The organism is Pseudomonas sp. Leaf15, assembly GCF_001421425.1.
In the GTDB taxonomy this organism is placed as follows: Bacteria; Pseudomonadota; Gammaproteobacteria; order Pseudomonadales; family Pseudomonadaceae; genus Aquipseudomonas; species Aquipseudomonas salomonii.
Genome location: NZ_LMKI01000014.1, coordinates 1 through 57,671 on the forward strand (window position 1 = coordinate 1; position 57,671 = coordinate 57,671).

General features: G+C 56.6%; 48 protein-coding genes and 1 pseudogene (1 of these 49 running past the window's edge). 26 read left to right on the forward strand and 23 right to left on the reverse strand.

All coding sequences use genetic code 11. The annotated features are described in order from the left end of the window. Positions 1 to 9,337, reverse strand: a 9,337-nt coding sequence (locus ASE80_RS13245; protein WP_056859314.1) for a non-ribosomal peptide synthetase, incomplete at its 3' end; no start/stop codon positions are given. A gap of 209 nt (positions 9,338 to 9,546) precedes the next feature. Between ASE80_RS13245 and ASE80_RS13250 the strand changes: the two genes are divergently transcribed. Together ASE80_RS13250 and ASE80_RS13255 are read left to right on the forward strand one after the other, a co-directional pair. After that, positions 9,547 to 9,810 (forward strand): type II toxin-antitoxin system HicA family toxin, encoded by a 264-nt coding sequence (locus ASE80_RS13250; protein ID WP_056859315.1) that lies wholly within the window; start codon positions 9,547 to 9,549, stop codon positions 9,808 to 9,810. Next, positions 9,795 to 10,160, forward strand: a complete 366-nt coding sequence (locus tag ASE80_RS13255) for a type II toxin-antitoxin system HicB family antitoxin (protein WP_056859316.1) — start codon at positions 9,795 to 9,797, stop codon at positions 10,158 to 10,160. The genes ASE80_RS13250 and ASE80_RS13255 overlap by 16 nt, the downstream gene beginning before the upstream one ends. On the opposite strand, the gene ASE80_RS13260 is transcribed toward ASE80_RS13255, so the two are convergent. Then, on the reverse strand, positions 10,127 to 11,332 hold the full coding sequence (locus ASE80_RS13260) for an MFS transporter (protein ID WP_056859317.1): 1,206 nt from the start codon (positions 11,330 to 11,332) through the stop codon (positions 10,127 to 10,129). The genes ASE80_RS13255 and ASE80_RS13260 overlap by 34 nt on opposite strands. 141 nt (positions 11,333 to 11,473) lie before the next feature. Between ASE80_RS13260 and ASE80_RS13265 the strand changes: the two genes are divergently transcribed. Beyond that, positions 11,474 to 12,067, forward strand: a complete 594-nt coding sequence (locus ASE80_RS13265) for a TetR/AcrR family transcriptional regulator (RefSeq protein ID WP_056859318.1) — start codon at positions 11,474 to 11,476, stop codon at positions 12,065 to 12,067. On the opposite strand, the gene ASE80_RS13270 is transcribed toward ASE80_RS13265, so the two are convergent. The 3 genes from ASE80_RS13270 to ASE80_RS13280 form a co-directional block, all read right to left on the reverse strand. Next, entirely contained in the window at positions 12,051 to 13,406 is a 1,356-nt protein-coding gene (locus tag ASE80_RS13270) for an MATE family efflux transporter (protein WP_056859319.1), read from the reverse strand. The two genes, ASE80_RS13265 and ASE80_RS13270, sit on opposite strands and share 17 nt — an antisense overlap. A gap of 25 nt (positions 13,407 to 13,431) precedes the next feature. Next, positions 13,432 to 14,004, reverse strand: coding sequence for a DUF2239 family protein (locus tag ASE80_RS13275; protein ID WP_056859320.1), 573 nt, complete (start codon positions 14,002 to 14,004; stop codon positions 13,432 to 13,434). 244 nt (positions 14,005 to 14,248) lie between these two features. After that, positions 14,249 to 15,079 carry an IclR family transcriptional regulator gene (locus tag ASE80_RS13280; protein WP_056859321.1) on the reverse strand — a complete coding sequence of 277 codons (831 nt, stop codon included), beginning with the start codon at positions 15,077 to 15,079 and terminating at the stop codon, positions 14,249 to 14,251. Positions 15,080 to 15,321: 242 nt separating this feature from the next. Between ASE80_RS13280 and ASE80_RS13285 the strand changes: the two genes are divergently transcribed. The 7 genes from ASE80_RS13285 to ASE80_RS13315 are packed head-to-tail and all read left to right on the forward strand — an operon-like array spanning position 15,322 to position 21,761. Further along, positions 15,322 to 16,350: an ABC transporter ATP-binding protein gene (locus ASE80_RS13285; RefSeq protein ID WP_056859322.1), complete on the forward strand. Its 1,029-nt coding sequence runs from the start codon at positions 15,322 to 15,324 to the stop codon at positions 16,348 to 16,350. Next, positions 16,347 to 17,192, forward strand: coding sequence for an ABC transporter permease (locus ASE80_RS13290; RefSeq protein ID WP_056859323.1), 846 nt, complete (start codon positions 16,347 to 16,349; stop codon positions 17,190 to 17,192). Before ASE80_RS13285 ends, ASE80_RS13290 begins: the two co-directional genes overlap by 4 nt. Positions 17,193 to 17,196: 4 nt before the next feature. Continuing rightward, positions 17,197 to 17,991, forward strand: a complete 795-nt coding sequence (locus tag ASE80_RS13295; protein WP_056859324.1) for an ABC transporter permease — start codon at positions 17,197 to 17,199, stop codon at positions 17,989 to 17,991. Continuing rightward, positions 17,991 to 18,281: a (2Fe-2S)-binding protein gene (locus ASE80_RS13300; RefSeq protein ID WP_056859325.1), complete on the forward strand. Its 291-nt coding sequence runs from the start codon at positions 17,991 to 17,993 to the stop codon at positions 18,279 to 18,281. The genes ASE80_RS13295 and ASE80_RS13300 overlap by 1 nt, the downstream gene beginning before the upstream one ends. Then, positions 18,278 to 19,621, forward strand: coding sequence for an FAD/NAD(P)-dependent oxidoreductase (locus ASE80_RS13305; protein ID WP_056859326.1), 1,344 nt, complete (start codon positions 18,278 to 18,280; stop codon positions 19,619 to 19,621). The genes ASE80_RS13300 and ASE80_RS13305 overlap by 4 nt, the downstream gene beginning before the upstream one ends. After that, positions 19,618 to 20,715, forward strand: a complete 1,098-nt coding sequence (locus ASE80_RS13310) for an NAD(P)/FAD-dependent oxidoreductase (protein ID WP_056859327.1) — start codon at positions 19,618 to 19,620, stop codon at positions 20,713 to 20,715. The genes ASE80_RS13305 and ASE80_RS13310 overlap by 4 nt, the downstream gene beginning before the upstream one ends. A 14-nt stretch (positions 20,716 to 20,729) precedes the next feature. Further along, a complete protein-coding gene (locus ASE80_RS13315) occupies positions 20,730 to 21,761 on the forward strand; it encodes an ABC transporter substrate-binding protein (protein WP_056859328.1) in 1,032 nt (343 codons plus the stop codon). A 39-nt stretch (positions 21,762 to 21,800) separates the two neighbouring features. Here ASE80_RS13315 and ASE80_RS13320 read toward each other — a convergent pair whose 3' ends face one another. Both ASE80_RS13320 and ASE80_RS13325 read right to left on the reverse strand, forming a co-directional pair. Beyond that, entirely contained in the window at positions 21,801 to 22,157 is a 357-nt protein-coding gene (locus ASE80_RS13320) for a hypothetical protein (protein ID WP_056859329.1), read from the reverse strand. Positions 22,158 to 22,383: 226 nt separating this feature from the next. Beyond that, positions 22,384 to 23,022, reverse strand: coding sequence for an isochorismatase family protein (locus ASE80_RS13325; RefSeq protein ID WP_056859330.1), 639 nt, complete (start codon positions 23,020 to 23,022; stop codon positions 22,384 to 22,386). 105 nt (positions 23,023 to 23,127) lie between these two features. Here ASE80_RS13325 and ASE80_RS13330 point away from each other — a divergent pair, with 105 nt between their 5' ends. The 7 genes from ASE80_RS13330 to ASE80_RS13365 all read left to right on the forward strand — a co-directional run bounded on the left by ASE80_RS13330 (position 23,128) and on the right by ASE80_RS13365 (position 30,862). Next, a complete protein-coding gene (locus ASE80_RS13330; RefSeq protein ID WP_056859331.1) occupies positions 23,128 to 24,273 on the forward strand; it encodes a tyrosine-type recombinase/integrase in 1,146 nt (381 codons plus the stop codon). Beyond that, positions 24,273 to 25,952, forward strand: a complete 1,680-nt coding sequence (locus tag ASE80_RS13335) for a hypothetical protein (protein ID WP_056859332.1) — start codon at positions 24,273 to 24,275, stop codon at positions 25,950 to 25,952. Before ASE80_RS13330 ends, ASE80_RS13335 begins: the two co-directional genes overlap by 1 nt. Continuing rightward, the gene (locus tag ASE80_RS13340; RefSeq protein WP_056859333.1) at positions 25,949 to 27,832 is read left to right on the forward strand and encodes a hypothetical protein; all 1,884 of its coding nucleotides are present in this window, start codon (positions 25,949 to 25,951) and stop codon (positions 27,830 to 27,832) included. The genes ASE80_RS13335 and ASE80_RS13340 overlap by 4 nt, the downstream gene beginning before the upstream one ends. Beyond that, a complete protein-coding gene (locus ASE80_RS13345) occupies positions 27,829 to 28,269 on the forward strand; it encodes a hypothetical protein (protein WP_012723723.1) in 441 nt (146 codons plus the stop codon). Before ASE80_RS13340 ends, ASE80_RS13345 begins: the two co-directional genes overlap by 4 nt. A gap of 375 nt (positions 28,270 to 28,644) precedes the next feature. Further along, positions 28,645 to 29,676 carry a site-specific integrase gene (locus ASE80_RS13350; protein ID WP_056859334.1) on the forward strand — a complete coding sequence of 344 codons (1,032 nt, stop codon included), beginning with the start codon at positions 28,645 to 28,647 and terminating at the stop codon, positions 29,674 to 29,676. Positions 29,677 to 29,951: 275 nt separating this feature from the next. Next, complete coding sequence (locus tag ASE80_RS13360; protein ID WP_056859336.1) at positions 29,952 to 30,263, forward strand: hypothetical protein; 312 nt, start codon at positions 29,952 to 29,954, stop codon at positions 30,261 to 30,263. Beyond that, positions 30,260 to 30,862, forward strand: coding sequence for a DUF262 domain-containing protein (locus ASE80_RS13365; protein WP_056859337.1), 603 nt, complete (start codon positions 30,260 to 30,262; stop codon positions 30,860 to 30,862). Before ASE80_RS13360 ends, ASE80_RS13365 begins: the two co-directional genes overlap by 4 nt. Before the next feature lie 1,090 nt (positions 30,863 to 31,952). On the opposite strand, the gene ASE80_RS13380 is transcribed toward ASE80_RS13365, so the two are convergent. The 3 genes from ASE80_RS13380 to ASE80_RS13385 form a co-directional block, all read right to left on the reverse strand. Next, positions 31,953 to 32,666 carry a hypothetical protein gene (locus ASE80_RS13380; protein WP_133257286.1) on the reverse strand — a complete coding sequence of 238 codons (714 nt, stop codon included), beginning with the start codon at positions 32,664 to 32,666 and terminating at the stop codon, positions 31,953 to 31,955. Position 32,667: 1 nt separating this feature from the next. Beyond that, complete coding sequence (locus tag ASE80_RS30715; RefSeq protein ID WP_111452753.1) at positions 32,668 to 33,141, reverse strand: RusA family crossover junction endodeoxyribonuclease; 474 nt, start codon at positions 33,139 to 33,141, stop codon at positions 32,668 to 32,670. A 66-nt stretch (positions 33,142 to 33,207) separates the two neighbouring features. Further along, positions 33,208 to 34,437: a restriction endonuclease gene (locus tag ASE80_RS13385; protein ID WP_236708832.1), complete on the reverse strand. Its 1,230-nt coding sequence runs from the start codon at positions 34,435 to 34,437 to the stop codon at positions 33,208 to 33,210. Between the two features lie 224 nt (positions 34,438 to 34,661). Between ASE80_RS13385 and ASE80_RS13390 the strand changes: the two genes are divergently transcribed. Together ASE80_RS13390 and ASE80_RS13395 are read left to right on the forward strand one after the other, a co-directional pair. Further along, positions 34,662 to 36,959, forward strand: coding sequence for an AAA family ATPase (locus tag ASE80_RS13390; protein WP_056859341.1), 2,298 nt, complete (start codon positions 34,662 to 34,664; stop codon positions 36,957 to 36,959). Beyond that, positions 36,956 to 38,827, forward strand: a complete 1,872-nt coding sequence (locus ASE80_RS13395; protein WP_177336520.1) for a UvrD-helicase domain-containing protein — start codon at positions 36,956 to 36,958, stop codon at positions 38,825 to 38,827. The genes ASE80_RS13390 and ASE80_RS13395 overlap by 4 nt, the downstream gene beginning before the upstream one ends. Positions 38,828 to 38,941: 114 nt before the next feature. Here ASE80_RS13395 and ASE80_RS13400 read toward each other — a convergent pair whose 3' ends face one another. Beyond that, positions 38,942 to 39,337: a hypothetical protein gene (locus ASE80_RS13400; protein WP_133257285.1), complete on the reverse strand. Its 396-nt coding sequence runs from the start codon at positions 39,335 to 39,337 to the stop codon at positions 38,942 to 38,944. A 227-nt stretch (positions 39,338 to 39,564) separates the two neighbouring features. On the opposite strand from ASE80_RS13400, the gene ASE80_RS13405 reads away from it, so the two are divergent. Next, complete coding sequence (locus tag ASE80_RS13405; protein ID WP_236708830.1) at positions 39,565 to 40,491, forward strand: DUF6685 family protein; 927 nt, start codon at positions 39,565 to 39,567, stop codon at positions 40,489 to 40,491. A gap of 753 nt (positions 40,492 to 41,244) precedes the next feature. Here the strand turns inward: ASE80_RS13405 and ASE80_RS13410 are convergent. After that, entirely contained in the window at positions 41,245 to 41,586 is a 342-nt protein-coding gene (locus tag ASE80_RS13410) for a hypothetical protein (RefSeq protein WP_056859343.1), read from the reverse strand. Between the two features lie 15 nt (positions 41,587 to 41,601). Beyond that, complete coding sequence (locus ASE80_RS13415; protein ID WP_056859344.1) at positions 41,602 to 42,483, reverse strand: hypothetical protein; 882 nt, start codon at positions 42,481 to 42,483, stop codon at positions 41,602 to 41,604. 87 nt (positions 42,484 to 42,570) lie between these two features. Between ASE80_RS13415 and ASE80_RS13420 the strand changes: the two genes are divergently transcribed. Beyond that, entirely contained in the window at positions 42,571 to 43,650 is a 1,080-nt protein-coding gene (locus ASE80_RS13420; protein WP_056859345.1) for a helix-turn-helix transcriptional regulator, read from the forward strand. A gap of 384 nt (positions 43,651 to 44,034) precedes the next feature. On the opposite strand, the gene ASE80_RS13425 is transcribed toward ASE80_RS13420, so the two are convergent. The 8 genes and pseudogenes from ASE80_RS13425 to ASE80_RS13455 form a co-directional block, all read right to left on the reverse strand. Next, on the reverse strand, positions 44,035 to 44,865 hold the full coding sequence (locus tag ASE80_RS13425) for an HNH endonuclease signature motif containing protein (protein WP_056859346.1): 831 nt from the start codon (positions 44,863 to 44,865) through the stop codon (positions 44,035 to 44,037). 152 nt (positions 44,866 to 45,017) lie between these two features. Then, positions 45,018 to 45,839, reverse strand: coding sequence for a DUF3825 domain-containing protein (locus tag ASE80_RS13430; protein ID WP_056859347.1), 822 nt, complete (start codon positions 45,837 to 45,839; stop codon positions 45,018 to 45,020). Positions 45,840 to 45,963: 124 nt separating this feature from the next. Next, positions 45,964 to 46,170 (reverse strand): IS66 family insertion sequence element accessory protein TnpB, encoded by a 207-nt coding sequence (tnpB, locus tag ASE80_RS30720; RefSeq protein WP_056859348.1) that lies wholly within the window; start codon positions 46,168 to 46,170, stop codon positions 45,964 to 45,966. 196 nt (positions 46,171 to 46,366) lie between these two features. Continuing rightward, positions 46,367 to 46,447, reverse strand: a pseudogene (locus ASE80_RS31835) (IS66-like element accessory protein TnpA); the annotation flags it as partial. Positions 46,448 to 46,555: 108 nt separating this feature from the next. After that, positions 46,556 to 48,022 (reverse strand): YecA family protein, encoded by a 1,467-nt coding sequence (locus ASE80_RS13440; protein WP_056859349.1) that lies wholly within the window; start codon positions 48,020 to 48,022, stop codon positions 46,556 to 46,558. A 523-nt stretch (positions 48,023 to 48,545) separates the two neighbouring features. Beyond that, on the reverse strand, positions 48,546 to 48,911 hold the full coding sequence (locus ASE80_RS13445) for a histone-like nucleoid-structuring protein, MvaT/MvaU family (RefSeq protein ID WP_056859350.1): 366 nt from the start codon (positions 48,909 to 48,911) through the stop codon (positions 48,546 to 48,548). 77 nt (positions 48,912 to 48,988) lie between these two features. Then, positions 48,989 to 49,387 (reverse strand): hypothetical protein, encoded by a 399-nt coding sequence (locus tag ASE80_RS13450; RefSeq protein ID WP_056859351.1) that lies wholly within the window; start codon positions 49,385 to 49,387, stop codon positions 48,989 to 48,991. Further along, positions 49,384 to 49,875, reverse strand: coding sequence for a 3'-5' exoribonuclease (locus tag ASE80_RS13455; protein ID WP_056859352.1), 492 nt, complete (start codon positions 49,873 to 49,875; stop codon positions 49,384 to 49,386). The genes ASE80_RS13450 and ASE80_RS13455 overlap by 4 nt, the downstream gene beginning before the upstream one ends. A gap of 80 nt (positions 49,876 to 49,955) precedes the next feature. On the opposite strand from ASE80_RS13455, the gene ASE80_RS13460 reads away from it, so the two are divergent. From ASE80_RS13460 to ASE80_RS13470, 3 genes are all read left to right on the forward strand, one after another. Continuing rightward, positions 49,956 to 50,282: a DUF7693 family protein gene (locus tag ASE80_RS13460; RefSeq protein ID WP_056859353.1), complete on the forward strand. Its 327-nt coding sequence runs from the start codon at positions 49,956 to 49,958 to the stop codon at positions 50,280 to 50,282. A gap of 486 nt (positions 50,283 to 50,768) precedes the next feature. Beyond that, positions 50,769 to 51,761 (forward strand): SIR2 family protein, encoded by a 993-nt coding sequence (locus ASE80_RS13465; protein WP_056859354.1) that lies wholly within the window; start codon positions 50,769 to 50,771, stop codon positions 51,759 to 51,761. 154 nt (positions 51,762 to 51,915) lie between these two features. Further along, entirely contained in the window at positions 51,916 to 53,238 is a 1,323-nt protein-coding gene (locus ASE80_RS13470; protein ID WP_056859355.1) for a hypothetical protein, read from the forward strand. A gap of 277 nt (positions 53,239 to 53,515) precedes the next feature. Here the strand turns inward: ASE80_RS13470 and ASE80_RS13475 are convergent, their stop codons facing one another. Then, complete coding sequence (locus tag ASE80_RS13475) at positions 53,516 to 54,205, reverse strand: hypothetical protein (RefSeq protein WP_056859356.1); 690 nt, start codon at positions 54,203 to 54,205, stop codon at positions 53,516 to 53,518. A 295-nt stretch (positions 54,206 to 54,500) separates the two neighbouring features. Between ASE80_RS13475 and ASE80_RS13480 the strand changes: the two genes are divergently transcribed. Then, positions 54,501 to 54,785 carry a hypothetical protein gene (locus ASE80_RS13480; protein ID WP_056859357.1) on the forward strand — a complete coding sequence of 95 codons (285 nt, stop codon included), beginning with the start codon at positions 54,501 to 54,503 and terminating at the stop codon, positions 54,783 to 54,785. Between the two features lie 7 nt (positions 54,786 to 54,792). After that, entirely contained in the window at positions 54,793 to 55,179 is a 387-nt protein-coding gene (locus ASE80_RS13485) for a hypothetical protein (RefSeq protein WP_162238849.1), read from the forward strand. Positions 55,180 to 55,832: 653 nt separating this feature from the next. On the opposite strand, the gene ASE80_RS13495 is transcribed toward ASE80_RS13485, so the two are convergent. After that, a protein-coding gene (locus tag ASE80_RS13495) for a methyl-accepting chemotaxis protein (protein ID WP_056859360.1) crosses the window boundary here: on the reverse strand, positions 55,833 to 57,671 show its 3' portion. Its footprint extends 78 nt past the window's final position; the window shows 1,839 of its 1,917 coding nt (coding positions 79-1,917); the start codon falls outside the window, past its right edge; it ends in the stop codon at positions 55,833 to 55,835.

Sequence of the window (57,671 nt, forward strand, 5' to 3'; positions counted from 1 at the left end):
CTTCCGGGCCGACGCCACGGGCGATCAGCGCATGGGCCAGGCGGTTGGCCTGGCGGTCCAGCTCGCCATAAGTCAGGGTTTGCGCATCGAACTTGACCGCCACCGCATCCGGGGTTTCCCGGACGCGATCGGCGAACAGTTCGTGTACCAGGCGCTCGGCCGGGAAACCGGCGTCGGCCTGGTTCCACAGCTGCAGGATGTGCTGTTGCTCATCCTGGCTGAGCAGGTTCAACTGGCCGATGGGCTGCTGCTGGTCGGCAACCATCGCCTGCAACAGGTTTTGCCAGTGACGGGCCATGCGTTCAATGGTCGACGCTTCGAACAGGTCGGTCGCATAGCTCAGGGACGCACTCAACTGGTCACGGGATTCTTCGATATCCAGGGTAAGGTCGAAATGCGCAGCCGTTTCATCCCAGCTCACCGGGCTCATGTCCAACTGCGCCAGGCGCTGTAAATGCTCGCTGGCCTGGCTGATGTGGTGGTTGAACGCCACCTGGAACAACGGGCTCAAGCTCAGGCTGCGCTCAGGTTGCAGGGCCTCGACCAGTTGCTCGAACGGCAGGTCCTGATGGGCCTGGGCCTCCAGGGCGCGCTGTTTGACCTGCTGCAACAACTGGGCAACGGTGGTTTGCGCGTCGATCTCGGCCTTGAGCACCTGGGTGTTGACGAAGAAGCCGATCAGCCGTTCGGTTTCCACACGGTTGCGGTTGGCGATCGGCACGCCGACACGGATGTCCTGCTGGCCGCTGTAGCGATGCAATAACGCGTGGTAGGAAGCCAGCAACAGCATGAACAGCGTCACACCTTCGCGCTGGGCCAACCACTTGAGGCCATCGAGCAACGGAGTCGGCAGCGCAATATACAAACGCGCGCCGCGATGGGACGGTACCGCAGGGCGCTGGTGATCAAAAGGCAACTCCAGCACCGGTTGCTCGCCGCCGAGCAGTTCACGCCAGTAGTCGAGCTGGCGATCTTTTTCACCGGCTTCCATCCAGTCGCGCTGCCAACGGGCGTAGTCGGCATACTGGATCGCCATCGCCGGCAATTGCAGGGCCAGGCCTTGGCTGTAGGCCGCATAGAGCTGCACCAGTTCGTCGACCAGCACTTGCATCGACCAGCCGTCGGAGATGATGTGATGTTGCACCAGGACCAGCACATGCTCGTCTTGCGCCAGGCGCAAGAGGCTCACACGCATCAACGGCCCCTGGCGCAGATCGAACGGTTGCGCCACCAGCGCCTCCACCGTGGATTTAAGCTGTGCTTCGTCGGTGAGCTGCGACACGAGTTCGATCCGCGCCTGTGGGCTGACCACTTGCACCGTGCGGTCGCTTTCTTGCTGCAAATGCGTGCGCAGGCTGTCGTGGCGCGCCACCAGGGTATCGAAGGCACGTTGCAGGGCGCTGCGGTCCAGCGGACCTTTCAGGCGCAGCGCACTGGGCACGTGATAGGCCGAACTGTGCGGGTCCAGTTGCCAGAGGAACCACTGCCGTTCCTGGGCATAGGACAGCAACAATGGCTGATCGCGATCCGCCGCCACCATTGCTGGCGCCGAAGCGTTGACCGCGGGCAGAGTGTTGACCCCAGCCAGAGTGTTAACAAAGTCACCCAGCACGGGCTGCTCGAACAGCGTGCGCAGTGCAACTTCGAGACCCAGGCCATGACGCAAGCGGGACACCACTTGCGTGGCGAGCAACGAATGCCCACCCATCTCGAAGAAGTGATCGTTGAGCCCGACCCGTTCGGCGCCCAGCACCTGGGCCCAGATAGCCGCGACGCGTTGCTGGGTCTCGGTGACCGGTGCAACCCAATCGATCTGGGCTTGGCTGATATCCGGCTTGGGCAGCGCGGCACGGTCGAGCTTGCCGTTGGGGCTCAATGGCAAGCGCTCCAGCACCAGCAGATGCGCCGGCACCATGTAGTCCGGCAGCTCTTGGCGCAACGCGGCCTTGAGCTGCGTGCGCAATTGAGCCTGCTCGGTGTCGGACAACGACGGGTTGGCGACGATATAACCGACCAACTGGTTGTCCGCCGCGATCACCAGCGCCTCGCGCACACTGGCCTGGGCCAGCAGGCGCGCTTCGATTTCACCCAACTCGATACGGAAACCTCGCACCTTGACCTGATGGTCGATTCGCCCCACGTACTCGATCATCCCATCGGCGCGATAGCGCGCCAGGTCACCGGTGCGGTACAAGCGGCCGACGCCGTCAGCGCAGAAGGGATCGGGAATGAAGCGGTGGGCCGTCAGGTCCGCACGCTTGAAATAACCCCGCGCCAGCAGCGGGCCGCCGATCACCAGCTCGCCCGCGACACCTACCGGCACCGGGTTGAGGTTGGCATCCAGCAGGTAAATGGCACGGCCATCCAGCACGCGGCCAATCGGCATCATCGACGGCAAGGCTTCACGGCCCTCGACATACGCGGCGCAGTCCAGGGCAGTGGCGGTCACCGTGGCTTCGGTAGGCCCGTAGGTGTTGAGCAGCCGCACCTGCTGCAAGCCCGCTGCGCGCCAGGCATTCAGCCCTTCAGGCGGCATGGCTTCGCCGCCAATGTGCAGTTGGCGCAGGCGCCCGTAATCACGTGGGCCGAGGTCTGCAAAGTCGCGCACCAGAGCCAGCCAATAGGCCGTGGTCAGGTCGACCACGGAAATATCGTGTTCAATCAATTGCTGGTAGAAGGTGTCGCTGTCCCACAGTTCACCACCGCGTACCACCAACGCCGCACCGCAGCACAGCGCCGGGTAGAGCTGCTCGACAAAACCGTCGAAGTTGAAGGTACCAAATTGCAGCACGCGGTCATGGGCTTGCAGCGCAAACAGCTCGGTGAAGACCTCCACATGCCGGGCCAGGGACGCGAGGTCGATGCCCACGCCTTTTGGCCTGCCGGTGGAGCCGGACGTGAACATCACGTAGGCCAGGTTGGCCGGGTGTGCCCTCGACACTGGGTTTTCAGCGCTGTAATCGGCCAACCAGTCTGCGCCGGACTCCAGGCACACAAGCGTCAGGCTCGCGCTGATCGGCAGATGCTCCACCAATGGCTGCTGAGTCAGCAGTAATTGCAGACCGCTGTCCTCGATCATGCATTGCAGGCGCTCGGCCGGGTATTTCGGGTCCAGCGGCACATAGGCGCCACCGCACTTGAGCACCGCGAGCAAGCCGACGATCATTTCCAGGGACCGGTCCACCGCAACGCCCACCAGCGTGTCGGGGCTGACGCCCAACGCGATCAGGCGATGGGCCAGGCGGTTGGCGCGCAGGTTGAGGTCGGCGTAGGTCATACGCTGCTGATCCAGGATCAGCGCGATGTTTTGCGGGTGCAACGCGGCTTGTTGTTCGAAGCGCTGCAATACGCTTGCCTTGGCCGGTTGAGCGACATTGCGCGGGTTCCAGTCTTGCAGTACGCGGGTGTATTCAGAATCCAACAGCAAGGGGATGGCGCCCACGGCTTGCTCGGGCGCCTGGATAAATTGCTGCAGCAAGCCCTGCAAGTAGGTGCCGATGTGCTGCACAGTGTCGGTGTCGAACTGCGCACGCAGGTATTCCAGGTGCAGGCTCAGGTGCTCGCCGCCGTGCACGGTCAGTGTCAACGGGTAGTTGGTGCGCTCCTGATGACTGACGCCACTGAAGCGCAAACCGCCCTCGCCCGACTGCTCCAGCGTCTTGGCCACCGGGAAGTTTTCGAACACCACCAGCGTGTCGAATAACGCCTCACCGGCCGAACCGGCCCAGCGCTGGATATCAAACAGCGGCGTGTGTTCATGCTCGCGCATTTCCAGGTTCAGTGCCTGTACGCATCGCACCCAATCGCTGACGCTTTGCGCCGGGCTGGCGGCGGCAATCAGCGGTAAGGTGTTGATGAACAGGCCGACTTGCTGCTCGACATTCGCCAGCTGCGCCGGGCGCCCGGACACCGTCACCCCACAGGCGACGCTGGACTGGCCGGTGTAGCGTTGCAGCAGCAACAGCCACGCCGATTGCACCAGGGTGTTGAGGGTCACTTGGTGCGCACGGGCGAAGACCGAAAGGCGCTGAGTCTGGATGGCATCCCACTCACAAAAGACTTCACCGTATTCACCCGCACTCTGCGCCGGGCTTTTGGGCACACTGCGCGCCAGATGCGTCGGCTCGTCCAACTGCGCCAGGCGCTGGCGCCAAAAGGCCTCGCCCAACGCCGGATCCTGCTGTTGCAGCCAGGCGATGTGCTGGGAAAACGCCGCGCCCACCGGCGCCAATGCCTGGCCCTTGCAGGCCTGCAGCACTTCATTGAGCACCAATGCATTGCTCCAGCCATCCATCAGGATGTGATGGCTGGTGTAGATCAAGTGCCAGCGGTCTTCAGCCGTACGTACCAACGCCACCCGCAGCAACGGCGGACGCGCCAGCTCGAAGCCCTCGCGATGGTGCTCGGCGGCCAGGCTATCCAGGGCGGCGGGAAGCTCCTGACGCCCACGCCAGTCGAATTCGGTGAACGGCAAGCTGACCTGGCGATGCACCACTTGCAGGGCCTGGCCCTGGTCGTCCTGCCAGACAAACCCGGTGCGCAACATGTCATGCCGTGCCAGCACTTGCGCCCAAGCGCGTTGGAAGACTGCCACGTCCAGGCCGTGCACATCGGCGCGCAACTGGCTGACGTAAATGTCGTCCTCGCCCTGTTGGTAGAGGCTGTGAAACAACATGCCCTGTTGCATCGGCGACAGCGGGTACAGGTCCTGCACGTCCCTTGCCGGCAGTGCCAGCTCGTCAAGCTGGGTTTGGGTCAAGTGCGCCAGGGTCACGTCGGCCGGTGTCAGGCCGCCCTGTTTCGGATCGACGCAATGGGCGATCAGTGCCAGCAATTCCTGCTGGAAATCATCCGCCAGGTGCTGGACAGTCGCCACCTCGAACATCTCACGGCTGAACCCCCACTGCAGGGCCAATTCACCGCCGTACACCTGCCCTTCCACCGTCAGCCAGTTGGCCAGCGGCGCCTCCGGGTCTTGAGCCTGCCCACTGCCCTGGGTGGCCGGCACGAACAGCGCCGACTCGTTGAACTGGCGGTCGAACTGCCCCAGGTAGTTGAACGTGATGCGTGGCGCGGCCAGGTTCGAGAGCGCTTCACGGGCATCAGGCGTGCCGAGGTAGCGCAGCAGGCCGTAGCCAATGCCTTTGTGCGGCACGGCGCGCAGTTGCTCCTTCACCGACTTGATCGCCGCCGACAGCTCGCCATCGGCGTGCAGGCGCACCGGGAACAGGCTGGTAAACCAGCCGACGGTGCGGCTCAGGTCGAGCGTGTCGAACAGGTCTTCACGGCCATGGCCTTCCAGTTGGATCAGCGCGACAGGCTGCTCGCTCCAGCGGCTGACCACCCGCGCCAGCGCGGTGAGCAGCAGGTCATTGACCTGGGTGCGATAGGCCGCCGGGGCGTCTTGCAGTAGTTGACGGGTATGTTCGGCGCTCAAACGGATTTCGAGCTTGCTGCCCAGGCGATTCTGCAGGCCGCCCTGGGGGTTGTCGCAGGGCAGATCGGCGCTCGCGGTCTGGGCCTGCCAGTACGGCAATTGGTTGCCTAGCGTCAGCGCATGGGCCTGTAACTGCTGCGCCCAGTCTTGGTAGGCACTGGTCTTGGCCGGCAACGCCGCGTTGCGGTAAGCCTGTTGCAGGTCTTCGAGCAGGATGCGCCACGACACGCCATCGACCACCAAGTGATGCACCACCAGTAGCAGGCGCTGGGCGCCGTCTGCCATCGACACCAGTACCGCGCGCAGCAGCGGACCCTGTTCAAGGTCGAGGCTGCGGTGTGCTTCGTCGCAGAGTGCGGCCAGCTCCGCCTCGTCAGCGACCTGGGCCTGCCACACTGAAACGCTTGAAACCGGCTCGGCGTGGGCCTGCTGCCAACCGTCTGCCTGGCGCACAAAACGCAGACGCAGGGCGTCATGGTGGTTGATCAAGCGGGTCAAGGCCACGTCCAGGCGCGCGGGCTCCAGGGTTTCGCGCAGGGCCAACAGCAGCGACTGGTTCCAATGCTGGCGCGCCACAATCGCCTGCTCGAAAAAGTGGTGCTGCACGGGCGTGAGGATCACCTCGCCGCTGACCGGGCCTTGATCGATGACCGTCGCCTGTTCAAAGCTCGCCACCAGTGCCAGGCTGCGCACGCTCTGGTACTGGAACAGGTCACGCGGGCTGAGGCGAATCCCCGCCTGACGCGCGCGGCTGACCACCTGGATGGAAATAATCGAGTCGCCACCCAGCTCAAAGAAGTTGTCGTCCAGACCGACCTGCGGAGCGCCGAGCACATCGCTCCAGATCGCTGCCAGGGCTTTTTGCAGTTCGCTTTCGGGCGCGACAAAGGCTTGTTGCGGCGCGGCATCCGGCAACGGCAGCGCCTTGCGGTCGAGCTTGCCGTTGGCGGTGACCGGCAATTTGGCCAGGGTGACGAAGTGCGTGGGCACCATGTATTCCGGCAGGCTGCTGAGCAACCAGGCCTTGAGGTCGGTAGGTTCTTCACCTTCGTTAACCAGATAGGCAACCAGCTGTTTGCCGCCCTGCACCAGTACCACGGCTTCGCGCACCTGCGGGTGTTGCATCAGCCGGGTTTCGATTTCGCCCAGCTCGATACGCAAACCGCGCAGCTTGACCTGATGGTCGAGACGGCCGAGGTACTCGATCACGCCATCGGCACGCTGGCGCACGCGGTCGCCAGTACGATAGAGGCGCTCGCCGCGAATAAACGGGCTGGGCACAAAGCGTTCGGCGGTCAAGCCGGGGCGACGGTGATAACTGCGCGCCAGGCCGACACCGCCCAGGTACAACTCGCCAGAGACACCGGCGGGCACCGGGTTGAGCTGGGCGTCGAGCACATAGGTGGCCAGGTTGGCGATCGGGCGGCCGATGGGCACGCTGTCGGCGCCTTCGTCGATGCAGGTCCAGTGGGTAACGTCGATGGCGGCTTCGGTGGGACCGTAGAGGTTGAACAAAGCCGCCGCTGGCAGCTTGGCGAACACCTGCAACTGCGCATCCAACGGCAAGGCTTCGCCGCTGCACACAATGCGCTTGAGGCTCGTGCAAGCCTGCACGCCGGACTCATGGATAAACGCCTGGAGCATCGACGGCACGAAGTGCAAGGTGGTGATGGCGTGGCGGCCGATGGTCTCGATCAGCCGCGCCGGCTCGCGATGTTCGCCAGGCGCAGCGACCACCAAGCGAGCGCCGGTCATCAATGGCCAGAAAAACTCCCACACCGACACGTCGAAGCTGAACGGGGTTTTCTGCAAGACCGCATCGCTGGCGTCCAGGCCGTAAGCCTGCTGCATCCAGCACAAGCGGTTGACCAGCGCGCGATGGCTGTTGCCGGCGCCCTTGGGTTTGCCGGTGGAACCGGAGGTGTAGATCACATAAGCCAGGTTGAGCGCCTGGATGGCCACGGCCGGTGATTCGCTGCTATAGCCGTCCAGCCAACCCGGCGCCTGGTCCAGAACGATCACTTGCACGCCATGAATCGGCAGCAAAGCCTGCAGGCTCTGCTGGCTGAGCAACAGCTTGATGCCGCTGTCTTCGATCATGTAGGCGAGGCGTTCCTGGGGGTATTCCGGGTCTAACGGCACGTAGGCGCCGCCGGCCTTGAGGATCGCCAGCAAACCCACCACCATTTCCACTGAGCGCTCCAAGCAGATACCCACCAGCACGTCGGGGCCAACGCCCTGCTCGCGCAAGGCATGGGCCAACTGGTTGGCGCGGGCGTCGAGCTGGGCATAGCTCAAGGTGGTCGCACCAAACACCAGCGCCGGCGCCTCCGGGGTGCGCTGCACCTGCTCCTCAATGAGCTGGTGGATACCTTGCTCGGTCGGGTACGCCTGGCCCGTCTGGTTCCATGCGTGGACCAGCACCTGCTGCTCATCGGCGGCCAGCATCGGCAATTCACCAATGCGTTGTTCATCGCCGGCCACCATGGCGTGCAACAGGCTGACCCAGTGCTCGGCCATGCGTGTAATAGAGGGTGCGTCAAACAGGTCGTTGGCGTAGGTCAACGCGGCATGCAAGGTGCCGGACTTTTCATAGGTGTCCAGGGTGAGGTCGAACTGGGTGGTACGGCCTTGCCACTCCACCAGCGCCAATTCCAGGCCGGAGGCGGTGCTCACCGAGGCAATGTCCGCCACCACTGGCTGGTGGTTGTACATCACCTGAAACAGCGGCGTATGGCTCAGGCTGCGCTCGACTTTGAGGGCTTCCACCAGGCGTTCGAACGGCAGCTCCTGATGGGCTTGGGCGCCCAACGCATGCTCCTTGATGCCTTGCAGCAACTCGGCGACACGGGTTTGCCCGGTCAACTCGGTACGCAGTACCTGAGTGTTGACGAAGAAACCGATCAGCCCTTCGACCTCACTGCGATTGCGATTGGCGATCGGCACACCGACGCGGATATCGCCCTGCCCCGTGTAGCGATGCAACAACACGTTGAAAGCGCCCAGCAGCAACATGAACAGGGTGACGTTGTGCTTTTGCGCACAACCGCGCAGCTGCGCCGCGAGGCCTGAATCGATGGCGAAATTATGCCGGGTGCCCTGGTAGCTGGGCATGGCCGGACGCGGGCGATCGGTGGGCAGTTCCAGGACCGGATGCTCATCACCCAGACGAGCCTGCCAGTATTCAAGCTGGCGCGCCTGCTCCCCCGCTTCCAGCCAACGCCGCTGCCACAGGGCGTAGTCGCTGTACTGGATCGGCAGCGCCGGCAATTGCGGTGTTTCGTGGCGTTCGTGGGCGTCGTAGCAGCGAATGAACTCGTCGATCAGCACATTCATCGACCAGCCATCGGAGACGATGTGGTGCAGGGTCAGCAGCAGCACATGCTCTTGCGCATCAAGTTTGAGCAATTGCACGCGCAGCAGTGGGCCGTTTTCCAGATCGAATGGCAGCAGTGACTGCCGGGTCGCCGCCTGGTTGACGGCCTGCTCGCGTGCGTCAAAGGCCAGCGCACTGAAATCCAGATGCTCGACGGCAACCGACGGCTCGATGGCAACTTGCAGCAAGCGATCACCGGCCTGGCGCTGGAAGACCGTGCGCAGTGTTTCATGACGTGCCACCAGGCTTGCGAATGCCTGCTCCAGCGCGCGCAGGCTGAGGGCGCCCTTTAACCGCACGGCGCCAGGCAAGTTGTAGGCGCCACTGGCCGGGTCCAGTTGCCACAGAAACCACATGCGTTGCTGTGCGTAGGACAGCGCCTGGCGATCCTCCACCCCTGCCGGAATCGGAAACCGGGAAAAATCCACGCCTTCTTTCTGTAGGGCTTGCAGGAAAACCTGGCGTTTTTCCAGGGGCAACCCGATAAACCGGCGAGCAAGTTTCAAGGAGTCTTCAGCATTCATTTCTTGGAGTCCGGAACAATAGGCAGGAAGCACAAAGGCACGTCGTCCCTATAAAACGAACCGGACAAGGAAAAATTAGCGGGGCGTAAGCGGCGTGAAGCGCTGTGTCATCAAGGGTTACATCAATCTCAGCCAAGGCTCGCAAACTCAGGCTAGCATTGACGAACACCACTTTTTGCAACTACATTTAGTTACACGCAAGGAACGCCGTGTCCAAAAATGAAAAGCTGCTCGCCAAACTGCTCAATGAGCACATGGCATTTACCTGGCCTGAGCTGGTAACGCTGATGCGTCAGCTTGGCTACCGACAAATTGAAGGGGCTGGAAGCCGCGTCAAGTTCGATATCGGCAACCCCAGTGCAATGATCACCTTGCACAGGCCTCACCCTGGCAACGAACTGAAACACTACATTCGGCGCCAGATCATCGAACAATTGAAATCAGGAGAACTGATTCAGTGGACAACCAACTGAAACACCAAGGCTACATCGGCTCTATCGAAGCCAGCCTCGAAGACAATTGCCTGTTCGGCAAGGTGCTGTTCATCAAGGCACTGGTGAGCTATGAAGGCAAAACCGTCGCGGAGCTGGACGCGGCGTTCCGCGAGGCAGTGGATGACTACCTCGTGACCTGCCAGGCACTGGGGCAAACCCCGGAGAAACCTTGCAAGGGTTCATTCAACGTGCGCGTTGGCCACGACTTGCATTTGGCGGCGGCCCTGGCAGCGACGCGCAAGAAAGTCACGCTCAATGACCTGACGCGACAGGCGTTGAATGAGTTTTTGCAGCATCACTGCGCAGAACCTGTACCGACGCTCGGCTGAGCGCCCAAGCGCCGATACCCAAACACCGCCGAGCCCAATACCACCGCTCCCGCCACCAATGCCACCCAGAACCCGCTGGCAGCACCAAAGTGGTCGATCATCCAACCGGAGCTGGCCGCGCCAATGGCCACGCCGATACTCAGGCCGGTGATCAGCCAGGTCATGCCTTCGGTCAGGCGGCTGGGCGGCACCACCTGTTCTACCAGGGCCATGGAGACGATCAACGTTGGGGCAAAGAACAGCCCGGAGATAAAGATCGCCGCCGCCAGACCAGGGATATTGGTCACCAGCAGTAAAGGTAATGTGGTCAACGCCGTGGCCACGCCGCAAAACAGAAATTGCCGAGGCAGCGGCGCCTTGAGCTTGAGCATGCCAAAGGCCAAACCCGCCAGGCATGAGCCGATGGCATACACCGACAGCACGATACTGGCCGCCGCCGGTTGGCCCTGGTGCTGAGCGAAGGCCACGCTGACCACATCCACCACACCCACGATCACGCCCATGGCAAGCAGCAGGATCATCAGGATCAATACCGACGGTGAGGCGATCAACCAGCGGCCGTGGTGGTCTTGCTGCGCATGCACCGGCGGCTCTGTCGCACGCTGCAGCACAAAGGTGGTGACGCCAACCGCCAACAGCAACGCCGCCACCAAGGGCCCCGCTTCCGGGAACAGCACCACGCTCAGGCCTACCGAGATCGGCGGGCCGATAATGAAACACACCTCATCAAGCACCGACTCCAGGGCAAACGCGGTTTGCAGCCTGGGCTGGCCACGGTACAGCTCGGTCCACCTCGCCCGTACCATGGCCGACATGTTCGGCATGCAACCGGCCAGTGCGGCGAACACAAACAGCGTCCAGGCTGGCGCCTGCAAACGAGTGCACAGCAACAACAGCAACAACGCTCCGCCGCCGATCAACGCCGCAATCGGCAGCACCCGGCCTTGGCCATAGCGGTCCACCAGGCGCGACACCTGCGGCGCGCAGAATGCCGTCGCCAGCGCAAACACTGCCGCCACCGAGCCTGCCAGGCCATAACCGCCATGCACTTGCGAGAGCATGGTGATCAGGCCGATCCCGGTCATCGAAATCGGCATGCGCGCAAGCATGCCCGCCAATACAAACGCCCGGCTGCCTGGGGCCTGAAATAACTCGGCGTAGGGATTTGCCATCCTGCTTAACCTCTTCCTCAACCCTTGAAACTTGCGATTTGCAGGTATCAAGGCAAAATACATACGGTGCGTATGTGACAAATCATGCGTAACATACGCAGCGTATGTCAATCACTCACTGAGCTAATGCGAGCCTTACCCATGAGCCGAGCCCGTACCGAAATGATCGACGCCACCCGCGCCCGGCTGATCGCCAGCGCTCGCCAAGCCTTCGCCACTCAAGGCTACGCCAACACCTCGATGGATGACTTTACCGCCCGCGCCGGCCTCACCCGCGGTGCGTTGTACCACCACTTCGGCGACAAGAAAGGCTTATTGGCGGCGGTGGTAGCCGAGCTCGACGCAGAGATGGACGCGCGCCTGCAGGGCATCAGCGACCAGGCGCAGGAACCCTGGAGCGGCTTTTGTGAACGCTGCCGCGCCTATTTGCGCATGGCCCAGGATGGCGAGATCCAACGCATCGTGTTGCAGGATGCGCCGGCCGTACTCGGTGATACGGGCTCTGAGCAACAGTGCGTGGAATCCCTGCGCCAGCTGCTGGAGGCGATGATGCAGGCCGGTGTCATCCAGCAAGCCCCCAGCGTCGCGCTGGCCCAGTTGATCAATGGCAGCCTGGTTAACATGGCCCTGTGGATCGCCCGTGACGAGCAACCAAACCTGCGCCTGCAAGAAGGTTTGCAGGCGCTGGAACTGTTACTGCAAGGCTTGAAGCAACCGGTCACACCAGCCGTTTGATCTGCTTGTGGCGCCACACCAACCGGTAATAGGCGGTCTGCAACACCAGCATCGCCAGGTAGGTCACCGGAAACGCCATCCACACGCCTTCCAGGCCGAAGTGCGCGTTGAACAGGTACGCCATCGGCAGCTCAACGCACAGCACACAGAAGATCGAAATCGCCACCGGCATCAACACCACGCCGCTGGCGCGCATGATCCCGCCGATCACCGCCTGGAACCCGAACACCAGGATGCTCCACAGCATGATATGCAGCAGGTGCTCGGCATTGAGCCGTGCCGCGTCGTCGGTAATAAACAAGCCCAGCAACCAGTGGGACAACAGGTAACCCAACAGGATCAAGCCACCGGTCAGGCACAGGTTGATCACAAGCCCGGTGCGCAGGATCGGCTCGATACGCTCCAGGCGCCCGGCCCCGATCGCCTGGGCACCGAGGATCGAGGCCGTGATCGCAATCGACAGCGCCGGGAACTGCACGTAATTGACGATCTGCGTCACCGCGCCATAGGCCGCCGTGGCTTGTGAGCCATGACCGTTGACCAGCGCCAGAATCACCAGCTCCGACAGCGACAACACCACCATCTGCAAACCGGTTGGCAAGCCGATACGCAGGACCTTGCCGAGGATCGCCCGGTCCAGGCGCAAGGCCGCGAGCAGTTCACGGTCCGGCGCCATCACATGGTTTTTATGGCGCAGGCGCAAAATCAGAAACAGCATGGCCGCCGCGTTGCCCACCAAGCCCGCATACACCGCACTCTGAATGCCCATGGGCGGCAAGCCGATCCAGCCACGAATCAGCGCCGGGGTCAGCAACAGGCCGACCAGCGTCGAGACCATCAGCGCCAGCAACGGCGAAACCGTATCGCTGACGCCTCGCAATAGTTGGGTGTAGAGGATGAACACCAACAGCAGCGGCATGATCAACATCATCATCTGGGCATAACCTACCGCATCATCGAGTACATCGATCGGCGTACCCAACGCCTGCAACGCCGGGCGCGCAAACAGGCTGCCCAGCACTGCCGCGATCAAGCCCACCAGCGCGCCAAGCGTCAGGGTGGCGCCGGTAATCACCTTGACCATCGCGGTTTCCTGCGCACCCCAGGCTTGCCCGATCAACACCGAAGCGCCCGCCCCCAGGCCGATCACCAACGCAATAAAGAAAAACACGATGGGGAACATCCCCGACACCGCCGCCAGCGCCTGGGTGCCGAGCATCTGCCCGACATAGATGCCGTTAAGCGTGCCGGAAAAGCTTTGCAGGAAGTTGGACAGCACCATGGGTGCCAGAAACATCAGGTAGATCTGCCACAACGGCCGCTTTGGGGTGACGTCCATGCTGGTTTGAATCTCTGGATTATTGTTATGCAGTAAAGGCATTGCGTGACAGCCAGGCCAGATACGTCTGCACGTCCACCGGCCAATGCGCGATCTTTAGGGAAAAGTCGCCACCGTCCTCGGCAAACAGCGCCCGTGAAGCGTCTTCAAACCCTGGCAGGTCGCCGCCGAGGGCGCTCATGAAACGATAGCTGGCTTCTTTGGCCTGGCGCATTTGATCACGGGCAGCATGAACATTGCGCGCTTCATCCACCAACCGGCGTAACGCCGCCGACGCGCCGCCACGTTGTTGGGCCAGCCATTCCCAGTGGCGCGGCAGCAGGGTGACTTCCCGCGCGACGACACCGAGCTTGGGACGGCCGACCGAAGGCGTCGCGGTAGGGGCTTCATCAATCTCGACACGCGCTGGTTGTTCCGGCGCGTAGCCTGCAGGCCAGGGATAGTCGACCTGAGTGCCGGTGGCATCGTCGAAGACCAGAAAGCTGCCGGTGGGCAGGTCAAGGGCCGCCAGAGCGCTGGCCACCTCAGAGTAAGCGCCGGCTGCCACACGTTGGTGACGGACAAAGGCAGTGCAGGCTGCTGTATTTTGAATAGGCATCGATTATTACCCGGCTGTTATTTGTTTTACCCGGATCATATTAACTGTATTTTTCTAATCCGCAAGCCGATGCGGTAAACACCGTCGGCGCGGCCACACACTTGTCGCGTTAGCTGCAACCTGAACCTGTGGGAGCTGGCTTGCCTGCGATTGCGATTTGGCAGCTTGCATCTTCGGCGACTGGTTTACCGCTATCGCAGGCAAGCCAGCTCCCACAGTGGACTTGCATCGTGGCTGAGACCGGCTAGCCACCAAAGGTCTGCGACGGCCGCCGCAACGTCGGATCAAACGGATTGATCCGTGGCCCGATCGCTGCCGCTTCGCGCTTGAGCAACTCCACCACCATCGGCAACCGGCTTGGCCCCAAGCGGTCACTGATGGTCGCCACACTCAACGCCGCCACCGCATGCCCATCCCGATTCAGAATCGGCACCGCCAACCCGGCCATGCCTTCGAGCACACCGGTATTGCGTGCCGCATAACCCAGGCGCCGCACATTCTCGACCTCGGAGCGCAGCAGCACTTCGTCATACAGGTGAAAATCCTTGAGGCGTGGCAAGTTGTAGCGGATCACCGTCTCACGCTCTTCTTCCGGCAAGAACGCCAGAATCGCCAGGCTGCCCTGCCCCACGCCGAGCGCCACACGCCCGCCGATATCGCCAGTGAAGGTGCGAATCGGATACGGCCCTTCGCTGCGGTCCAGGCAGATCGCATCAAAGCCGCTGCGCGCCAGCAGAAACAGTGAATCGCCCAATGACGCACTCAGGCGCAACATGCTCGGGCGCACCAGGTCGCGCAGGTTGCCGGTCTTGCCGGCGTTGGCCGCCAGGGCGAAGAACTCCAGGCTCAGGCGGTAGCGCTTGCTGCGCGCATCCTGCTCAACCATGCCTTCGTCCATCAGGCTGCGCAGCAGGCGGTGCGTAGTGGGCTGCGACAGGCCGACTTGCTGCGCGAGCTGGGTCACGCGCTCGCCGCCTTCGGGCACTTCGCCCAAGGTGCGCAATAACGCAAACAGACGAGACACGCTGCCCGCGCCAACTTCCTTAGGGTTTTCATTCCGATCAGTGGAATCCATAACGCGTAATCTCGGGTTAAATTCTAGTGAGTGAATAAATCTGAAAATAATAGTCCGTTCAGTGAAATTCCATCTTCCGCCCATCCTAGTCTTCGTCCTAATCTGCGTCCACAGGGGCGAGATGAACAACAACCGGCAGCTGACTTGAGATCGAGCGCCAACGCACCCGCAACACTCTTTTCGCATCTGCCCAAAACAAAAAAGCGCGTTTCGACGCGACTCAAAAAAGGTGGAACGCAGACATGGCTTTTCTCCAACTCAACGCCTTGAGCAAACGCTACGGCGCCGTCGACGCTGTGGTCGCCACCGACCTTGCAGTGGAAAAAGGCGAGTTCGTCTCCCTGCTCGGCCCATCAGGTTGCGGCAAGACCACCACCCTGCAAATGATCGCCGGCTTTGTGGACGTGAGCGGCGGGCAGATCCTGCTCGACGGCCGCGACATCACCCACGCCAAACCCGCCAGCCGTGGCTTGGGCGTGGTGTTCCAGAGCTACGCGCTGTTCCCGCATATGAGCGTGCGCGACAACGTCGCCTTCGGCCTGAAGATGCGCAAAGTGCCGGCCGCCGAGATCGCCAGCAAAGTCAAAACCGTGTTGGAGCTGGTGCGCCTGGCCCCGCACGCCGAACGCTACCCACGTGAGTTGTCCGGCGGCCAGCGCCAACGTGTGGCCCTGGCGCGTGCGCTGGTGATCGAACCGCCCGTGCTGCTGCTGGATGAGCCGCTGTCCAACCTCGATGCCAACCTGCGCGAAGAAATGCAGTTTGAAATCCGCCGCATCCAGTGCGCCGTGGGCATCACCACCTTGATGGTCACCCACGATCAGGCCGAAGCCCTGTCGATCAGCGACCGGGTGGTGGTGATGCAGGCCGGGCGCGTGACCCAGATCGACGCGCCCTACAAGCTCTACGAACACCCACGTACGCGGTTTATCTCGGACTTTGTCGGCAAGGCCAACCTGCTGGCCGGTGACTACGACGAATTCGGCACTCCCCAAGTGCGTCATACCGGCGGCAAAGGCGAACTGGTCCTGAGCCTGCGCCCGGAAAAAATCCAGCTGGTGGATGCAGGTGCAGGCCGCCTGCAAGGCAAGGTTCTCGACAGTTATTTCTTCGGCAGCCAGTGGCTCTACCGCATCCAAACGTCTCTGGGCGAAATCACCGTGGTGCGCAGCAACGACGGCAGCGCGCCGCTCGGCTGCGGCGCGGCGGTGGGCCTGGACTGGCACGCCGAATTGCTGCGCGTGCTGGCGGCGGATGAGGTGCGCGCATGAGCCGCGGTTATCTGTTGTCGCTGCCGGCGCTGCTGCTGTTCAGCGGCCTGCTGATCCTGCCGCTGTGCATGACCCTGGTGCTGTCGTTCAACGTGTTCGACTACCAGGTGGGCGTGAAGGCCGATGAGTGGACCTTCGCCCATTACCTGTCGCTGTTCAGCGATGCGTACTTCTACGAGATCTTCTGGCGCACCTTCTGGATCAGCGCCCTGGTGACTCTGCTGTGTGTAGTGATCGGCGTACCCGAAGCCTACATCCTCAGCCGCATGGGCACGCCGTGGCGCTCGATCTTTTTGATTGTGATCCTCACGCCGCTGCTGATTTCGGTGGTGGTGCGCGCCTTCGGCTGGAGCTTGTTGCTCGGCGCCGATGGGCTGGTCAACCAGGTGATTCAGTTCCTCGGCGGGCGCCCGGTGAAGCTGCTGTACACGCCGTTCGCGGTGGTGATCGCATTGGTGCACGTGATGCTGCCGTTCATGATCATCCCGGTGTGGACCTCGCTGCAAAAGCTCGACCCGTCAGCGGAACAGGCGGCGTTGTCACTGGGCGCCAGCCAGGCCACGGTGATGCGCAAGATCGTGTTGCCGCAAGTGATGCCTGGCGTGCTGTCCGGCACCTTGATCGTGTTCGGCCTGGCTGCCAGTTCGTTTGCGATCCCCGGCCTGCTGGGTGGGCGGCGCCTGAAAATGGTCGCCACCGTGGTCTACGACCAGTACCTCTCGGAACTCAACTGGCCCATGGGCGCGACCATTGCGGTGGTGCTGCTGTTGGTCAACTTGCTGATCATGCTGAGCTGGAACCGCATGGTCGAAAGCCGCTACAAAAAGTCCCTGGGGGTTTAAGCGCATGTCCAGAAACGGTCCTTTGGCCCTCGGTTTCCATAGTTTGGTGGTGCTGTTCATGATGGCGCCACTGGTGGTGGTGTGCCTGGTGGCCGTCACCCCGGAAAACACGTTGAGCCTGCCCACCTCGGGCTTCTCGCTGCGCTGGTTTCGGGCAGTGTTCGAGCGTGCCGACTTTATCCAGGCGTTTTACAACAGCCTGATCCTGGCGTTTACCGCCGCCACCCTGGCGACCCTGATTGCAGTGCCCGCCGCCTTGGCGATCAGCCGCTATCAGTTCCCGGGGCGCAACTTTTTCAGCGCGTTGTTCCTGTCGCCCATCATCATCCCGCACCTGGTGCTGGGCGTGGCGATGCTGCGTCTGTTTGCACTGATGGGCGTCAACGGCAGCTTCACCTGGCTGATGCTGGCGCACGTGGTGATCATCACGCCATATGTACTGCGCCTGGTGTTGGCGGCGGCCATTGGTATTGATCGCAGTGCCGAGCAAGCCGCCGAATCCCTGGGTGCCGGGCGTTTCACGCTGTTCCGTCAAATCACCTTGCCGATGATTCTGCCGGGTGTGGCCGGCGGCTGGTTGCTGGCGTTCATCAACAGTTTCGATGAAGTGACCCTGTCTATTTTTGTCAGCTCGCCAGCCACGCAAACCCTGCCGGTGCGCATGTATGTGTACGCCACCGAGTCCATCGACCCGATGATGGCGGCGGTGTCGGCGCTGGTCATTGCACTCACCGCAGCCACCATGATCCTGCTCGACCGGGTGTATGGCCTGGACCGCGTACTGGTGGGGAAACATTGATGGCCTTGTTCAAGCGCTTGGCCGAAACCCGCCGCCCTGCCCTGGCCTTTACCCTTGATGGTCAACCGGCCAGCGGCTTGCTGGGCGACACATTGCTCACCGCCATATTGACCTGCGCCGAACACCTGCGCGGCAGCGATTTCAGCGCCGAACGCCGCGCCGGTTTTTGCCTGATGGGCGCGTGCCAGGACTGCTGGGTGCGGCTGGAGGATGGCCACCGTGTGCGGGCTTGCTCGACGCTGTTGCAAGAGGGCCAGGCGATCAGCCGCGATCCGGGGCGTCAGGCATGAAACCGATCGTGATTGTCGGCGCAGGCCCGGCGGGCATCAGTGCAGCGCGTACCTTGCTCGACCATGGCATCACGCCTTGCCTGGTGGATGAAAGCCTGCGCGGCGGCGGGCAGATCTATCGACGCCAACCGGCTAATTTTCAGCGTTCGCCCAAGCAACTGTATGGCTTTGAAGCGGCCAAGGCCACGGCTGTGCACCGCACACTGGATGAGTTGGCGCCGCTGATCGACTACCGGCCCGAAACCCTGGTGTGGAATGCCGAGGACGGTCGTCTGGACATGTTGAATAACGGCCACGCCGAAAGCGTGGAATACGCCCGGATTATCGTCGCCACCGGCGCCACCGACCGCATTCTGCCGGTGCCGGGCTGGACCTTGCCCGGTGTCTACAGCCTGGGCGCTGCGCAAATCGCATTGAAGTATCAGGGCTGTGCCATTGGTGAGCGCGTGGCGTTGTGTGGCAGTGGGCCGTTGCTGTATCTGGTCGCCTACCAATACGCCAAGGCCGGGGCCAAGGTGGTGGCGGTGCTCGACAGCGCGCCGTTCAGTGCCCAGTGCCGTGCTTTGCCGGCGCTGCTGGGGCAACCGGCGACCCTGGCCAAAGGCATTTATTACCGTGCCTGGCTCACCTTCCATGGGGTGCCCGTGCATCAGGGCGCGACGCTCCAGCAGATCGACGGCGAGCAACGGGTGCGTGGCATCCGCTGGGGCAAGCGGGTGCTGGAATGCGATGCCGTGGCGTTCGCCCATGCGCTGCGCAGCGAAACGCAACTGGCGGATTTGCTCGGCTGTGAGTTTGCCTGGAACCCTTTGAACCGCGCCTGGCTGCCACAACGCGACAGTGCCGGGCGCAGCAGCGTCAGCGGCGTGTACCTGGCGGGCGACGGGGCCGGGATCATGGGCGCCGATGCCGCGCAAATGGCCGGTGAACGGGCGGCGTTGGCGGTACTGGAAGATTCAGGCGTCGCCATCGATCCGCTTCGCCCTGCGCTGCTTGAGCAGCAACTGGCGGGTATCCAGCGCTTTCGCCATGGGCTGGAAACCGCGTTCCCTTTCCCTGAGCAATGGGCCGCGCAGGCGCCGGATGCGTTAATCCTGTGCCGCTGCGAAGAAGTCAGCGTCGGCGACGTGCGCGCCGTCGTCGATGAAGGCCACTGGGAAATCAACCGGGTCAAAGCCCATTGCCGGGTCGGCATGGGCCGCTGCCAGGGCCGCATGTGTGGGCTGGCGGCCGCAGAGGTTGTGGCCGAGCGCAGCGGTCGCGCCATACACGACGTTGGCCGCCTGCGCGGTCAGGCGCCGATCAAGCCGCTGCCGTTTGGTGTGCAGGTGCAGCCATGATCGATGTGATCGTGTTGGGCGGCGGCATCGTCGGCGCATCGGCGGCCTTGATGCTCGCGCACAAAGGCCAGCGTGTGGCCTTGGTGGAGCGAGACTTTTGTGGCTCGCACTCCAGCGGCGTGAATTACGGCGGTGTGCGCCGCCAAGGCCGCCCCTTGCACCAACTGCCACTGTCACAACGGGCTCATGAACTGTGGGCCGACCTGCCGGGGTTGATCGGCATCGACGGCGAGTACGTGCGCTCCGGGCATTTGAAACTGGCGCGCAGCCATGGGGATTTTGCCGCGCTGCAAGCCTATGCCGAACAGACCCGTGGGTTTGGCCTGGGCTTGCAATTGCTGGACTACACCGAGCTGCGCGCACGCTTCCCGTGGGTGGGCGACATCGCGGTGGGCGCTTCGCTGTGCCCCGAAGACGGGCATGCCAACCCGCGTTTGGTGTCGCCTGCTTTCGCCCGTGCGGCGCAGCGCCTTGGCGCGGCGGTGCACGAGCAGGCCGAAGTGACTCAGATCGAACATGACGGCCAGTGCTTCCAGGTGCGCTGCGCCAATGGCCTGCACCTGCAAGCGCCGTGGTTGCTGAACTGCGCGGGGGCCTGGGCCGGCAAGCTCGCCGCGCAATTTGGCGAGCCGGTGCCGATCACCTCGGCGCACCCGGCGATGCTGGTCACCGAGCCGCTGCCGGTGGTGATGAACGTGAGCACCGGCGTTGAAGGCGGCGGGATTTATGCGCGCCAGGTCGCCCGTGGCAATTGCATCCTCGGCGGCGGCCGTGGTTTTGCCCTTGGCCCGCTGACGGCGCGCCCCGGGCAAGCGGCGGTATTGGAGATTCTGCGCAATGCCGGCGAGCTGTACCCGTTTCTCAAGGGTGCCCAGGCGATTCGTACCTGGAGCGGCACCGAAGGTTACTTACCCGATCACGAACCGGTGATCGGCCCCAGCAGCACCCAACCTGGCCTGCTCCACGGTTTCGGCTTTGCCGGCGCCGGGTTCCAGCTCGGCCCCGCCGTCGGTGAAGCCCTGGCAGAGATCGTCTGCACAGGTGCCAGCCGCCAACCCATCGAAGCGTTTTCCATTCGTCGTTTCCAAGCCTGAGAGGAAAAACACCCATGAACCCACGTATCGCGCTGTCCTGCTTGCCCTTCGCCTTGCTCACCGCCACCGCCCATGCCGCGCCGACGCTGTACCTGGGCATGAACGGCGGCACCATGGAACGGGTGTACGCCGACAAGGTGCTGCCCGCGTTCGAGAAAGCCAATAACGTCAAGGTGGTGATCGTGCCCGGCACCTCGTCGGACATCCTCGCCAAGGTCCAGGCCAACAAAGACAACCCGCAGATGCACGTGATGTTCCTCGACGACGGCATCATGTACCGCGCCATTTCCATGGGCCTGTGCGACAAACTCACACCCAACCCGACCCTGGACCAGATCCCGGCCAAGGCGAAAATCAAGGAAGAAGCGGTCGCCGTAACCCTGGGCGTCACGGGCCTGGGCTACAACGCCAAGATGTTCAAGGAAAAAGGCTGGGCGGCGCCCACCTCATGGATGGACCTGGCCGATCCAAGATTCAAAGACAAAGTGGTGTTTCAGTCCCTGGCCTCCTCCACCTTCGGCCTGCACGGCTTCTTGATGTTCAACCGCATCCAGGGCGGCTCCGAGACCAACGTGGAGCCGGGCTTCAAGGCCTGGCCAAAAACCATCGGCCCCAACGTGCTGGAATACATCGCCAGCTCCGCGAAAATCTCCGAGATGGTGCAGACCGACGAAGCCGCGATCTTCCCGCTCACCCCGACTCAAGTGACCACGCAGCAATTGCTCGGCATCCCGATGGAATACGCCCAGCCCAAGGAAGGCGCAGTGGTGCTCAACGTGGCCGAGTGTGTCATTGCGCGTAATGACCAGCCGCAACTGGCGCAGAAACTCGCGGCCTTCTTGCTGACGGCAGAGGCCCAGGCGCCGGCGCTGGAAGAAGGTGACCAAATCCCGTCGAACCCGACTACGCCGACCACCGACAAAACCCGCGCACGGGTGGAGGCCATGCAAGGCTACTTGCAGACAGCGATTTCGATTGATTGGGACCAGGTCAACCAGGCGCGGCCGGAGTGGAATGCGCGGTGGAGCCGCTCGATTGAGCGGTAGCGGGCAGGCGTGGCGTGCTCCCGCGCGACTGCGCGGGAGCTACTGGCAGCGAATGTTTGCCAGTTTCAGTCGCATGTCGTGATAGCGGTAAGTGTTTAGCAGAAGTATTCCCAGCAGTGGAAACGCAACCCCCAACAGATAAGCCAGCGCGTGGGGCCGGTATTGAATGGTCGGGGTCACCACTATCAAGCAGAGGACAAAATAGCCCGTCTGCCATCCAGTGGAAGCAACGCGCCCACGTGCCAGCATCCAATGGCCAAGGCCGGATAAAATCATCAAGCCCAGCAACAGCGCAACGCTACATCCGGTTTGCATCGCCGGGCCAAGGCGGCGCAAATAGGTGGTGCTCGCCAGGAAGCCAGCGGCGCCGCCTGAAAGCAGGCTTACAACGACCATAAGCAGAAATTCAGGCAGGCACCGGGCAAGACGGTTTGCAGTTGACTCCCTCACGCGACAGCGCTCCCCGGCCCGTCAAGGCCGCTCGTGCAAAAGCGTGAGGGTAATCAGTAACGCCCGATGATTGATGTAGGACGCGTCTCGTTTTTTGCGCGCAACGTTACCGGTCTAGCCGCGAATCATCGATTCCCACAGGAAAGCAGGTATTGGGTGATAGCTATGCGCCTTAACGCGTCGCCATCGCGGCGAGTTCTTCGCGGCTACGGCTGATCGCTGCACCGGCATTACGCAAGTCCGTTACCGCCGCCGCACCGCCCGCCTCGCTGATGCCTCGGCACGCCGGCAGGTGCAGAACCACTTCCAGGCCAGCCTTGAGCAGTTGCAAGGCGGTGGTCTTGACGCAGAAGTCCAGGGCCAGGCCCCCCACGATCACACGGCGCACGCCCTGGGCCTTGAGGTACTCGATAACCCCGGTGGACAGCTTGTCGTGCAGGTCGTGGTAACAGGCGCCATAGGGATGCAGGTCGGGTTCAACGCCCTTCCAGATGAAGTAGTCGTAGTCATACGGCGTGGGTAACTCGTCGAGCAAGGTGAAGCCTTCAGTGCCCGGCACACAATGACTGAGCCAGGTGAGGTCGGCATGCTCAAGGCCGGTGGGTTTCAGCATGTCGCCAGGCTGCGTGACCACCCACGGGGCGTGCGGGGTATGGGCGTCTTTGCTGCCGACACGATAACCGGCAAGACTGGCCATGTAGTTGAGTTCGGCACCGATCTGATCGCCACCGGCCACCGGCAGTTCATTGGGGCACAACGGCGTGAAACTCTTTTGTTCTGGCACCTTGTAACAGTTACATCTGCATGATATTAAAGATCTTAGGTCTATCTGACGGAGAGTAGAGGGCAGCAGTAATAGCCTTCATGCAATCCATGCAGACAGAGCAAACGTGATCGGTTGATGAATGGGTGGTAGATGGAGCTTGTGTGGGGCACAGAGGATTTCTTGATCGCAGGACATCCGTACCGAGGATTTCCGATTCTGCTGTGGGACTCGATGGAGAGCTGCACTCCCGCCAATCAGTTCTTCCGCTTCTACCTACTTCGCGGAGAAATCGGCTCGGATCTATCCTGGCCGAATACCGGACGAGCACTTTACGACTACTTCAGTTTCCTACAAGCCCATCAACTTGATTGGCGGGACGTAGATCGCGGAGAGGCCAAGAGCCTTCTGGCCGCCTACAGGGATTACTGCCTGAAGACATGCGATCTGGGATCAAACACTACTCGCCAGCGAATGACGTACATCTGCAAGTTCTACGAATTCGCTCTAGACAAAGGCTGGGTGAAGCGTCTGCCGTTCAGTCACGAAGAACGTACAGTGCCGCGCCAAAACAGCTTCCTTGAACATATCGACGCCAGTGGCGGCAAGGTCTTGGTGAACGATGTGATGCCGCGCCATCACAAGCAACTTCCCAAGTTTCTGAGCATGGCCGAGGCCAAGTCGCTCCTGACCGCAGCAGAAAATCCACATCACCGAATCATGATTCAACTGGCACTACGCACAGGATTGCGTCGTAACGAACTGGCTACTTTCCCGGAGGCGTATATTTTCGACCCGGACAAAGCTGGTCGAATCGAACGCAATCTCCGAATTAAGCTTGATCCGTGCGACGGCACCGGGATGGAAACCAAGGGTAGCAAGGAGCGATATATCTGGATTAGTCGCAAGTTCATGTCCGAGCTCTACCGCTACCACTCTAAGGTGCGTGGCGAGCGGGCATCTCTGGGCAAGAACCAAAAGGCGCTTCTCCTCAACCGTCTCGGAGAACCCTATAGCAGTGCTGGCAAGAGCCTGAATCGGATAATCAACCAGACTGGCAAGCAGGCAGGGTTTGAAGTCCATGCGCATATGCTGCGCCATACCTACGCGACCCACACCCTGTTCAACCTTCAGCGCACCCCGCAGAACGGGATCGATCCTCTAACGTATCTGCAACGTCAACTTGGCCACAGCTCCATTCAAACCACGATGATCTACCTGCATTTGGTCAACGAAATGGCCGATGAAGCCGTGCTGGCATATGACGACGAGCTGAGCGAAATGGCGGGTGTAGCCTGATGGGGAAGCGCAAAGTATTTATCAAGACTGATCTCAGCGTCCCGAAAGTCGAACACGGCTTCGACACAGAGGGCAACGTGTACATTCTGCCCGAGGTGATTCCTCCGGCGGACACCTCGGTAGCGTTCGGACGTAATAGCTCCAGCCGTCGAGGATTTGATTTTGCACGATGGTACGGATCTGGAATTGACTCCATTACCTACGCGTGTCAGCGCCAAATTGAGCGCTTCTTATTAGGGCAAGAAGGCGACCTCTCGGTTGCTACGGTCGTCGGCCTTTGCACCGCTGGTCTGAAATATTTCCTTGATTTCTGCATGCTCCAAGCGATGGCTTTCGAACGTGACTTAACATTGAATGATGTGAACCGAATACTCATCGATAGTTATCTCGGCCATCTGTCTGGAAACGGTCTAACGACTAACGGACAGAAAAACGCGTACGGAAAAACAAAGTCTGTACTGGTTGCTCTCGCGCAACGAGGTATCTTTCCACTGGTCGCATCTGGCGGCGAAGCCACCTTTCCACGTAATCCTTTTCCGAACTCCACTCGTAAAGCCAAGGGCGAGACGGCGCTGTCCAAGCGCGAGCGGAAAGAGTTTGCGGCAGCTCTACGACAAGCCATCAAACCAATATGGGCCGATGTACCGACGGTAACCAGCGAACTATTGGTCTATGCGTTACTCATAGTTGCTTTGCACACTGGCCGCAATACCACTCCTTTGCTGGAAATGGGCCGCAATTGCTTGCGCGCGCACCCCAAGGACGACACGGTGTTTTTGGTGCTATGGAAGCGACGTGGTTATAGCTCCAGCAAAGTAGTTTTGCGCGCTGAGTCGAAAGCTGAGCGTCTATTAGAAGCAACACCCAGCGTTAGAACTAACGTTGAGCGTTTGATCCGCCGCGTGATCGCCTTGACTGAGCATTTGGATGCAGAAGCACCGCCTGACATCAAAGGCCGTGTATGGCTGTTTCGAAGTCGAACCATAAGATCAATCGGCCAAGTCACAGAGCTGCAGGCGCGTATGGTGGATTACGGAATAAACCGTCTTGTAGCTGATTATGGCCTGAAAGATAGCGATGGAAAGCCACTGCGAATCAATATTTCCCGCTTGCGCAAGACATTTGGAAATCGAATTTTTGAGCTTACTGATGGAGACCTCGCAACCACCGCCGTTGCTCTTGGGAACACCCCACGGGTAACCGACCAGAACTATTTAGCTCCGACTGAGGAAGCCCGTCGAAACTGGCGGTTTATGGGGGAGGTACTGGTGGGAGAACTACTGACTGCGACCATTGGTGCTACCTATAAGGAAAACCCTCTGGGCCGCTGCGGCGATCCAGAAAATGGTCAATTCGCTCCGAAACGTGAAGGAGCTACATGCATGAATTTCATGAACTGCCTCCGCTGCAAAGACTACGCAGTGACCGCCGAAGACCTGTACAAATTGTTCAGTTTTTACTTTCGAGTGTTGAGTGAACGCTCTCGCATGTACAAGGGGCGCTGGGCACGTGAATATGCGCATATCCCTCGCCTTATCGATAACTATATCGTTGCGGAAGGACTTCGTCGCGGAGTTTTCAAAACGGCAGCGGTAGACGCTGCTCGCGAGCGCGCCCGTACCAATCCACATCCGTTCTGGTCAGTTGACCTGATTGCCAGCTTGGAGATCTTTTCATGAGTGAAAAGGTATCAGAAGACCTGCCGTGGCCGCCCCTGAAGGATCAGCCGAGCGATGTTCGCGGGCTTAGTAACTCAGAGCGCGACAAGCTAATCATCACGGCAACTCAGGTCGATGGACAGTGGATCATCCGCAGCCGGTACGGTGACGACGTCTGGCACCTTGAAGGTTTTCCAAGCAACGTGAGGGCATCCTCAAGACGGCTCAATTTCAGCAGCATGCCACCAGCATTCCGAGCAGTGATGAAGGCTATACTTTATCGCTACATCCGACGAGGTCGACTAGAGGCAGGCCGACCGAGGGGCAATACGATTCGAGATCTGGCTAATAACATGCAGCCATTTCTACGTCACTTAGAGAAGCTTGATATCGCAAACCTTGGTGCGGTAACGCCCTTGATCGCAGCAACCTATGTGACCGCCTGCAAGGCCTATCGGCAGATCAAAAAATCTGAGAAACCCCTTACACTCAATGCGCTAAATAGCCGCTACGACGCAGTAGAGGCGATTTATGAGTTGAGCCAATATACAGACGATCAGATGCCGGGGCATCCGTGGCAGGGCACTTCTGCGAAGGCGATGGCAGGACAACTTGGTATAGCCAGCAGCGGCCGAACACCGCTTATGTCCGATGAGATATTTTGCACGATCTTCGAGCGAGCATACAGACAGGTTGAAGACGGAAGGTTGTTACTAAACCTCCGAGATGATCTTGATGTTATCGCAGTAGAGAGCAGGGGCCGCCTTGCTGGAGGCATATATAAGGCAAAAAATAAGCACTTGAAAGCTAAGGGCTGGGATGGTGGTGTGCGAACTTTAAATACGGCGCTGATGTCCCTGCGGACGTCCTGCTATATAGTCCTGGCGAGTACCTCGGGTTGTCGGAACCACGAGCTGGCCAATCTGCAGTCGAACGCCCACCACCGCACTGAGGACGACGAAGGTACGATCTATCATTGGATGCGTTCTAAATCCGAGAAGACTGATGAAGGGATCCACGACTGGATGATTCCAGAGATCGCAGTACGGGCCCTGCGTATCATGGAGCGTTGGGCTGCTCCATATCAAGCGAAGATCGCGGCTGAGATTATTCAGCGACGTCGCACCAACCCCCACGACCCGCTCATCGCAGAAGCTCAAAAGCATCGCCATTCACTCTTTCTCACTACAACCGCTTTCGAAGGGATTGGTTCGCGTACCCTTTCTGGTAGCTCTTGGGACGACTATCTCAAGAGCTTTTCCCACGACTGCAAGCTAAGTTGGAATCTTACCAGCCATCAATTTCGTCGTAAATTCGCTAACTATGCCGCGCACAGCCGCTTCGGAGACCTACGATACCTCAAAGAGCATTTTGCCCATTGGTCATTGGACATGACCCTTGGCTATGCCATGGACGATGGCTGGGGGCAGCATCTCGATCTTGACCTTTACATGGAAATCCAAGATGAGCTGGAGGACATCAAACTCGGCGTCGTCGATAACTGGATGGGCGATGAATCGTTGGCAGGAGGCTATGGACGCTCCATCAAGGGATGGCAGCGAGACCCTCAAAACCTGCTGATCTTCAAAGATCGTGCCTCAATGCTGAAGTCCGTCTCTGAGAGCACAGCCATCCGCAGCAACGGCCATGCCTGGTGTACGGCAGACAACGACGGCTGTGTCGGCAATACCCTCGAACGCACCCGCTGCACTGGCTGCGACCAATCGGTGATCGGGAGTATCCACGCCCCCATCTACCAGCGACTCTACGATGATCTGAAAGAGCTGCTGCTCTGCAAGGACATTGGCGAAGGAGGTCGCCTACGCGTGAAGCGCGATCTGAACCGCTGCCGGGAGGTATTAGTGCAACTGGATATGCCTCCTGAGGATCTGAGTGCATGAAGAGCAAGGACAAATCATCCAATTACAAGCCTGCTGTGGATCGAGCGAAGGATCTGAAGCTAGCCATCTATGCCATCCAAAAAGGTCGGGCTCGTACCGGTGAAACTAAGGTGACCATCGCCGCTGTGGCCCGTGAGGCCGGAGTATCGACGGCGCTCATCCATAATCATTACCCAGCAATCGCTGAGGAGATACGACTGATCCAAGGGCGATCTAGTCGTGCCATGCGAGATGTAAAACATCAGGATCTGATTGCCGAGCGTCAGAAGTCTAAGGGCTACCGTCATGAGATTGAGGAGCTTCAGGCCAAGCTCGCCAGACTCGCATCCATCAATGAGGTACTGCTGTACGAGAACGAGACCCTAAAGGCTAAGGTGAAAGAGCGAAATGTGGTTGAACTGGTTTCGTCCACCCGCATGGATAAACCTGGCATCTGAAGAAGTCCTCCGTTCATTGACATCAAGAGAAAGCAAATAGTCATTGATGCTACTGTTGCCGTGGCATGCCCCTGCGCGGACGGCTGTCGCTAACCAAGCCTGTCTACGGCGAGTCTTGGCCCTGCGGGCTTCCATCCTCATGCTCTGCGCGCTCCGCTTGCCTTATCAGTCACGTGGACGCATCTAGGTCGTCCATTTGATCCAATAGACAAGCGCTACGAATATGCTAACTTGACCGCCTCGGTTCCCTAGTCGAGATCGGGCGGTCGGTTCGCCAAGGCGGTATAGCCACAGGGTGCTTCACCTCTTTTGCTTCACATGCATTCCGACAATAGTCAGAGGGCAGCCGACACCGCTGGCGAATTGGAGGATGCTATGCGTGCACCAATCTCTCTTGCCGACCTTCGTGTCAAATACGGCTTCAACCGTATCGCCAAAAAGCTCCAGCGCAATTGGCGGAGCACTTTTTCCCTATCCCTCGCATCCTCGCAAGAAATCCTCTCGAAGGGTCTTGGCTATCAGGATCTTCATGATCTGCAAAAATCGGCTAACGAGCACGCCAAGACTGTCGCCGTGCCTACTCAGGATGAAGTCAGGGACGGGATCAGTAACTCTATTACCGATTTCTGTCAGTCGAAGAAAGTAACTGACATGAGCGAGCGCGACGTCAACCACTTGGTAAGGTTGCTGCCCCTACACGAGCTTGCCGTGTTCCAGACTTCACGCTCACAACAGGCTGGTACTCTCGCTTCTCAGTCCGTCTTTGAATTAATCACAAGGCCAGCCAATGAGCTGGCTGGGGCTGCCAATCAGGGACAGTCGAAGCGTCCCGCACACTTACGCGGCGATCTGAGTGCAGAGCTTCTGAAGCCTCCAGCAGACCCCATCAGCCAAGAAGAACTGAAAAGCTTTTGGGAGGTTGTAGAGCGCAAGGGTAGTCTTCATGACCAATGTTTGTGCCTGGGTTTGCTGCAAGGTATTCGTCCGCTTGAACTGCTAAACGTCAAAGCTCATGACGTTTACACTACTGACGAGCACTCTCTCCTACGGATCAAGAATTTTAAAGCGCGCAGTAGTAGTGATCAGCTCTTCATGCCGCCCGCCTTCGGTACCCTCATTGACGAGTACGTGCGCCAAGCAAAGATTCCTCCAATGGGTTACCTCTTCCCTTCTCACAACGACGCCAATGCCCCAATGTCGCTCGAGCAGATGCATCGGATTATTGGAGTCTATTTGCGAGAGGCCATAGCTAATCCATCTCAGAGGCGTGCATCCTCCATTCGCCAATCCATGCTCCACGTTGCTGCGAAACATATTCTCGAGCGGATAGCGCAAAACATGGGACATCAGGTTAGCGGGATGACGATGAAGTATCTGCGCATTCCGAAATCAAGCTCTGAGGAGTGATGATTTGGCAGGGGCCACGTTTAATTTATGCCGTGCCCTAGCGGGCCGGCTGTCGTGAACCAGGCCCGGCGATACTCGCCGTTGTCCTGGCCCTGCCGGGCTTCCATCCTCACGCCTGCGCGCTCCGCTTGCCTGATGTGACAGTCCTCCAACGCATCAGTCCCAGCTGCCGTGCTTGGGCAAACCTGTATACCTTCAAAAAAACTCACTTCAGGCTCAAGGTTTTCCGAAAGAAACCGTTTGTCATAGGTAAGTACCCTTTTTGAGCGATAGCCTTGACCCTCTCTACACATGACTTCGCACAGCGCCTGAGCGGCGCCTTTCCGTTCCCCTGCACGATTCTCGGCAACCGCCAGCGGCGCACATGGGAGCGGCTGATCGGCTACATCGAATCCGCAACCTGCACATCCGAATTCAACAAAGCAGCAGCCTATGCCGAGGGCTATGCACATGCCTTGGCCGATAGCGGCCAGATCAATATCTCCACAGATCGGGATCTGCTGATCATTGCTACGGTCGACGCCTGGCGATGCGCCCGTACTTACACGAATACTTCGACCAACCTGAGCTACCCAGGAAAACCATGACTTCCTTTTTTAAACGCTACGCCGACGGCGGAACATCAGACCGGCACATCCATATGCCACAGCGTCTTCTGCCCACGACCGTCAGTCATTGTCCCCTCGAGGTCTTAGTGGGCAACTGGGAAAAGTATCTGGTAGAGCCCTCCTCCGCTCGTGAGCAGTTTCCGTGGGCTGCGCGATTCGTTATGGGCATGCCCGTTCCATCGTGGGCGCGCGGGTTGGAGTGGAACCTCGGTCAGAAGTCTCGCTTTATCTCTGCTGTATGGTCAGGCGCGGATCTGGGGAGCTACCTCACGAATGACTGGTACGAGCCAGTGATCGGTAGCAGGGCGTTAGCCGAAAACAGTGAAATTTTGATTGATGGCCAGCAACGCCTTCACAGCCTGGAAGAGTATTTCCTCGACCGTCTGGCGATCCCTGATGCACAAGGACAGCCGAGGATTTGGTCTGAGCTCGGCAACGGCGAAAGGAAGCGCTTTCTGTCGGCGATCTTTACCCATATGAGGGTGTCTTCTGGCGATGAGGAAGCATTGCGAAAAACCTATGATCTCTGCGCTCAGGGAGTTGTGCCTAGGTCATTCGATCAGCGCACGTTTCTGTAGTCATCGACGCTGAGGCGGTGGTGGCATGCCCTTGCAGGGACGGCTGTCGTTAACCAAGCCCTGTCTATGACAGGTCTTGGCCCTACGGGCTTCCATCCTCATGTCCTCCGACCTTCCTGGTCTGCGCGCTCCGCTTACAAGATGTCGGAGTCACGGCCTAGATTGGATATTTCCTGCAGCTACCACATACTAGCCTCCATCCATCGAGAAGTGAGGCGAGTCGAAATGGCATGGTCATTTTGGAAGGACAAACGTCCTGAATGGGTTCAAGCGGAGGAGCGAGCTTTTATAAAGGCAGCCAATGGCCTAAAAACGCTACAGGTAACTCCTGGCGGCGGCCTAAGAATCGACCCTGAAGAGATTCGGGAACAGATACTTGAAGCCCGTGAGTTCTATAAGGGCTTGGTGCAGCGCCATCGGTAGTCTGTAGGCTGGTCATGGAGCAGGGAGAACAACTCTTCCGCATGACTCACTGACACCAAGGGCCCCAACTCGGTGGGCTCTCAATGATATCGATAGAGGTAATGAGCTCATAGGGTATATTCTCGAACACTTTTTCGAGATTGGGATAGCCCTTCGAGTTTCGCAACGTATTCGCCAACTGCAGCAGCTCCCTGCCCTGGACGAGGGGCATTTGAATGTCGCAGTACACGATGTCGTCGCCTGTCATACCCACTAGATTTTCTCCACTCAACCCAATCGACTGCCACCGCGCCCACAAGCTTCTTAGTGCGTACCCCGGCAGGGAATAGGTGTCGTAAACCGAGTCTTGTCGAAGCCCACGTCTCGGCCCTTCATGGTTCAATATCGCGCTTCGCTTACCTGTGCCAATCCGACATCGCTACTCACCGATGCACTTTCGCGCCTGCAGGTATATCGGGCGATATTAGATTTCCTGATTGTTACTGCAGGGGACGGCGCCGGTTCAATCACGCAAAAACTTGGGCGGAAGCTTCGCATAGGCTGATCTTACCACCTGCAGGAATGCGTGAGATCTAGTTAGTCAACCCATTTAACTAATTTTAACTAATATTGCAAAATCAGTTCGATTTCCCGTGTGCTCTAGCTTTTTCTCGATTGAGCATAATAGCTACCACTGAAATTTTTCTCTTGGCTTATGAAGTCTTATTCTAGATTTAACTTGCTTGCGAAGCGACTGATAATGCCCTCTGAGCTGTATGACATATGTCATAGCTACAATAGCGCCTTGGGTAGAAGCAATTACAGCATCATGCAAAGAAAATATATCAAATTCTAAACCATCCATAATTTTTTCAGGCGGCTTCAAAAAGCCACATCGAAGCATGTCATTATAAAGATCAAGCAGAATTATTGTTTCACACTCTGGGTGCTTCAGCCAATATCCATAACCACGCAACAAAGATGAGTAACTTGCCCATAAGAACAAAATTTCTTTTGCCGCATCGAATGGCTTACCCTTAACAATCGGCAGCTTTTCCGAGAGCAAAGATTCTAATTGTTTTAGCCTGACACTACGGCTACGATTATGACTAACCGATAATAGCGCCTGACTATTATCATCAATATAGCGAAAGTCGACGAGCGCAGTAGGAAATTTCAGAGCGGCCTCTGAAATTGATCGGCGTCGCGCTATAATCTGCTTCTCAGTAAGTCTTGCGCTCACCAACTCTATCAAAACCAATTGATCGTCGGATCTACGACGCGCTATCGCATCAAAAAAAATATTACTGCCGGGAAGAGCCGTCTCGAACAAAACTTCGAATCCATTACTGGCATATTCATTGGCAATTAGTTCAAGCTGATACCTTTCATAATTTTTCACGTTACCAATAGCTCCCATTTGTATTTAAATAATCCTCTACCTTAATTGTCGTCACATGTTGCTTTGGCACAAGCTTCCCTTTAGCAGAACGAGCAGTTCCATTCGCGATCATCATCGCTTCTGCTATTTCAGCCGCATGGGCTACTGAAACCAAGAGCGCATTCTTGGGTAAAGGCAAAAACCTTTCTGTAATTATTCGGAACACTGCCTTGTCATTTAAAATTACGCTAGGGGATAGCGCATCAATAGTATGTTTCAAACCATTATCTACATCAATGTATTGATTGTTTATTGGAAAGAAAAATACTTTTACCGTGACCGCTCTGGGGCAACCAGCAGCGCCTGGAAACTTACTTGACACAGCAGCACCTGCAGCCGCTGAAACCAATACCTTCCATGCGTTCTTCTTAAGTGCAGTACCGTTGACAGAAGACGGACTGCCTAAAACCTTAAAATTTATTGGGATAGTCATCATTTCGCCTCGTTTTTTTCAAGTCCAATCGCATTTTGAGCTGCATTACAGCTCCGCCTTTCTCACTGGTTAAAGTAGGATAGTCGACGGACTCTCGCATTTTTGGCCGCTACTTAGCTTTCCCAACGTTGATGACGCCAGCCCCTCCTCAGCTTGAAAAACCTCAATAAGTCTCTGGTTGTATCTATCCAAGTAGCTTTGCAGACCATCACGGTCGATTAGTCGCACGCCCGCAGTGCTGGACAACTCCTTCGCTGATTTCGTGTAGTAGGAATTCGTGACGACCATCGCCTCGTCACACCCGTAGAAGGCTTTAGCAGAGATGGCCTGCTGCACAGCAGCATTACCCACAGAGCCAGAGTAGTTCTTGGCCTGGATCACCATGTTTTTGCCAAAACGGCTGACAAATAGATCGGCACCTTGATCAGCCGTCTTCTTGGTCTCTTTCACGTCGTAGCCGATGGTTTGAAAAATCTCAACCAGGAAGGCTTCGAATTGAAACCCGTCCATGGCATCCACCAAGTACATGGTGATGAACTGGTTGGGATTGAAATGCTCCAGCTGAGATCCCAGCCGCTCGACGAGAATATCGAAATAAATCTCTTCGCAGCGGCTTAGGCCACTCCGAAAAACCTGTAGCGGGAGGAGTGGCACACCAGATGTCGAAGCCGCTTGGGGATTAAATTGCACATCGGGGAACGCAAAGTCATTTTCCCACAGGTGGTAATAGAACAGAGCCAAGTCAGACCTGAATGTCGTACCGGCCTCTTCAATCCAGGAACGTAAGGTGTCGGCAAGATCAGCTCGGATGTGGCGGGTCAACTCTCTCGAGAAGCCCAGGTAGGAAGAGTTGAATGCTGTGGTTTGCAGCAGCTTGTCCAAAAGAGATGGAAGCCCTTCAAGCTCGTCAAAGCCTTTGCGAATCAAGACCTCCCTGAACAGCTCTCTCTCGCTGTACACACCATCCAAACGTGGGCCGGGCACGCCTGCGTCATCGCTACTACCTGCGCTTTCGCGAGTCGTGTGAATGAAGTTCGTAAAGTATGGCTGCTTCAGCTCCGCGTATTTTCTCAATACGTTGTTTAGAAGATCATTCAGTTGGGCTTGCTCCTTCTTCTTACCGAAGAAGTCTTGAATCAAGCCTTTGGATCTGTATTGAAAGTCGGGGTAAAACGAAGGATCCAGTGGAGTGAGGTGCCGCAACGTGAGTTCTGATGACGGCGAAACTTGGGAGCCCATGCACCACGGGCATGCTGTCTCGAAGGTAGTCCTGTTGCATCCGTTGCAATGGTAAATCATCGTTTCCGTTCCTTCCCAAGTCATCGCGTGCCTTCACGCACATCCTGCTAGCGACCATAGCTCAGTGCCATCACACAGTCCACGAGCTTGTTTCCACTGCACGCAGACGCACAAATGATGGCGAAATCCCATCACGGCGATTGGAGTGCCGGGCCGGCTAAGCTAGAGTTCCAGTATCTATCAGCCGGACGCTCCGTTGCTGAGCAGTCATCAGGGAAGCGACTATGCAAATTCAGCATCTGGAAATCGCGAACTTCCGCAAGCTCCTATCCGTACGGGTCGACCTGGCAGTCGAGACCACACTCCTCGTCGGAGCCAACAACAGTGGCAAATCATCTGCGATGCTGGCCTTGCGCAAGTTCCTACTTTCGAAAGCATCGATTTTCAGATTGCAAGATCTTACTCTGAGCCATCTCGCCACAATCGATTCCATTGGTGAAGCTTGGGAGGCTGCAGATGATAGCTTCCCCATCCCAGTCGCAAATGAATGGGCTGACTGGTTGCCAACGCTAGATATTTGGCTTGAAGCAGCTCAAGGCGAGCTTCATCACATCCGAGATCTCATACCGAACTTCGCCTGGAAAGGCGGCCATGTCGGTATGCGGTTCCGGCTGGAACCGGATGATATGCCAACGCTGTTCGTCGATTACCGCAAAGAGCGAGCACGAGTGAGGGAGCTTCAGCAGGAAATTCAAAAACAGGCAGCGCTAGGTACACAGCCACCATCTCTTCCGCTCTGGCCGCAGAGCTTGCATGACTACCTAAATCGGCGGATTGGTAAAACCTTCAAGATCCGATGGTACCGACTTGATCCAGGCCAGCTACGAGCACCAAATCCTGCGACTCGTAAAGCTAACCAGCAACCGCTTGCGGCCACTGCTACGCCACTTGAACGCAATCCCCTAACAGACCTGATTCGAGTCCACGAGATCAATGCTCAACGCGGCTTTGGTGACAGCGCTGACGAAGGAGTCCTAGAGGGAGGACATGGATCGGGCAGGAGGCTCTCGGAACAATTGCGAGCGTACTACAGCAGGCATCTTGATCCTGGCGATAGCCCAGATATTTCAGATTTGGAGGCACTCAGAGCAATTGAGGCGGCTCAAACTGCCTTTGACACTCGCTTGAGTACGAGCTTCGCGCCTGCGCTCAAGGAGGTTGCCGGCTTGGGCTATCCAAATAACTCCGACCCGTCCATCCGAGTTTCCACCCGACTCGCCCCTACCGACGGGATGAACCACGAAGCAGCGGTGCTGTTTGAATTAGATTCCGTTGGAGGAGCCCCTGGAGCACCGCCTCTTAGGCTTCCGGAAACGTCCAACGGGCTCGGCTACCAAAACCTCATCTCAATGATATTCCGATTGATGGCATTTCGAGATGAATGGCTGAAGAAGTACAGAAGTCCTGAAGAGCAAAGTGCTACTGGTGTTGAGCCTATACATTTGGTTCTAATCGAAGAGCCGGAGGCCCACCTGCACGTCCAGGTTCAGCAAGCATTCATAAAACACGCCTACCATGTGCTTTGCAGCGACCCATTGTTAGCGAAGTATCCGAACCTCAGGACACAGCTGATGGTCAGTTCCCACTCTAGCCACGTAGCTCATGAGATTGACTACGAAAACTTGAGATACTTCCGCAGGCTTCCGTCCGGCATGGCCGGGATATCAATCCCAGTCTCTACCGTCTCGAACCTAAGCACAGTGTTTGGCGAGTCCAATCAAACGAAGGAATTCGTCACCCGTTACCTTCGGGCCCAACATGCCGACCTGTTCTTTGCGGATGCGGTGATCCTTGTTGAGGGGGCCGCTGAGCGCATGATGCTTCCTCATTTTTTGAGGCAACACTTTCGTTTCCTAGACCAGTGCTACATAACCATTTTGGATATTGGGGGAAGTCACGCGCATCGGCTCCGGCCCCTGATCGATGCGTTGGGCATTGTCACTCTGGTGATAACTGACTTGGACGCGGGTCTCCTACAGGTCGGCAAACCTGTCGAACGGAATAAAGGCCAAACCACTAACAACCCAACCGTGCGCCATTGGATGCGAGCAGCAGGCCTTGGACATGATGTGGACTCATTACTGGATCTGCCCTTTGACAGTAAAGCCCAGCAAATTGACGATCTGTTTTCGATCAGGATCGCTTATCAGACGCCCATTACTGTCCGCTTACCCAAAACGGGGTTAAATGTCGAAGCACTACCAAATACCTTTGAAGACAGCCTCGTCTTGAGCAATACAGAGCATTTTGCTAACAAAGCGGGGCGCGGGCTGATGCGATCCTTTGCCAAGGCGCTACGTGAAGCAGAAACCTCCTTAGAGCTTGGCACAGAGCTATTCACCAAGCTCAAGGATGGTGATAAGGCTGAGTTCGCACTACAGGTTCTAGGCGATTCTGATTTCGCCAAGTTGAAGGTGCCTACTTACATCCATGAAGGCTTGGCGTGGTTGCAGTCCAAGCTCGAAAGAAAAAGCAAAGAGCTGCTGATCATCCCTTCAGCGATTCTCGAGGTGACACCATGAACCGGCAGCCGGAAGCTGCTATGGATGATGTTCCTGATGCCGACCAGATCATTCAAGACTGTCTGAATCTCGACCATCCGAAGAGTTTTTTCCTATACGCCGGCGCTGGCTCTGGAAAAACCCATTCGTTAGTCGAAGCCGTGAAAACTCTAAAGGATAGGGAACGGCAACGACTGACTTTTGAAGGACGCCAAATCGCGATCATCACCTATACCAAAGCGGCGTCCGAGGAAATTACCCGCCGCCTTGAACACGACCCACTGGTGGTTGTGTCAACCATTCACGCGTTTTCTTGGCGGATGATTCAGGGCTTCAATGATGATATTCGTGAGTGGCTTCGGGTCAAGCTCACTCAAGATATTGGCGAGCTTAATGAGAGGCTCGGAAAGGCTCGAGGGCAAAACAAGACATTTCTAGCAAATCAAGCTTCGAGGGATAGCAAAGCTCGTCGCCTCGATTCCCTGGATGAGATATCAACATTCATATACAGCCCTACCGGCGACAATCGCGGTAGGCAATCCCTAAACCATAGTGAAGTCATTCAAATGGCCGCTGCTTTTATCCAGCAGCCTCCATTGCTGAACGTTATGGCGGATCTGCATCCGGTACTTTTGATCGATGAGAGCCAAGATACTTATGGGCCTCTCATGGACGCTTTTCTGCAAGCACAATCCCTCATCCCTGACCGTTTTTGTCTCGGGCTTCTCGGCGATACGATGCAGCGTATCTACAGCGATGGGAAGGTGCGCTTGGAGGAAGCGATCCCTCGAGACTGGGCTGTGCCCGAAAAACGTATGAACCGTCGGTGCCCGACGCGGGTCGTTGATCTGATCAACGTAATTCGTGCGAGCGCAGACAGCCATCAGCAGAAGCCAAAGCCTGACGCTATAGAAGGCACGGTTCGAATGTTTTGCACCCAACAGATACCAGGTCAAGGTTTCGAGTTGGAGGAAGACATCGCACACCGCATGGCAGCCATCACCGGCGACGCTCAGTGGGCAACTGGTAAAGACGGAAGAAAATCCCTGATTCTTGAACACAAGATGGCCGGACGCCGAATGGGGTTCGAGGGTGTGTTCACACCGTTGTATGGAGTTGAGCACCTGCGAACGGGGCTACTGGATGGAACACTGCCAATCTTGAGACTGTTCTTTGATCGGGTAGCCCCTATTCTTCGAGCTGCCAAGGCGAACAGTTTCAGCCTCATGGAGGCTGTGCGGCTTCAGTCTCCGCTTCTCGATACTAAATCTATAAAAGACGCGCCTGACCAGTTGGCCTTGCTTGATAAAGCAAGAGCAGCAACTGAGTCGTTATGCGAACTATTCAATGCCAACGATCCCCTAATCGGTGAGGTGGCTCATGTTCTGTTCGAAACAGCACTACTAGATCTCCCTGATCGACTTGTGACAGCTCTATTGCTGGGCGCCACAAGTGATAATCCTCCCGACACATCGGATCGTGATGCATTAGAAACCCATGCATACCAGACTTTACTGGCGCGCCCCTTCTCGGAAATGGCTGCGTTCGCTGGCTATACCGAGGGACTATCCCCTTTTGACACTCACCAAGGTGTGAAGGGACTAGAGTTCCCTAGAGTCATGGTTATCCTCAACGACGAGGAAGCAGGTGGTTTCCTTTTCAGTTACGACAAGCTCTTGGGGGTCAAGCCTGCTTCTGACAGCGATGTAAAAAATCAACGCGAGGGCAAAGATGACTCCTTGGCTCGCACTCGTCGCCTGCTGTACGTCACTTGCAGCCGGGTCGAAGAAAGTCTCGCGATTGTGGTTTACACCTCTCAGCCGGCGACGGCGAAACAGCGAGTGATTGAAGCAGGATGGCTCCAGCCAGAGGAGATCGAAATTCTATGACCTCCTCTCGCAGGTAGCTGGCCGGTAACAGGGCTGAGGTTATTTCCCTGCTGTGGAGTGCGCCACCTTGCGGCTTGGCAGGCTATCTATTCTCGGCCGGTTGAAACTCCATGCCTAGAGCCTGCCAGCTCGCTTGGTGTAGACCGTTATGTAGTCTTTTTCCGGCTTGATCTTGCCTACAAAGCCACGATCATTGAGCGCCTGAGAAAGACGAACATCAAGCTCAAAATTCGGCAACCGCACAGTTCGTTTATTCCCCAACAACTCAGCGTATCCACCGGAGAGCGAAACCAGTATCGACGAGGTCGTAGCCCAATCGACATGCAGTTTCAGAGCCTGAAGCAGTAGCTCCTGCTTTTCACGTTGCGAAATACTGGCATCGCACGCCCGCGACGCAATGATGCTTCTGCAATTCCGGGGCATGATGAAATTCTCGGCATTAGCCCTGGCGCACACCAATGCAAGTTTACCTACTACAGCGGCGTGGCTAGCCTCTTCTCGCTCAACCACCCCCTCCCACATCTCGGCAATGTCACCAATAGGGACAGTGCGCGCGAAGCTGATTGAACCGACAGTCTTCGGGTCGAGCTTTCGCAGGTCGACATAGTCACGGGCATCAGCCCAACACCTATCCGGAATTTGCAGCTATGTTTCGGTTAGCCTTCCATATCGCAGTGCTGCATCCTGTGCTGAGGCATCTCGTGCATCGCGCCGAGGTAGACATATAGGAAGCGCCAATGCTTAAGAAAGCGATCAAATTTCTACGCGACTCTTTACTGGAGGACTTCGGCCAGCCGGCGACCCTCATAAACTTGCTTCGTGCAGACGTCGGCCTTAACAGGCATTTGGTCGAACATGAGAAGGGTATCAGCGCAAGCGAAGTGGTGCGCTGGAACGACTTTGGCGACTTGGGGTATGAGACCAGTCGGATGTACCGGCGGAGGCTCAATGGATGGACACGTTCCCCTGGCTCCTATCAAAACTACGGCTCCACCAGCTTAATCCGAGAGGATCTTCTCAGCTTGGGTACGGTTAGGGAGATCCAGCGCTGGAACTGTGACATTCAGCAGGTCGATGGCTTTTCCGCGTCAAAGTCAGAGCTGCGCAGGTTCAAAAGCATGGACGCCATGGTTGAGCGTAACTCCCAGCCGATGATCACACCCGTTACCCAAGAAAAGCTTGAAGAAAATCTCCGATGGGACGAGATCCGGATCATCTCTAGAGAAGATCACGATTACTTCTCCACTTGGGAATGGGACGGACGAGTGTTCTTGATCAACAGCGGAGGCTCCCACCACTTCGCAGCGGCTAAGTACATCGCGAAACGCATCGGGGTCAACGTCCCACTCACAGGTCGGTATAAGGTATACGGAATTAATCAGGTCGCCTTGGCGAGCCTAAGACGCGATTTCGACATGTTTGTGTTTTCATGGCACTGCAAACAGCAAATGGATTTTCACCGAGCCATGCAGAGGTTTGAGGCAACCTACTATTGGAAGGATCTCCCACGTCCATACACAGACCAGGCTGCGATTTTCCTGCCCAAAGCGGAGAAGCGCGCTGGAAAGGTATCTGAGGTACTGCGTGAGGCTGGGTTTCAGGATTTAGGCCTTTACCTCCAGAAGCTGGCTAATGCTACGGGTCATCATGTCTCGGTCGCCTAGCAGCCCTATGTGCATCTAAATGCTGCATTTCAGCCTGCCATTGAATCGGATTTTTTTCCCAGTCTTGGGCGTATGGGCCATCGATCAGGCGCGTCGAGCCGACGCTCGCTTGCAGAAAGCGCTTACGCCATGGCTGTGGAATACTGGTCTCGTCAACAAAGTTGATACTGGAACTGTGACGCTCAATCAGGACTGCTTGCGGACAGCGTCGATATGTGGAGGTTCGGGGAGCGCCGCGCCGATATCATCCACCTCCAGATGCCTCAAAAGCTGGACACTTCCGTCCCACGTGACTCTGCCTGATCAACCAGAACCTTTGAAAGGATCGAATGCGCCTACGCAGCCACGCGTTCACTGTACTGACCTGCGCCAGCTAGCCTCCCTCGTTCGCATAGGAAGCGATTGTACCTAACAGCCGCGATGGTGAACCTCCCTACCGCGACCGCCCATGCGACCTCGGTATGCGGACGTCATTAGAGAGCTTAAAGCCATGGACTTCGACAAGACTGCCATCGCCGAAAAGGTCGAGGTCGACGGGATGCGGTTCGCAGTAACTGGTACCTCGAGCCTTTACCGCTGACAGCACGGTGCGCATAAACCGGAGCGAGGCGCCGGATAACCTGAGCCAGACTCATTGAAACTCCCGAGGCACTTATTCTCTGAGCGTTATCCCGGCAGTCTAACGGCTGCTGAGCACGGACTGGAATCAGTTCGACCGGAGGTTCCATACCCTTCCTCAGCCTAGCCCTGGAGCTATTTCGTCCGGGCCCGAGCGATCATGGCATCCAGCTCAGCGAGTAGCTGATCGACATCTATTTCAACAAACTCTCCGGGGTTGAGGATCTGCTCAATCACTTCGGGACTGAAGTCTTCGAAGACCTCCTCCTCGCCCGAGCCAACAGCCCAAACATCTTCCGCCTTACTGTAGAACTGATGCAGTGCGCCGGATAATTGGAACTCCACCAGCGCATCATCAAGCTCTCGACAAGATACGTGTGGTACCTGCTCGGCTATTCGGCTCCTCAACAAGGAGTGGGAAATCCCCGATCCAATCGATGCCAGGATCAGCGCCTCCAGATTAAGTTTGTCGTTCATGCCCCATCCCCTCGCTCACCCGACTCGGTGGCCAAGGTCGTACCCGATCATGAAAAGGCCCATTTCAAGTTTACGAAGAGGATTCCCGAACCCCTCATGGAAGCGGCTCGCGCGCGCCGATGGATGAGCCAAGGCTCCGCTGAGCACCCAGCTCGCCCGCATATTCCAGAGTGCGTGGTGATGACCTCGTCGCAGCCGGGGAAATTTAAAGTCACATTCCAAACTCGGATCACGGTTCTTAGGCGCAACAGTGTTCTGAGCCTCCTTTGCCGGCGCCCAAGGGAAACGAAGCCCGTCAGGGAGAGAGGTAAGTTTTCTGTCACAGCAGTATTTCATGACGAGCCAGCCCATAGCAGCAGCGACTCGGCTGTCGTAGATGATGAAATTCTCGCAGATCAGCGAATAGACCTTAGTCATGCCCGCATTGAAGCGCAGATCGCTAAAGAATTTAGGGCTATCCAGATCTCCATGTCGCAGAACCTCCGCAACCTGCTCGATCATCGCTGCCAAACCCACTCGATTCTCTTCAAGCCAGCGGTTGTTCTTAGCAGAAACGCCACCCCAAGACATGGTGGCCTGGGTTCCCCGCAGCATCGAGTCGTCGCATGCAGCCGCGCTGAGGTCAGCGGCTAGAGCCTCAAGGGCTTTAGCGTTGCTATTACCACAACTGCCCGCGCTGACATTGAGATGGGCCACCCCTGGGTGATTCCATTCGTACTGCTCAAAAGCATCATGAAGATTTGAGAACTGCCAGATCTTGCTGGTCTGCCGGTTGGTGTAATGATGCTCCAAAGGCTTGTTAGACCCCAACTGTTCAGCAAGCCATTCAATGAAAGCATTGACCTCAGCACGATCTTTGTAAGCGGGGTACTTCCGGTGCGAAACCTTAATCTTCATGAGATGCTCCATTGAGTTCGATGGGTTTTCTTGCTGGCAAAGTGATACTGACTCACAATAAGGACAGATTTTGTCTGTGAGTTCGCTATGGTTAAGAAAATTTCCAAGGAAGATAGACGCAAGGCACTCTTAGGTATGCTGCTGCGGGAGCGTCGCTCCCTGCTTACTGAGGAGCTGCACGCTCAGCTGACACATTGGATTGAACAGGTTCCCCACCTTAAAACCACATTGCGAGACCTGCAGATCCTTGCTTCGGAGGGACTGATCGCCGGTGAGAAGCCAGTAGGTCAAAAATCCTACCGGTGGAAACTGCGAAAATCTCGCTTAGATCTCGTACTGACACCCGCTGAATCGATGACGTTGGTAGCCATTCTGCAGCATGCCGAGCGCTTCGGGTTCAAAGTGGTAACCGACCAGCTCGTGGAGCTTCAAGATTACGCGCTAGGGGTAATAAGCCGAAACTCAAAACACGACCTGATCGGCCAGGGCAGAATCACTACGGGCACTCGCTTCATCACCCTACTGCCTGGCGCTTACGATCCGGCGCACCTTGGGCTCATCCAAGCGGCCATGCTCGACGGCCAGACGTTAGAGGTCGTTTATAAGCCCCGCGATGCTGGTGATCTCGAATGCACTTATGTGTTGAGGCCTCTAGCGCTGTCCTTCCAGGACTCTAATATCTACCTGTCTGCCTACGTCGAATCTGAGCAGTGGCCTGACGGCAAGATGCCCAACTGGGATGCCCCGCGCGGGAAGTACAGTAGTAATGGGCCTGGCAAGCAGTGCGTGCTCATGCTTCATCGGATGGTTAACGTAAAGACTTATTGGCAAGATACCCCTGAGCCAGAGGGCTATAGCGTCGACGCGTTCGTAGTGCAGCGAGATCTGAATACCATTCACGACGAAGCTCCCATTGAGCTGAGGCTGCGTCTTGAAGCAATTCTCCTTAACCGCCTCACAGAAAACCAGTTGAATGACACTCAAAAAATCGAACAGACCCCTATCGGGACAATCTTGAAATGCTCAATTCAAGATACCCAAGGGTTGAGACTGTTTTTGCTTAGCAATGCAGACGAGATCGAAGTCCTGGAGCCGCCTCACCTTCGCGACCACATCAAAAATTCATTGCGCCGGGCATTGGAAATGTACGCAAGCGACAAGCTGTGATGGTGACTGTAGGTGTTCAGGGCTGGGATGAGGCCGGCGCGAATCACTTCGTGGCAGATGTAGATAGCTGGTACATCACGTTTTATGATGACTGCGACGCGCTCAGCTACCGCCAACATGCTGTAAGTCCGGATGGGCAGCTTGGGTGATCGGTTGGGGGCTGATCCGGTGGCGCTGCTAATCACACGGCAGACGCATGAGTGGATGCTCAAGGCGCTTCAGCTGTTTCGGGGCGTGCAACCAATGGGGGTCGGCTGTCGTGAACCATACCGCCAAAAGCGGGCGCTTGGTCATGCGGGCTTCCATACTCACCCGCCAGTTTGCTGACAAGCTACCGCACCAAGCTTGGCTGCTATTAATTAAAGCTCAACCTCCAGAGCAATCCTATATGCGCTTGATGCGGTGCTGAAGGTATTTCATCGCTTCAGGACGAAAATCAATCTTGTGCGCCCCTACCAACTGATGGATTGTTCGCTCCTCCAAGCTTAACTCTGGATCGACCACCAACATGCCATCCGAGTCAAAGCCGATGACCCCGGCATCCATCAGTCTGTGAAGGGACGCAGTCAGGAGGATGCCATTGTAGGGATCAGTCAAGGCTGGATCATCCTCTTCACATACCGCCACCGGTTTGAGATGTGCAGCCTCTAGTGCTAATGAGGAACCTGTGATAGCGCAGCGCCCAGCCCATAATGCTGAGGTGCCCAAGCTGAAATCGCCTTGGAAGTTTCGAACACGACTCGCACGCTCTGTGAAACTCTCAAGTCCGCCAAGGCGTGGATTTAGTACATGCGGATCCAGAATCATTTTTTGACGTTGGCTGAGGCCAAGAGATTCAAGTTCCGAAACAGGCACTTCAATCCACCCCTGCCGGGGGTATAACAGGTTTGGACGAGCTGCTCCATCCCGCCAACGAGCCCGCCTTTGAGTTTCTACCACTCGCTGGCCCTTCTTGACGACCTTAAACTCCGCCACCTCATCAGTTAGAAAAGCCCTCTGCAACCCGATAAGTGCGGAGAAGTAATCACTGATTTCAGGCCGAGCTTTGAAGCCCCATTTGTACGCTCCATCAAGGCCTTTCCAAGGCAGGAAACACCAGCCTGGAGTCGATGCGTAGCGCCCGACAGGCACAAATACAGTCACGTCACGTGGTTGGTAAACTTTTGGTTCCTCTAGCTTTTCGCAAAGATAACCCTGTAGCGCGGCTTCCTGCATTGTGTACCCTCCCCTGAACTTTTCTAATGCTGCCACGAAGCCTGTACTCCAAGAATTGGGTGTCGGCATCGCGGCTTTAAGCCGGGATGTTCAAATGGATGAAACTCAATGGACGGCGTTAGAAAGACCATCCATTGATTCCGCCGTGAAACTCATGCCGTCTCGGGGTTTTCGATCTCAGCTTCGGTCATTAGATCAGCATGCTCATCCCAAGCAGCAATTAGCCAGTGAGGCAACTGATCGTGCCTCTTGACCGCTACTCTAGAGTTTCCATAAGCCATGTGCGGTAAGAGTACCGTGCGGACAAGAAGGCTGTCTGGATTGACCTGAACGGGAGCGATCAAATCAGGAGCTGCGGTGATGTCCTCTCGTGACTGGAGATACAAAGGGACAACATACGTCATACTGCCAAAATACCATTGGGAGAGATGCAGCCCTCTGTTTATCGACCACTGGATCGCTCCCGAAATGGCGCACATTTGGGCGACCCTAGGTGTTTGATTCAGCCAAGGGAATCGTGAGGCGTTATCTCCAAGGATGTGATCATGCATCATCACGATCTCTGCTCGGTCTGGGAGTACCGGCGAAGGGGGGATATCTGGCGGAATTGGGAGCTGAGGTGCAGAAATCTTGGATCCTGCGGCCACAAGATAATAGGGTTCACGCCCGGTGTTGCGATTTTTGGAGAAGGCCAGATACAGAGGGGTTCCGTATCGTGTTTGTAGGTGGCCAGCTGTTACGTAAAATTGATCGCCTCCGACAGTAAAGCGTCCTTGCTCGATGCTCCAAGCTACGTGAGCAGCGAGATATTTTTTAAGAACGAAATTATTAGCGCCCCAGTTCTGCGTCAGTGCATCCGTGGCGAGGCTGTCAAGCAACTCGTTGGGGATGAAAGCAAACCTATTGAGGCGCTCTACAATCTTGTTGGTGTATGAGTCGCCCAGATATCCCAACATTTCCGCTTGATCAAACATTCTACCTTCCCTTGGCTTGATGACGCTTGTTTTGTGAATGGTAGTTGAAACACGAAGAACGGCCACCCGCACACCGGCTCTGCGTCAGACCTCGGCCCCATATGTGCGCTGTACGGTAAGGTGTTCAAGATGGAGCCCCTTCACTTGGCACCATGTCCTCCAGTTCATGCACCAGCACTTTCATGCGATTGGCGCGGCGGGTGGCGAACAGATAAGCACAGTGCGGCTGCGCCGCACCGAACACCGCAATCACCCTGGCTAACGCCGTGTCGGTGCCTGCGCGCATGTCCATTGGCTCGGTGGCGAGCCAGAGATTGTCGATGCGAATCATCGTAGAAGGTCTCGAAGAAAGGTCGCGCGGGTGCCGGATTTCGACGCAGATATTCGATGATGTTGGGTGCAAGCTCGCCGCTGCCAGCGGCACGCGTAACGGAATAAATGCAGGTTGCAGCGCAGTGCTGCGCTTGCAGCCGAATCCATTTGTGGACGAGGTTTGCGTTGAGGCTATGGTTGAGTGCGATGCTGGCAATCGAAGCACCGGGCTGGGCACACTCTTGGATAACCTGGGCTTTGAAGGACTTGGAATGGGTACGGCGTGTTGGCTGCATGAAATACCCGCTTAAAAGGCTAGACTGGTGTCCACTTAAATTTAAGTGCACACCATGTCTTTGCCTTGAAGGGCTGGGTAGATGACTTGGCCGGACGCATACGGATTTTTAAGACATGCCAGAACTCAAACAGCATTTTTTGTATTTTTTCTTAGACCCGCATGGGCAAGCGTCATTCCGCCCAACACCTGGAGGAGAATCCGAAACTTTGATAATCCTCTGTGAGACATTGTCCAGTATCTGATGGTTTTTCATGATGTGTTGGGCCATCACCCGCTCTTCGCCCGTCATCGGCACCGTAGCGTCTATAGCGAAAATCGTTTCAGAGCCACCTGATCGGCCTCTTGTGTCCGCGCCAAGAATCAGGATTTCCTTAGCCTTCTGAAACTTGTACCGAGCGACATATGCATATAGCCGCATACACGCTGTTCGCTCCTGTCTATAGTGATCATATGAAACATAATCATCATCCCAAGGAAAAAATACGAATACATAAATTCGACCTAGATTGCTTACGGATGGGACTGTTCGAGCAGAGCGAGCGCCTTCAGGTACGCTGCTAAATTTTTCAAACAAAGCGGACGCCAGAAAGCTGCTGGAATACATATTTTCAGAGGCAAGAACCTGAACAGCATTAGCATGGTCGATGAAAGGGAGGTCGCTAGCTTCTCCGACACACGCATCCGTGATGGCATCGGCAAAACGAGCGATTATCTCGTTCCATAGCTTTGCTTTCTGTTTGTGTCCATGGCGCAGCGCATAGGCCACGGTCTGCCTGTAATGTCGCCACTCGCCTTCCGGAATTTGGAAGCAATGCCCCTGGTGTATAAGAGGAACCTGCAGATCCCCAAAGCCGTTACCGCCGTCCTCCTGAAGGTAAGACGCGAGCGTTTCCTCCTCACCAGCGCTCAACAAAAAGCGTCGATTGCGAATCGTCTTCTCTTTAGTTTCCAGATAATGAATAAAATCTGGCGGCGTACAGAGCTCCTCGAGAAGCAGGTGAATTCCACTCTCGTCGAGCACGTGCACGAAAGTCTTGGCTTGGTCGACATCCCCCACGAAGAAAGGCTTTTCCATCAACACATCTTCAGCGACCTGATACGCATACCCTAACGTTCCACTACTACCAAGCGCTATCGAATCAAAAAAACTCTTGGCATGGTCGCCAATTCCACGAGTGACTGCGACCAGGTGGATCTTCAAGTCGGGATTGGTTAAATCGTATGGAAAAGGATCTTCAAGCTTATTGTTGAGAAAGATTCTGTGAGGGTAGTTCCTAATGAAACTCTCCGCGCCGTGCAGCTGTTTGGCCGATTCCTTGACTGCGCCGCGATACCATCGTTTCCAAGCGATATGAACATCCCTATCGTCTTGGAATTTGACATGGCCCTTGTCTGAGAAAAGGATGAGATGGTTGTTGAAGTAAATCGTAAGGTCAGCCAGCTCCTTGCCGTTCCCTACTGAACGAAACAGGCTGGGGTAGCACCAAAGACTGAAAAACTTATTCTGGACAATGGATGAGAGAAGGCGCTCGCTCTCATTCACGCTAGGCTCTTTGCGGATGGGCTTCAGCACCTGATCATTCCTTGTGCAGTTGTATTTTCTAGAGAAATCGCCAGCAGACGGGCGACTCTGGGTGCTCCGAATGTTGCTGCTCGCCCCACTACTTTTCATCGGTCGATGATGGCACGATGAAGCTCATTGCCGAGCCTTTGCTCGCCTAGGATCCTACCCTAGTCTTCTCCGTTAACCTTAGACTCGATGAGGGGCTGAAGTGGGGTGAGCTCGCTCCGAATCGGCAATGCGAAATTCCGGTATCGACCTCTAGCCAGGCATGTGAAGCACCCTCCTTCACCCCACAAACGTAGAAAAATTCGCCGACACCCAGGGTGTTGAAATAGTCGCCCATGAGCTCAGAAATGATTCCGCAGCATCCGCGTGGGAAACCGTGAATGTGCATGGGGACATCGTCGGTCTGTACGGCCATCTCGACTGCCAACCTGAAGCTCGTTGCCAGCTCAAGCACTGCTGAACGAAGCATTTCCTATCCCCATAAAGAAGGGCCCGCTTGGGGCCCTCCATTTGTACTCAACGGATTTTACTGGGCCAGCCAGCTCTCGACTGTGTCGGAACCATGTTCGGCTTTCCATTCCTTCAGCACCTTGTGATTGCCACCCTTGGTCTCAACCACTTCACCCGAATGAGGATTCTTGTAAACTTTAACTGCGCGAGCCTTCCGGGTCTTAGCCTCAGCAGCAGCTGGAGCGCGGCGGCTATTGGACTGGGGATCCAGGATGGCGACAATGTTGCGCAAGCTGTAACCATACTCACCCAGAAGCTCGCGGAGCTTCTGCTCGAACTGGATCTCACGCTTCAAGCCGTCATCGTTTTTAAGGTTTTCAAGCTCTGCTAATTGGGCAGCAAGCTGTTGTTCGAGCGCGCGAAACTCGGCAAGACGGGACATAGAGCACCTCAAATAGTTGATGGTGCCAGTATAGGCAGCGCTACTACAGGACGACAATGAACTGAGCAGCGGGAAGTCTAATCCTGATGCCGTCGTGCATATCGGTGGGCATCCAAATGCCGCATTTCAACCTGCCACTCAGCCAGGAATTTTTCCCAGTCATGAGCATACGGGCCAATCTCCAGGCGCGTAGATCCACGGCTTGCTTGTAGGAAACGCTCACGCCAAGGCTGCGGAATACTAGCCTCGCGCACAATGTTGATGCTGGAGCTGTGGCTTTCGATCAGGACTACTCTGCGCACAGAGTCAATATCGATCACTGGATGATTCAAGTTCAGAACAGTACGTTCTTGGGCTTCGATATCGTCCAGCACGTCTATGATCGCGACGGCTATAGGATCGCCGGGAACTAGGTGCGAAAGCGTCCAGAACGCTTTGCGCCTGACACCCTCTCGCGTACGCAGATCATCGTTCATCCTCCGTTCCTCGAACCAGTGAGCCGTTTATAAAGATCAGCTAGGAGACGTGCGTCCAGAAGCGCGTGATGCGGGAGCTCTGGCAGTGGTACCTCCCCTATATCACCTACTTCCAGATGCTTGAACAGTTGGACGAGGTTTGTCGCGCGATTGACAACGTTAGCTGGCCAACGGTGATTAACGTATGCGAGCTGACAGAAGAAATCCCAGTCCCATTCGGGTGCATCTGAGCACACCTCTACCGGCCCTTCGAGATCACTCAAGAAGGCGAGCAATGAGCTTTGAGCTTCGACCAGGGTTTGCCCGTGTGCAGCCGGGTTGAGCTGCGGCAAGACGTGCTGGATCACGAAGTCGCTGCAGTCCCCAGTGTGATAGGTATCTGTGAGTTCGACGTAAAACTCATGGCCGCCTTCGGATACCAGCGCCAGGGAGATCAGCTTCGTATTTTGGTTGAGCTGAGTGAATTCACAGTCCAAAAGCAGCTTCATACCCCTCCCCCCTCTGTGAGTTCTTGGTTCACGCCTGCTGGTGTATCTTTGACAATGATCAAAGCTGGCTGGATTCTCCTATGACTTTAACTGATTGTCCTGAAGAGTCTATGCCTGCACTCACAGCAAGGGAGGTTTGTCAGGTGCTGCACGATGCGATCTTTGCGCGACGCGCGATCGCTAGAGCCTGCGCTCAGACCTGGGGCGAGATTTATGCAGGGATGTTTTTGGTCGACGTTGACGGATGGATCATTACGATTTTCAACGACTGTGATGATCTCGATTATTGCGACGAATGCGTGAGTCCAAATGGGCGGGGTTGGTCGTTCGATTCGGGTGATAGATTCGGGACGGATCCCATCGCCCTGCTATCGACTTGGGAGCATGAGAACCTTCATCGATGTTGAAGGCACTCTAGCCTAGGTAGTGGTTCTGGGCGTGCCCCGCTGGGGACGGCTGTCGTGCACCGAGCCACATCGTGTCTCGGCCTGTCGGGCGTCCATCCTCACGTCTGCGCGCTCCGCTTGCCATAGGCGATCGCAGGTAATTGCAGCATTGAGGATGCGCTGTTTTCTAAGCTTCAGGCTAGGAATCAGTCATATTTGGCCGGATGCTTACTATGGAGTGCCTTGGGAGCCACATGCTGGGCACCGGCAGTCGGGGCCAATCTGGCAAAGCCTATGCTGATGGTGTTCGACTAATCTCCGAAATGGATAAGACATTGTCCGCTCCTTGTCAGCGGTACTTATGACCGACCGGCTAGGCTGCTACATGTCTTAATGGGGGCATGGCGACCAGAGCGCTGGCCCATCGAACAACGATGAACGGCTGTGAAGCGACCAAGCTGTTCCAATCAACCACTGCACATTTAGCCTACCCACAAGGGAATGATCATGCCAAGGAAGACATTGATATTCGGAAACGGCCTAGGGATGGCGCTTGATTCCCGGCACTTCTCTCTTACCAACGCTATGGCTGATGTATGGAATGATCCGATTGCCATCAGTGACGTACACAAGGAGTTGATCAGCCAATGCCTCGGTGGAAACGGCGTTATCCCTGCGCGGGAAGATCAGCTCGACCCGTTACACTTGGTGATCTCGGCTTGCAGGACGCTCAGTAGCATCAACATGTCCCAGCGGATGAACGTTCACTGGTTATCGCAAGAAGGACTGCAATTTCCGGTCGCAGTGGGGAACTACATTCACAAGGTAGCCACCAGGCTGCATCTTTACGCCCATGGCCTCCCCCAGGGCTTTCTGGATCCGCTAATCGCCTTCGTTCGCCAGACAAAATCACACGTCGCCACTCTCAATTACGACAAGCTTCTCTACGGAGCATTTTTGGATGCTGGCCTAATGGCGGGCTATTTCCACACCACGCTTGTGGACGGCATGGTTGCCAATGGCTTCAGCTCAGATGCTCTGGCGCGTTTATACAACAATGACTTTGGATACTACCTCCACCTACATGGCTCCCCGCTATTCTTTGACCACCATGGATTGGCCAGGAAACGTGATCGACATCAGCTCAATCCTTTTTCCCCTGAAGGGTCTGATCACATCGTACTGACCCACGTTCGCCACAAGCGATCGGTGATTGGGGCCTCGATGGTGCTTTCCACGTACTGGAACTACCTAGGATTCAGTCTGAACGAATCTCAAGAGATCATCGTGTTTGGGTACTCGGGGGATGATGACCATTTGAATGATGTAATCGCCGCCTATGCCCAGTCCAAACACATCGTGATAGTCGAATGGAGCGGTATTGATCAGACTGAGGCGCAGAGACTTGCGTTTTGGTCTCAGAAATTCAAAACGCGTAATTTTCACTTATGGCGTTTACCGAACGTTCTGACCTTCACGCAGTGGGATCACGTTTATTGAGCTCGAGCGTCGATGAAGGTCTGAGTGAGCATGCGCTCAACGCCGGGCTTTATGACCATGCCTCCAGGGGTGGTGGCTAACCAATTTAAGCTTCATGAACAGGTCGAGAAAACCTGAATTGTTGCTGGCTAACTTAAAACATTAAGGATTCAGGATGTCTCAAGCTCACGGCGTGGATGTCGAGGCGTATCTCAGAGGTGAAATGGTTCTGCACTTTCGCCGCATCACCTTAACGCAACGGCGCACCGACACGCCTATCGTGTTTTCGGGGCCCGGGCAGGTGCATCTTGATAAGGGACGCCTGCAATATGTGATTTACCATACCGGCGTCGCCGATGAAGCGAGCCGCCACATGATGTTAAGCACTGCGGGACAAGCGGGTGAGCTAGTACACGAAAACTCCCTCTTCGATTTTGAGGGAGTGGATGTGGCAGGAAAAACCTGGGTTGCCGAGGGAGTGGATGCCTCAGGTGGGGACTACCGGTTCGAATACTGCGTCGTTGAGGGCTCCATCGAGGTTCTCAGCTCCCACCACGAGCTCTCTATGACTCGCGAACCATCCCTGCATCAGATTTATTTTGACGACCCACACTTCCCCTCGCCTCATCCCCCCCTATCACCAGGGTTTGAGTTCGTATGTGGGGGTTCATCCATCACTATCACGAAGGGCGAGTCAGGATGCGACGTATCTGTTTCCGGTGGCAATCTGAACGAGAGGTTCTCACGAGCCATTGTTAAGACCCTGAGCGTGCTCGGTGGTGTTCGTCTTCAACTGGGTGTCACCGAAAAGATCTGGGACGGCAAGTCCATTATTGACCTTTATTCAAGGGATATTGGGCTAAGCAACCAACAGCTCTTCCCTCCTGTCAAAATTCCCTACAGATGCCCATCGGATTTTATTGCGTCGATATTCAACCTGTTGGTTGGCTTTTTCGAGCACGACGGGGCGATTTATTATGACAACTGGAACAAGTTGAATCGAGCATGGCAAACAGGCCTGGAGTCGACGGCCCTTAACGTGAGTGTCTGCATCGAAGGGGTTCTCAAAGCGTATTTTGAGGATGTGGGCACTGACCGTGATTTTGCCGAACTCGCCAAGCAAACTATGCCTACAGTGATGAAGCTTGATGTGGACAACCGTATAAAAACGTTGCTCTCCTCTTGTCTTGGCGGCTCAGGTAATTTCAAGCCCAAGACAGCGCTTCGCGCCCTTAAGAAGGAGGCCGGAGACATCAGCCCCAACCTTGCGGGCAAATGGAATAAACTCAGAAGTGAAACTGCCCATGCGGTGGTAGGCGGCGAAGCTCGGGAGGACTGGCAAAGGACGGTGGATCTCACGTTCGCCAGTATCAAATTGTTTTATGAAATCCTGTTCTTGATCGTAGGTTACGCAGGAGAGCGAATCGACTACGAGAGCCGTGGATTTCCGTCAGGCCTACGTTCAGAACAGACTCTCGGTGGGAATAGCACTGGATAACGATAGTTCAGCCTAAGGCTAACAACGCGTCGTCGCAACCCGCGATGACATTCCCCGTGTAACGCACGACGCTCGGCAGTTTGGGCAGGAATTGCTGATAATCGACTTAGGTAGCAATTGGACAAGGACATCGGCGTGCCTCGACGCTATTGACGTATCGCAAGTAGTAGTTTGGAAGACTAACAGATGCTCAATAAATCCCCTTGTTTTCTATTTTAACCGGGGATTTTTCGGCAAGCCCGCTATAGCGACCTGAGTTCCCCTGTTCACAGGACTGCTACGTTGATTCGCGGTTTCTGGTCTTTCGCTCAGAGCGAAAGCTCAGCGCGTAGTTTGTGAGATGTTCAAAGAGCTCTTTCTCACTAGCCGTTCGAGCATTGAGCTCATCATTCTTTTCCACATGCCACTCGATGAGCATGTCCCAGATCCTCCATGACCTTGATTCGAGTGAATACGCACAGCCAGTGAGATCCTGATATAGCCGAAACGCCTGTTCAGCGGTCAGCAGGTAATCGACGTTGCCCTTCCCAAACAGGATTCCACCGTCATGCATCGTACGGATGCAGAGCGCGTTAGCCGGATAGCTCGGATCCTCACCCTCGCCCTCGCCCTCGTACGTCCAACAAACGCCGAAGAACCGAAATGACGAGCCCTCCCCGTGGAAAGTGTCATCCGAAAACCTCAAAGCACACCGCTGTCCGTCATAATGCTCCACCCTCATCAGCCCGCCCCCGCCCCAAGGCATCCTGGCGATGCACAATCCTGTTCGCATGACGGCCATTAACAACCCTTGTGCAATCGCATCTGCTTGTCGGGCGCTCAACTGATAACGCGAGTCTCCGAGGGACATCGCGACCTTGCAGCCGTCCTCTGTAGTGGCTGCCGCATGAGCGACAGCCCTGTGAGCATATTCGGGACTATGCGGGATGAAAAACGACTTAGATTTTTTGGCAGGTGTAGCACTCATTGCAGCTCTCCGTTAGGTTTACATATCTAACGGTTTTGAAAGTGGTAAAACTTTAGGTGGACAGAAAAAAAATAAATGCGATGCCAGGGAGGGAGTTGATCCATTTTTTTCCGACGCCGTAATGACTGGTGCGCCACGACGGATGAGCACGTTTTGCTCAAGCACGAAGACCATAATCAGCTTGCAACCAGTGAATCGCTAATGCGGACGCATGTAATCTGCATTTCAGGGCGACTTGTCGTGAGCAAGCCCCCTCTCCAACCTACCCATAGGTTTTGAAGGATAAATAGCACCTATGCACAACTCCAACCTCTGGTTCCAGCGCTTTCGCGACGACTTCATCCCAGCGATCCAAAGAGTCCAAGACGTGTTCCTGCTAAGACTGCAGCCAACGTTTCTCTCAATCGAGGCAGAAAGTGAAAAGCTCGAGAATGATCTGTGGGAGGACGCTATGAACCAGCCGTACTACGGCGACTACCAGGATGAAGGTGACATAGCTGAGGCCGTCAGAGATGCGTCCGTGTCACACTACATGGGGCTCAAGGGCATGGAGCGCGCTCTTCCTATACCACCTATATGAACAGCAGGTGATGCTGTTTCTGCGCCAAGAACTGCTCGGGTGGCGAGAGAAAGACAACAGGAAGCTCTATACGCACGAGGAAGTACGCAAACGCCTCGGGCTCGTCAATGTGGACATCACGAAATTTGTCTGTTGGCCGAAGCTTGAGGAGCTCCGGCACTTGGCGAACTCGATCAAACATGGAGAAGGCAAAAGCAGCGAAGAGTTACTGAAAACAGCTCCTCACCTGTTCGAAATAGGCGGGCGGGCCAGCGGATGGCCTATCTCTGGACGTGTCTACACGCCGCTGCTTGGGGAGGACATCTTTGTCAATCCCGCACACATCGGTGAATACGTTGGCGCGCTTAAGCAGTATTGGATGGAGCTGGGGGATGCGTTGGCTAAAGAAGCCTGATCGCCCCGCCAAGAGTTCTCCGGGAGCTTCTAGGTTGGGGAAATTGATGGCTGCTTTTCCTATTATGTAGTGCTCGTACGAAACGCTTCAAGGTCAAAATCAAGCATACATCGGCACATCAAACGAAATAGCGTGCAAATCATGCAGCCACATCTCCGATTTTGTGGCTGCACTGCAAGCTATCGTGTCATCTATCCCCTCCTGCACCAGAGCGAGCGCCGAGTGGAGGTACTCAACCTCAATGATGGGCTCGATTCTCACGCCGGCCAGCCTTGCCCGCTCATTGAGTTGACGCCGTGCGGGGTCTGTTTCCGCATAGTGTGCGTCATAAAGCACGAGCGGGATCTTGGCAAGGGCAACGCAGTACGGGTTGATCTCGGCTCGTTCCTGAGATGCCGTAACGTAGAGCACCTCATCAGTAAGCGTCTGCCAAAGTCACCTTGTATGACTCAGAACGGTATAAGCAGTCCTTCAGAAAGCCGTAGGACGGCTGATAATCCATGGCCTGACCTCATCCGGCGTCATGAAAAGCCTCGTTTATCGCGTTGAGCAAAGTAGCCCTTATAGGCGCGTCACCCTCTCACCTACCAATCCTCAAATACCCGAAAGTCATTCTCTCGGGCATTTGAGCATCCGGTAAAAAAACTTGTAACTCAGTTCACCTTGAACCGTTCCACCAGCCCCTGCTGTTGCTCGGCCAAGCGGGCTAACTCGCGGCTGGTGACGGCGGTTTGTTCAGCACCGGCGCTGACCTGGATAACCAGAGTGTTGATGTCGTTTACGTTGCGGTGGATCTCCTCGGCAACCTGACTCTGTTGTTCTGCCGCCGAGGCGACCTGTATGTTGCTGTCGCTGATGGTCGCGATGCCCTCGGCTATTTCTTCTAACAACTCCCCTGCGCGCACTACGTTGCTCGCGCCTTCTTGAGCCTTCCCTAGAGTTTCCTGCATGGAAGTGGCGGCACGGTCGGAGCCGGATTGCAGATTGGCGATCATCTTCTGGATACTGACGGTGGAATCCTGAGTCTTTTTGGCCAGATTCCGCACCTCATCGGCGACCACGGCAAATCCACGACCCTGCTCACCGGCACGGGCAGCCTCAATGGCAGCGTTCAAAGCTAGCAGATTGGTTTGCTCTGCTACACCACGAATCACATCCAAAACCGAGGAGATGGAATAGCTTTCACCCTTGAGCTCCTCAATGATTCGGGATGTTTGTTCGGCCTGAACCTCAAGCCCTTTGATCAAGCTGATGGTGTTCTCGATTTCAGCCTTGCCCTGCATAGTGCTGGCATTAACGCGCTGCGACATCTCTGCGGCGTCGGTAGTGCTGCGCGCCACGTCTTTGACCGTGGCGCTCATCTCGCTGATGGCAGTGACCACCTGATCGGTGCCTTGACGCTGCTGGACGACGTTATTGCTAGTTTGCAGGGCCACAGCCGAAGACTGCTCGGCGGCGGTCGCGACCTGCGCCGTGGCACTCCCGATCTCACGGATCACTTCACCGATCTGTATGGCCATGTTATCCAGGTTACGCGAGATCTCGCCAAACTCGTCTCTGCCGGTGTAACGGGTTCTGGCAGTTAGGTCACGCGTGGATAGCGAAATAAGGGTGCGGTTCACGTCGACCACAGCGATTTTGATATTGCGAATAATCACCGAAGCGAGCCACAGCACCGCAATCAACATCAGAATGACGGTGGCTATTGCGACATACAGACTGCGCTGGGCATCGGTACGCGCGACATTGGCTAGGCTCACGACCGTCTGGCCCAGTTCAGCCTCGACCTGAGCCATCATGTCGATACGGCTGGTGGAAAGGTTGAACCAGTCTTCGGGTTTGATATTAAGCGGATCGCCTAGAGGCGTATCAAATCCGAGTTTTTGCAGGCGAGCTACATCGACGGATGCGGGCTGTTGTAGAACCGCATCCAGCTTATTTTTGAACACGGCAGGAGCCCAGCGTTGAAAGGCCTCGAAATAGCCGGAGAACTCGCCCATGTTGCGGCTGAAACGTGACAACAGCGGCGCATCAAAACGGTTTTGGTTGAATGCCAGGCCAAGGAGTACACGCTCTCGACCAGAGCGCTCTTTCATGTCTACGAACTGATTGAGTGAACTCAGCCCACGCAGGATTTCCGGATCCTCAATGCTGGTTTCCAGTGAGTAAGAGAAGCCGATCAAATTTTTGATAAGATCGGTGAATCGGGTGCCGGACTCGCCGTTATTGATTGCGAGCGTGTCCACCTGCTGACGCAGTCCGGCCAAACCATCAATTGCGCGCAGCATCTTGTCAGGCGCGATAAGACCCTCGGTCGATTGCGCATGCATCGCGCTCACCGCACGGTCGGTTTCTTGGCGTAAGACTTTCAACTTGTCCTGCATCGTCTTACCACCGCTGCCCAGAAACACGCCGCTTGCGCCGCGCTCACGCTGGATAGTGGTTACTACGTCACTGAGTTTCTGCGCGGTGCCGGTAGCGGTGACCGCTCG

Coding starts and splice junctions, on each gene's coding strand:
- ASE80_RS13280 (WP_056859321.1), bottom strand. CDS start 15,079: ATGGATTCCACTGATCGGAATGAAAACCCTAAGGAAGTTGGCGCGGGC.
- ASE80_RS13420 (WP_056859345.1), top strand. CDS start 42,571: ATGGTTAAGAAAATTTCCAAGGAAGATAGACGCAAGGCACTCTTAGGT.
- ASE80_RS13425 (WP_056859346.1), bottom strand. CDS start 44,865: ATGCAGGAAGCCGCGCTACAGGGTTATCTTTGCGAAAAGCTAGAGGAA.
- ASE80_RS13415 (WP_056859344.1), bottom strand. CDS start 42,483: ATGAAGATTAAGGTTTCGCACCGGAAGTACCCCGCTTACAAAGATCGT.
- ASE80_RS13320 (WP_056859329.1), bottom strand. CDS start 22,157: ATGGTCGTTGTAAGCCTGCTTTCAGGCGGCGCCGCTGGCTTCCTGGCG.
- ASE80_RS13310 (WP_056859327.1), top strand. CDS start 19,618: ATGATCGATGTGATCGTGTTGGGCGGCGGCATCGTCGGCGCATCGGCG.
- ASE80_RS13460 (WP_056859353.1), top strand. CDS start 49,956: ATGACTTTAACTGATTGTCCTGAAGAGTCTATGCCTGCACTCACAGCA.
- ASE80_RS13365 (WP_056859337.1), top strand. CDS start 30,260: ATGACTTCCTTTTTTAAACGCTACGCCGACGGCGGAACATCAGACCGG.
- ASE80_RS13315 (WP_056859328.1), top strand. CDS start 20,730: ATGAACCCACGTATCGCGCTGTCCTGCTTGCCCTTCGCCTTGCTCACC.
- ASE80_RS13275 (WP_056859320.1), bottom strand. CDS start 14,004: ATGCCTATTCAAAATACAGCAGCCTGCACTGCCTTTGTCCGTCACCAA.
- ASE80_RS13475 (WP_056859356.1), bottom strand. CDS start 54,205: ATGAGTGCTACACCTGCCAAAAAATCTAAGTCGTTTTTCATCCCGCAT.
- ASE80_RS13345 (WP_012723723.1), top strand. CDS start 27,829: ATGAAGAGCAAGGACAAATCATCCAATTACAAGCCTGCTGTGGATCGA.
- ASE80_RS13405 (WP_236708830.1), top strand. CDS start 39,565: ATGCTTAAGAAAGCGATCAAATTTCTACGCGACTCTTTACTGGAGGAC.
- ASE80_RS13430 (WP_056859347.1), bottom strand. CDS start 45,839: ATGTTTGATCAAGCGGAAATGTTGGGATATCTGGGCGACTCATACACC.
- ASE80_RS13465 (WP_056859354.1), top strand. CDS start 50,769: ATGCCAAGGAAGACATTGATATTCGGAAACGGCCTAGGGATGGCGCTT.
- ASE80_RS13305 (WP_056859326.1), top strand. CDS start 18,278: ATGAAACCGATCGTGATTGTCGGCGCAGGCCCGGCGGGCATCAGTGCA.
- ASE80_RS13390 (WP_056859341.1), top strand. CDS start 34,662: ATGCAAATTCAGCATCTGGAAATCGCGAACTTCCGCAAGCTCCTATCC.
- ASE80_RS13445 (WP_056859350.1), bottom strand. CDS start 48,911: ATGTCCCGTCTTGCCGAGTTTCGCGCGCTCGAACAACAGCTTGCTGCC.
- ASE80_RS13265 (WP_056859318.1), top strand. CDS start 11,474: ATGAGCCGAGCCCGTACCGAAATGATCGACGCCACCCGCGCCCGGCTG.
- ASE80_RS13480 (WP_056859357.1), top strand. CDS start 54,501: ATGCACAACTCCAACCTCTGGTTCCAGCGCTTTCGCGACGACTTCATC.
- ASE80_RS30715 (WP_111452753.1), bottom strand. CDS start 33,141: ATGATGACTATCCCAATAAATTTTAAGGTTTTAGGCAGTCCGTCTTCT.
- ASE80_RS13300 (WP_056859325.1), top strand. CDS start 17,991: ATGGCCTTGTTCAAGCGCTTGGCCGAAACCCGCCGCCCTGCCCTGGCC.
- ASE80_RS13330 (WP_056859331.1), top strand. CDS start 23,128: ATGGAGCTTGTGTGGGGCACAGAGGATTTCTTGATCGCAGGACATCCG.
- ASE80_RS13350 (WP_056859334.1), top strand. CDS start 28,645: ATGCGTGCACCAATCTCTCTTGCCGACCTTCGTGTCAAATACGGCTTC.
- ASE80_RS13335 (WP_056859332.1), top strand. CDS start 24,273: ATGGGGAAGCGCAAAGTATTTATCAAGACTGATCTCAGCGTCCCGAAA.
- ASE80_RS13455 (WP_056859352.1), bottom strand. CDS start 49,875: ATGAAGCTGCTTTTGGACTGTGAATTCACTCAGCTCAACCAAAATACG.
- ASE80_RS13270 (WP_056859319.1), bottom strand. CDS start 13,406: ATGGACGTCACCCCAAAGCGGCCGTTGTGGCAGATCTACCTGATGTTT.
- ASE80_RS13290 (WP_056859323.1), top strand. CDS start 16,347: ATGAGCCGCGGTTATCTGTTGTCGCTGCCGGCGCTGCTGCTGTTCAGC.
- ASE80_RS13410 (WP_056859343.1), bottom strand. CDS start 41,586: ATGAACGACAAACTTAATCTGGAGGCGCTGATCCTGGCATCGATTGGA.
- ASE80_RS13340 (WP_056859333.1), top strand. CDS start 25,949: ATGAGTGAAAAGGTATCAGAAGACCTGCCGTGGCCGCCCCTGAAGGAT.
- ASE80_RS13285 (WP_056859322.1), top strand. CDS start 15,322: ATGGCTTTTCTCCAACTCAACGCCTTGAGCAAACGCTACGGCGCCGTC.
- ASE80_RS13450 (WP_056859351.1), bottom strand. CDS start 49,387: ATGAACGATGATCTGCGTACGCGAGAGGGTGTCAGGCGCAAAGCGTTC.
- ASE80_RS13470 (WP_056859355.1), top strand. CDS start 51,916: ATGTCTCAAGCTCACGGCGTGGATGTCGAGGCGTATCTCAGAGGTGAA.
- tnpB (WP_056859348.1), bottom strand. CDS start 46,170: ATGATTCGCATCGACAATCTCTGGCTCGCCACCGAGCCAATGGACATG.
- ASE80_RS13260 (WP_056859317.1), bottom strand. CDS start 11,332: ATGGCAAATCCCTACGCCGAGTTATTTCAGGCCCCAGGCAGCCGGGCG.
- ASE80_RS13395 (WP_177336520.1), top strand. CDS start 36,956: ATGAACCGGCAGCCGGAAGCTGCTATGGATGATGTTCCTGATGCCGAC.
- ASE80_RS13385 (WP_236708832.1), bottom strand. CDS start 34,437: ATGATTTACCATTGCAACGGATGCAACAGGACTACCTTCGAGACAGCA.
- ASE80_RS13295 (WP_056859324.1), top strand. CDS start 17,197: ATGTCCAGAAACGGTCCTTTGGCCCTCGGTTTCCATAGTTTGGTGGTG.